Source organism: Pantoea sp. AS-PWVM4 (assembly GCF_000468095.1).
GTDB classification, from domain to species: domain Bacteria; phylum Pseudomonadota; class Gammaproteobacteria; order Enterobacterales; family Enterobacteriaceae; genus Pantoea; species Pantoea phytobeneficialis.
This window is the reverse complement of sequence record NZ_ASZC01000002.1, coordinates 1-57671: the sequence shown is the minus strand read 5'-3', so window position 1 is coordinate 57671 and position 57671 is coordinate 1. Positions and strand designations below refer to the sequence as shown.

The following is a 57671-nucleotide window of genomic DNA, read 5'->3' as shown; positions in this document are numbered from 1 at the left end:
TTCAATAAAAAATGGCCTCTTGATGATTTTATTGAGCAGCGTGATAAGTCATTTTCGACACCTGGGTTGCATGATTTTCTACAGAAGCTCCGAAACTTCAGCTCTCATTGGCGTATGGCACAAGCAAACTGGATAATTAAAAGCGATTCAAAAAATGGTATTAGAATAGCCAGCTTTGTGATTAGTAAGGATGAACTATTAGAATGGAGAGACTGGGGGAGTAAGGCTAGAAAATTTATTGAAGAAGCAGAAGATAACATTGATATCCGAGATATTTTCACACATTATAAAAAACAACTTCAGCAATATTACAGTTGGCATAAAGGGGCATTACTCGATAAATACTCTTCTATTCTCCGCCCTTTCTTTGAATACAGCAAAATCCATAAAGGGCTACAGCAAATGATGATGTGGAACATGATCCTCTCGAGTTTTAAATCCGAGATGAATCCTTACCAATACTTGGCACGGTACCTTTCCAGCAATCAAATTGAATTGATCTTGTCATATGAGCATCGTAGTCAGCAGCAGGTCGATGCATTAATAAGGATGCTAGATATGGAAGATTTTTGTGGTGCTCAACTTAGAGCTAAAGCCATGCATGTTTTCGGAGTAAAGACCATTACTGATTGATTTTTGAAACCCTAACGCAAGTTCGGAGTATCAATTTATGTCTTTTTTTAGTTAAAACAGGTCATTAAAGGAACGGATGTTTAGAGAGCACAAGCCCACTAAACATATGGAGGTGGCCTTGGTGTTGTAAGCACACCCGTTTTAGTTCCACGCACTTTTTGAGATTTCCGGGGCTTCAGCTATCAGCCGGTACTCTTCCGGTGTCAGGTTATTCAGGGATTCGCGGGGCGCTCGCTGTTATATTCAGCCAGCCAGCGCTCTGTAATTTCCCGTGCTTCATTCAGTGTTCTGAACAGATAAAAATTCAGTATTTCTGTTCTGTATGTCCGGTTGAACCGTTCGAAAAGGCATTCTGCGTGGGCTTGCCGGGCCTGATAAATTCCAGCATCACACCATGCTCTTCTGCCCACTGTGCCAGTGTCAGCGAGATCAGCTCCGGACCGTTATCCATCCGCATCTTCAGCGGATATCCGCGGTTTGCCACGATCCTGTCCAGCACTCTCACAACCCGCTGCGCCGGGATATTCAGGTCAATTTCGGTTGCCAGCGCTTCCCGGTTAAAATCATCCACCACGTTGAAGGTCCGGAAGCGTCTGCCGCACACCAGCGCATCGTGCATAAAATCGATGGACCAGCTCTGGTTCATCGCCTCTGGCGTCACCAGCGGAGCCGGATTACGCACCGGCAGGCGCTGTTTTCCCTTACGGCGAAAATTCAGCTTCAGCAGGCAGTAAATCCGGTGAACTCTTTTATGGTTCCAGGCGCTGCCCTGCCTGCGCAATACCTGAAAAAGGTTTTTAAATCCGTATCGCGGATAGCGTTCAGCCGCAACGGTCAGCGCCATAATCACCGGCTCATCCCGCCGCGTATCCGGATGGTAATGAAATACTGTCCTGCTCAGCGACAATGTCCTGCATGCCTGACGTAAGCTCATGGCAAACTGCGCGGTCAGATAGCTGACCAGCTCACGATTACTTGCTGGTTTTAAAGCTTTTTTTCAATAACGTCTTTCAGTGCACGACACTCGAGACTCAGGTCCGCAAACATCTGTTTCAGCCGGCGGTTTTCATCCTCAAGGTCTTTCATCTTTTTGATATCAGAGGCTTCCATACCGCCGAACTTCGCTTTCCAGTTGTAGCACGAGTCCTCAGAGATCCCGGCCTCGCGGCAGACGTCTTTAACGGTGCGTCCGGCTTCGACGGACTTCAGAACGGCGATGATCTGGTGTTCGGTGAATCGTGCTTTGCGCATGGTGATCTCCTCCAGGAACATAATCAGTATGCCGGAAGATCTCTAAATGTGAATGGTCCGGTTTACCGGGATGCTTACAGCGGGAGGCGACAACCGCTGACTACAAAGTTATTCGCTCCCTAAAGCCACCAGATCATCTTCATTCAGATAGCTGTATTCATCCTCCAATAATAACAGGTTCAATGAGTCCTCTGGTGCGCCATCGATTTCCGTTCACTAGAGACTCAAACGAAACACCATTAGATAGTGTCAAACCATCTGCATGATCTGTTACAATAATTTGCGGGCTAAAACCATTAGTACTTTCAAGTTCGTTACAATAAATCGATAACTGGCTAAAAAGGTTTTCCACAGCTTTCACATCTTCATCAACAGATCTTTCTCTAGATGTTCTTTGTTTAATTTCATGCTTAGTCTGCTCTTCAAATGTCTCTGAGTCATCGCGGTTAAAATTTGGAAAATACACCTGTGTGGGTTGGTCAAAGAATAAAATTGATGGTATTGAGCACTTACTACCAAGCTCGGCAAAATACTTATGTAAAGCTAAAAATAGTGTGACATGACTGTATAACCAATTTGCTCCACTCCCCATTGACCTCAAATAAATCTTCTCATCACCTTGTAAATGGTATAGATCGAAAGTTTCAAATGAAAAGTTAAGATTAATAGGCTGATAGCTTTTTTCAAATTCAAAGTGTTTGCCTATTTCAATCATATACTCGTTAACTTTTCTGGAAGCATCTTCAAGTCCTTTTTGCACGTCATATTCTTTGAGATCTTTGCTGATGCTTCTAATCTGTTTTTGTAATTCTAAGATTTGCCTTTCAAGCACGACGTCATCAGCCATGTTAAGAGTATCAAGAAGTATAAACAGCCGGGACTTTTGCATCACAATATTTTCATAAAGACTTTTTTGTTCAGTCAGTTGTTTATCTGTTTTCTCTATTTCAATAACTTGCTGATTTAAAGCTATCAACTCTTTACCGAGAAAATCAATATTTCGTTTTACATCAACCAACAATGATTCAAATTTTGCCTTCATCGGACGCGCTTGTGCAATATTTCCTGATACTTTCGTGATGGCCTGTTGTAACTTTTCAGCACTTTCTCCAAGACTATTTTTTTCTGTATAACAAAATGGACAGATAGTCGCCGAAATATGAACGTGCTCTGGAGCACTAAATTTTTTTATATTTTCAACAAAGCGTTCTTCTTCTTGAATATGCTTATTGATTGAAGAAACTTGTCGTTGCAACCCCCTAAGCTCAGCTGTTTTTAAAGTTCGCTCTTGCTTCAATTTTATATATCTCTTAGTAACTGCATCAGAATTATAATTTATCTCCTCAGCTATAATTATTTTATCCAACTGGTCTTTAGCATCTTGTGGATTGTTTAGCACATTCTGTAATGGTAACGGTTCTTCTTTAAACCCCATAAGCGCGTAAATAAGACTTAAAACCGGACCGATATTTTGTTTGTAATTTTCCGATGCTCGCTTGTTTGTTTCTCTTTGACGCTCTAGACGTCTGATATCAGCAGTTAACCGCTCATGTTCTTGTGATAAATGGAAGTATTTCTGATCAACTAATCCTAAAAATATTTTGATGTGTTCAATGGCTTGATCACGCTTCTCTTTTTCGTCGAATCGATAAAACAGAGCATGTTTGTTTGCAACAAGATTCTGATGTTGCAAAATAAATGATGAAAAACTGCGTATAGAGGGGGTAGCAGCTTTAGCATTAAAACGCCTATTAGCTTTAGCTGCTAAAGATATATCAACATCATCTATATCTAAGAAAAAGCCTCTTAGATGTTTTTTAAATTCGTCTAGTGGCCGGAAATAGCCATTTTTAAAATAGTCACGTTTAATATCTTCTGAATTGAATGTATTTACGCGACGAAAAAATGCTTTAGTACTCAATGCTGGGTCGCGAGCAATAACCATATCCTGATCATTGACAGACAGTGCAACATAATAAATGGCCGCACTTGCAGTAATGACCCCTTTTGGAATAGTGTTTTCGCGGCTACCGAAACAATAATCAAAAATTTCGATCAAAGCACTTTTTCCAGTCGATGATTTACCAGTTACTACATTTAATCCATTCTTTAAAGTAACAAAGTGTTTTTTTTCATTCTTATCTATAACACCTATTTCACGTATTAATGTTTTCATCTAGGTTTCACTCCTAAGAAAGCATAAATTTCTACCACTGAGTGTCCATTCAACAACCGCCCTAACTTTTCAGCTTTTTTTTGAATGGTCAGAGCTGAATTATATTCAGTGCTTGTACGAAGAATTAAATTTCCTTGATCAACAACCAACCAATCGTTAACTAAACAATATTGAATAGATTGTTCAGTTAATTTTTGAAAACCATTTATTCGCTCTTGTAGGTCATAATGCTTAGAACGATCATCAAAAACAGACCATATTGTACTTTTGATATTAGAATTTTGTAGCTTACGACTAAAAAAATGATGACTACAAAGCGGAATTATCAACGGAGCAAGTAAGATATTATTTTCACATTCACCGACTGAAGAATAAAAAGAGGCGATATATGCACCATACTCAAATGGGTTATACTTCAACTCATAAAGTGCATCTATAACACTACTCATAGCTCAATCCTCCATTTTAAATCCCTATCTTCATCATCCATAGCATCATGTATCAAGCCGTTTTTATATTCTATAGGGGGAATATCATTGCCTATATTTAGAGGTTGTTCAGCGATAGTCTTGTTATAAAGCAACTTAGAACTTTTTATCGAGTCAGCAGCTTCGAGTTCCGCAGTAGAATATGCGAGTTTAAACCTTCTAACTAACTTCTCTTGATAATTTAATGTTTTTTCCTTATAGAGAGGATACTCGTCTAATTCATCAAGTAGTGAATTTTGCAATTCAATCCAATTTCCAACTGCATCAGTAATCATCTCGTGATGTTCAATTTCACTTATTTTCTGCACGAATGGCCTGTCTTGATGAAATTCAACCTCAAGATCAGAGGCTTCATAGCCAATAAAAGTAGGAAAGGTAAACTCCTTTTTGCATAGCTGTGTGGTTAACTCCTCACACTTAGCAGAAAAATCCTGAAATCTCACACACCAAGACTGCTGAGTGGCTTGTGCATACACAAAACCAATAAGTCCGTGTAAGTAGCTGACGAGATTATTTTTTGGGATACCAACTGGCCTAGAAATTATACGTTTCTCAAGTTCTTTTGCGTTATCAGCTTCCGTAAATAAGGTAACTTTACCCAACACACACTTAAGTAACACCTCATTATTTTCCATGACTTTTTTTTGCAATCTAATAATTTCTGATGGTTTTTCAGCATTAAGTTGCTCTTCGGTCCGCTCACTATAAATATCTTTTAATACTTGTAGTCGCTGCAACGCACTTCGTGTATTCCAATCTCTTAATCGACTTGTTGCCCCAAATGATTGGGTAGTATGCAGCATTAAAATTCTATATTGAGAATGGTCAAATTCCGGTGCCAACCAGTTCTTGAGAGTTTTCCAAAGGTTTTCATGATGGTCGGTTAATGGTGCGGTATAGTCTTTAACTTCAGCTTGTGTAGATAGTTCGCCACTTGGCATCTGTAAACTGACATCCCCGTCTTTCTCGAACCAAATTGATTGCCCCTCATCAAGCGAAAAGCACTTATCTAAGCCAATTAGCATCTGGTAATGGAAGGCCAAAGCTGCTGTTAGTGCTGCGTTCTTAGTTTGACCACCACTCATACTCCCTCCCAAATAATTGCGTGGAATAGTAAATTGCTTTGATGGAGCTCATTCAGCGATTGTGCGATCTGATTGCCAAAAGAACACAAATCACCGGACGGACCGAATGATAACGATCATAATACCATTTCCCACTGCTAAACGAATGACATTCCTCTCTTTTATTATTACATCCAAGATGTTAGCAATATCAACTCTAGGATTAGGTTCATATCAGTTCAGTAGAAGTATTAGACCGCATAACCAATACAAAACATGTCAATTATTTGTGTTAGCGCCACCTTTAATCCCTCCCAAACACGACCTCGCAACATATACATCCCAATCCTACGCGCTCCATCAGCTAGTTATCCCTCTGCTCAAGCGTCCCGAGCGCCAACCGAGGAAAATTCTCAATCGGAATCGCCAACCACTCTTTCCCCTCAGCCCTCACATGCATAAAACCATCAGAAAAATAAACAGTTACCCCAGCCATGACCCGATTCCTTTTAATTACCCCCATCCCGCAACCCATCCAAATAATCCGCATACCACTGCAACATCTCCCTCCGCCCATCCATGTACTGCGCATGGTTATACGTCCCGCGAATCGAATTCTTGTCCACATGCGCGAGCTGCACTTCAATCCATGCCGAGTTGTACCCCTGCTCATGCAAAACCGTGCTCATGGTATGCCGGAACCCGTGCCCGGTTGCCTTCCCATCGTAGCCAACCCGTTTGATCACCTGATTAATCGTGGCTTCACTCATCGGCTTTCCGGCATTGCTCCTGCCCGGAAACACATACTTCCCGCGTCCGGTCAGCTGCTGGATCTCCTCCAGCAACTCAACAGCCTGACGAGACAGCGGCACCGAATGCCTACGCCGCATCTTCATGCGTTCTTCGGGGATCTCCCAGAGTCCTTTACTTAAGTCGAACTCACGCCACTCCGCAGCGCGTAACTCAATCGTTCGCGTCCCTGTCAGCATCAGCAACCGCGTAGCGTACTGAGTCATCGTACTGCCGCTATAACCGCACAGCGCGCGCATAAACGCGCCTAACTCGTTATTCAGCAGATAAGGGAAATGCTTTTGCTTCGGGGGTTTCAGCACCGCCGCCAGATCAGTCACCGGGTTAATCTGCGCCCTGCCCGTTACGATGGCATGGGTGAAAATCTGCCGACACGCCTGGCGGGTTTTCTTCAGCTTATCCAGCACGCCGCGCTGTTCCATTTTCCGCAGCACTGCCAGCATCAGCATCGGTGTGATTTCAGTAATCGGCAGTTTGCCGATATGGGGAAAAATATCTTTGCGCAGGTATTCCAGAATGTCGTCAGCATAGCCTTGTGACCAGTTAGCCCGCTTGGTCCCATGCCACTCGCGCGCCATCGCTTCAAAGTTGTTGTTCACCGCGAGGATTTTGGCCTGCTTCGCCTCCTGCTTGGCCGCGCCGGGATCACCACCGGCTGCGAGTATCCTTTTCGCGTCTTCACGCTTTCCGCGCGCCTGCGCAAGCGTCACCGCAGGATACAGGCCAAACACCACGCGCTTTTCTTTTCCTGCAAAGCGGTATTTAAGCCGCCAGCTTTTACCACCAGTGGGGAAGATTTCGAGGTACATACCGCCGCCGTCAGCCAGTTTCCAGGCTTTTTTTCGGCTTAGCAGTCTCGATTTGACGGGCGTTGAGCTTCATTTGGGGGCATCTCACTCCATTGAACAGGCCAGTGCCCCCAATGATGCCCAGGTAAGTAAAGTTTTTAGCGGAACTGAATAGAAATCAAAAGACCAGGAATGCAGCATTGGCAAGGAGTTAGAGGGAATTCACAGACTAAAAAGGATATAGGAAGAAGAGGAGATGGCACGCCCTACAGGATTCGAACCTGTGACCTACGGCTTAGAAGGCCGGTGCTCTATCCAGCTGAGCTAAGGGCGCATATGCGGTTGCGTCGAATTATACGTTGGCACGCAGTCGCGTCAACGTTTTTGCACCTGCCAAGTGCAGAGTGCTGATGTTCTAACCAATCCCTGTCAATGACGCTTACGATAATCGCTCAGCGACACCAGATTACTCTCCTCATCCGCCTTGCCTTCCAGCTCCACGCCCGGTAAAAACGCCCCGTTAAACCGCTCACGCATCAGGTTCATCTCCTCACGGTCCGGCTCCAGTTCGCGCAGAAAGCCCATCGCCAGCAACAGTTGTTGCTGGGTGATCACCGGTGAAAAATGCGCCCGACTGAGAATCTGATGCCAGCGCCGCATGTTCTCTTCCCCGCCATCAACAATGCACACCTGCCAAATCAGCAGCACTGCCGCCGCGTTCTGCAAATGGTTTTCATTGTCGCCGGTGATGTAGTCAGTGAACTCCTTCGCCGCCTCTTTCCCCATCAGCGATAGCATCGATTCCACATGGACCGGCGGCAGTTGCAGTCGTTTACTCAGGGACTGAGCCGCATGGCGTGAACCGGCCGTCAGCAGGCGGAAGCCCACCACAAAAACCACCACTAAAGTCGCAAGGATTAGCCAGATCATAAACATTCCACTAAATTCATTGCCGGGCATCATACGGGTTAACGCGGGCAATCTGAAGTGACAAAAGCGCGCCTCAGGATCAATCTGTGCCTGACAGCGCGACGCGCTTCTGACAGAATAGGCGCCTTTCCCCGATTCAACATTACACAGTGGATTTCCTCTCTGATGGCAGCAAAAATTATTGACGGTAAAACGATTGCGCAGCAGGTGCGCCTTGAGGTTGCGGAAAAAGTACAGCAGCGTCTGGCGGCTGGAAAACGTGCGCCTGGCCTGGCAGTCGTTCTGGTGGGGGAAAACCCCGCTTCGCAGATCTATGTCGCCAGCAAACGCCGCGCCTGTGAAGAAGTGGGATTCGTTTCCCGTTCTTACGATCTGCCAGCAACCACCAGCGAAGCCGAGCTGCTGGATTTGATCGATGCGCTGAACAACGATCACGAAATCGATGGCATTCTGGTGCAGCTGCCGCTTCCGGCAGGCATCGATAACGTCAAGGTACTGGAACGCATCGTGCCGGACAAAGACGTTGACGGTTTCCATCCGTACAACGTGGGCCGTCTGTGCCAACGCGCGCCGAAGCTGCGTCCCTGCACCCCGCGCGGCATTGTCACGCTGCTGGAGCGCTACAACATCGATACCTACGGCCTGAATGCTGTGGTGGTTGGCGCATCCAACATCGTTGGCCGTCCGATGAGCATGGAGCTGCTGCTGGCCGGTTGCACCACCACCGTGACCCACCGTTTCACCAAAGATCTGCGCCACCATATCGAACATGCCGATCTGTTGATCGTGGCAGTAGGTAAACCGAACTTTATTCCGGGCGACTGGATCAAGCCGGGCGCGATTGTGATTGATGTCGGTATCAACCGTCTGGAAAGCGGCAAAGTGGTTGGCGATGTGGATTTCGAAGCGGCCTCAGAACGCGCTTCCTACATCACCCCTGTGCCGGGCGGCGTTGGCCCGATGACGGTCGCCACCCTGATTCAGAACACCCTGCAAGCGTGTGAAGAGTATCACGATGAGGAGAACGCATAATGGCGACGTTTTCTTTGGGTAAACACCCACATGTTGATCTTTGCGATTTGCTGAAACTCGAAGGCTGGGTGGAGAGCGGCGCGCAGGCCAAAGCGGTGATCGACGAAGGCGAAGTGCGCGTTGATGGCGCGATCGAAACCCGTAAGCGCTGCAAAATCCTTGCCGGTCAGACGGTAGAATTTGCCGGCCAACGCATTACCGTGGTGGCTTAAAAAACGTAGCGGCGCGATTTATCGCGCCTGTTGCTTCTAAAAAGCGCGATAAATCGCGCCGCTACCAGGCTGAAATAAAAAGGGCGAACATCAAAGCTCGCCCTTTTTTTCGTTACTTACGACGCCAGGTGGTGCCCTGCGGGCCATCTTCCAGCACGATGCCCAGCGCATTCAATTTATCGCGCGCCACATCAGCTTGCGCCCAGTCTTTCGCTTTACGCGCATCGTTACGCATCTTAATCAACGCTTCGATTTCAGCCACTTCATCGTCGTTGGCTTGCGCACCGCTTTGCAGGAACTGCTCCGGGTCCTGTTGCAGGATACCCAGCACATCCGCCAGCTGACGAAGTTTTGCCGCCAGCGCATCCGCCGCGGTTTTGTCTTCCGCTTTCAGGCGGTTCACTTCGCGCGCCATATCGAACAGCACCGAATAGGCTTCCGGCGTGTTGAAGTCATCTTCCATCGCGCTACGAAAACGCGCTTCAAACTCTTCGCCACCGGCAGCCACTGCGCTGACATCGGTATGACGCAATGCGGTGTAGAGACGCTCCAGCGCCGCGCGTGCCTGGTTAAGGTTATCTTCGCCATAGTTGAGCTGGCTGCGATAGTGGCCGGACATCAGGAAGTAACGCACGGTTTCGGCGTCGTAATGTTGCAGCACATCGCGCACGGTAAAGAAGTTGCCGAGGGATTTTGACATCTTCTCGCGATCAACCATCACCATGCCGGAGTGCATCCAGTAGTTAACATACGGGCCATCGTGCGCACAGGTGGATTGCGCCACCTCGTTTTCGTGATGCGGGAACATCAGGTCCGAACCGCCACCGTGGATATCAAAATGGGTGCCGAGTTGTTTGCAGTTCATCGCCGAACATTCGATATGCCAACCCGGACGCCCGTTGCCCCACGGTGAGTTCCACGCGGGTTCGTCGGCTTTGGACATCTTCCACAGCACGAAATCCATCGGGTTGCGCTTCACTTCGGCTACTTCAACGCGCGCACCAGCCTGGAGTTGTTCCAGATCCTGACGCGACAGCACGCCGTAATCTTTATCGCTAAGTACATCAAACATCACATCGCCGTTGTCGGCTACGTAGGCATGCCCACGTTCGATCAGGCGGCCAACCAGCTCGATGATCTCGTCGATATGACGCGTCGCACGCGGCTCCAGATCGGGCGGCAGAATGCCCAGCGCAGCGAAATCTTTATGCATTTCACCGATCATACGATTAGTCAGGGTTTCGATGCTTTCGCCATTCTCGTTGGCACGTTTGATGATTTTGTCGTCGATATCGGTGATGTTACGCACATACTTCAGCTTATAACCGACATAGCGCAGGTAACGCGCTACCACGTCAAACGCCACAAAAGTACGTCCGTGGCCAATATGACAGAGGTCGTACACCGTGATGCCGCACACGTACATGCCGATTTCGCCAGCATGAATGGGTTTGAATTCCTCTTTCTGTCGCGTCAGGGTGTTATAAATCTTTAGCATTGAACGGTTCCGTATTTAACGTGTGCGGGAAAGGCCTTTCCAGGCTAGCTGCGTATTGTGCCGTATTTTTTACTTCAGCGCGACGCCAGCATAGCAACTGTCGCTGCCTTGCTGACGCGTCATCACAATTTGTGATATAAGATGCGTCTACAAAAATGCCCGCTGCTCTGAGGCAGGCGCGGCAATCGACACCGACGACAACCTTTACAGGACGAGAATGATGGTCACCTTCCAGACGAACCACGGCGATATCGTGATTAAAACCTTCGATGACAAAGCGCCGGCAACCGTAAAGAACTTCCTGGATTACTGTCGTGAAGGTTTCTACGACAACACCATTTTCCACCGTGTGATCAACGGCTTTATGATTCAGGGCGGCGGCTTTGAGCCGGGCATGAAGCAGAAAGCAACTAAAGAAGATATCCGCAACGAAGCCAACAACGGCCTGAAAAACACCCGTGGCACCCTGGCGATGGCGCGTACTCAGGCTCCGCACTCGGCGACGGCTCAGTTCTTCATTAACGTGGCAGACAACGACTTCCTGAACTTCCGCGACGAAAGCCTGCAAGGCTGGGGTTACTGCGTGTTCGCAGAAGTGGTTGAAGGCATGGACGTGGTCGACAAAATCAAAGCGGTAGCCACCGGCCGCAGCGGCATGCACCAGGACGTGCCGAAAGATGACGTAGTCATCCAGAAAGTGACCGTTAGCGAGTAATGTCGCGCACGCTGTTTATCGCAGATCTTCATCTGTGTGAAGAAGAACCGGCAATCACTGCCGGTTTTCTGCATTTTTTGCAGCGGGAAGCGCATCAATGCGATGCGCTTTACATCCTTGGTGATCTGTTCGAAGCCTGGATTGGCGATGACGATCCCAACCCTTTGCATCAGCAAATCGCCGATGCGCTCAAGGCCCTGCCGGTGCCGACATTCTTTATCCACGGTAATCGCGATTTTCTGCTCGGTCAGCGTTTTGCGCGTGCCAGCGGCATGACATTGTTGCCAGAGGAACAGGTGTTAACCCTGTACGGTAAACGTCTGCTGATTATGCATGGCGACACCCTGTGCACCGACGATGAAGGCTATCAACGCTTTCGCGCTAAAGTGCACCAGCGCTGGCTGCAAAAGCTGTTTCTGGCCTTACCGCTCAGCTTGAGGATGCGTATCGCTGCCAAAATGCGCGCCAACAGCAAACAAGCCAATCAACACAAATCCCTGAGCATTATGGATGTGAACCAGCAGGCGGTGATGGATGCCATGACCCGCCAACAGGTGCGGCTACTGATCCACGGCCACACCCATCGCCCGGCGATCCATGATTTTGTTTTACAGGGTGAAAATGCCCAGCGCGTAGTGTTGGGTGCCTGGCATCAGCAGGGATCGATGATTCAGGTCGACGCCGATGGCGTCAGGCTTAGCGAATTTCCGTTCTGATTAACGGGCAATCTTGCCCGTTTTCCGGCCACGCAACCGTTTTCCTTGCTGCCATCTCATGCTATTCTCTGTGCCCTTCTTCACCTGCCCGCCCGGCCAGGTTCGTTTGTATATTCACAGGAGTTGACCGCATGTCATCCAACGCCGCCCCGGCTCGTATCGCCATCGTCATGGGTTCCAAAAGTGACTGGGCTACCATGCAGTTCGCCGAGGAAATTCTTAACAGCCTGGATGTCCCCTTCCATGTGGAAGTGGTTTCTGCTCACCGTACGCCGGACAAACTGTTCAGCTTCGCCGAAAACGCCGCGCAAAATGGTTTCCAGGTGATTATCGCCGGTGCTGGCGGTGCAGCCCATCTGCCGGGCATGCTGGCCGCCAAAACCCTGGTGCCGGTGCTGGGTGTCCCGGTACAAAGCGCCGCCTTAAGCGGTGTCGACAGCCTCTACTCGATTGTGCAGATGCCGCGTGGTATTCCGGTAGGTACACTGGCAATCGGTAAAGCCGGTGCCGCCAATGCTGCCCTGCTGGCCGCGCAGATTCTGGCAATTCACGACAGCGCGTTGGCAACTCGCCTCGCCAACTGGCGTCAGACCCAGACCGACGAAGTGCTGAACAACCCGGATCCGCGGGGGGATGCATGAAGCCGGTTTGCGTACTGGGAAATGGTCAGTTAGGCCGTATGCTGCGCCAGGCGGGTGAACCGCTGGGCATTGCCGTTTATCCGGTCGGGCTGGATGCAGAACCTTCTGCGCTGCCGATCGCACAAAGCGTGATCACGGCGGAAATTGAACGCTGGCCTGAAACCGCGCTGACGCGTGAGCTGGCAAGCCATCCGGCCTTTGTGAACCGCGATATTTTCCCGCGCCTGGCCGATCGCCTGACGCAAAAACAGTTGCTCGATCAACTGAACCTCGCCACCGCGCCGTGGCAACTGCTGGCGGATAAAAGCGAATGGCCGCAGGTGTTCAGCTCGCTTGGTGAACTGGCTATCGTCAAACGCCGCACCGGCGGCTACGACGGACGCGGTCAGTGGCGTCTGCGCGCCAATGAAACCGACACCCTGCCGGATGAATGCTACGGTGAATGCATCGTTGAACAGGGCATCAACTTCAGCGGTGAAGTGTCGCTGGTTGGCGCGCGTGGTCAGGATGGCAGCACCGTTTTCTATCCGCTGACCCATAACCTGCATCAGGAAGGGATCCTGCGCACCAGCGTCGCGTTCCCACAAGCCGATGCGGCGCAGCAGCAACAGGCCGAAGCGATGCTCAGCGCGATCATGCATGAGCTGAATTACGTCGGTGTGATGGCGATGGAGTGCTTCGTTACGCCGCAGGGCTTGCTGATCAACGAACTGGCACCGCGTGTCCACAACAGCGGACACTGGACGCAGAATGGTGCTTCCATCAGCCAGTTCGAGCTGCATCTGCGCGCAGTGCTGGGTTTACCGCTGCCGCAGCCGGTGGTGTATGCACCTTCGGTAATGGTCAACCTGATTGGTACGGATGTGAATCTGGCGTGGCTGCATCAGCCGTTGGTACATCTGCATTGGTACGAGAAAGAAGTGCGTCCGGGACGTAAAGTCGGCCACCTCAATCTGACCGACAGCGACCAGGGTCGTCTGGCTGCGGCATTAAATGCGCTGGTGCCGCTGCTGCCGGCGGAGTATGCCAGCGGTATCGCCTGGGCCGTAGAGAAGCTGTAATTAAAAGGTCGCCAGCAATGGCGACCTTACCCTTCCGTGGCGGCGCAATTTATCGCGCGGTTTTTCCCGCAGCGCGCCCTGAATTGCGCGATAAATCGCGCCGCTACGCCAGGAGGCATGTCGACCAGGCGATCACGCCGCCTCAAACCGCCTGAACAACGCCTTCCCTTTCAGCAAACGCACCCCCAGCCAGCCGCCGCACAACGACAGCAAAATCGCCCCGGTGATCGGCAGCGCCAGCCACAGGCTCCAGTCCGGTTCCCAGGGAAAATCGAAGATTTTGCGCTGCAAACCCCATAACGCCGCCTCAGCGCCCAGTGCTGCCGCAACCCCGGATACCACACCGAGCAAGGCAAACTCACACCACAGGGTGCCGCGCAACAGTCGTTTGCTGGCACCCAGTGTGCGATAAACCACCAGCTCCTGACGTCGTTGACGCATCCCGACCTGAATCTGCGCCAGCAGCAGCAGCACGCCACAGATCGTCACCAACACCACCATAATCTCCAGCGCCTGACTCACCTGCGCCAGCACCTGGCCGATTTGGCGCATCATGCTGCCGATATCCAGCAAACTCAGAGTGGGGAATGCCCGGTTGAGCTGCGCCAGCAAGGCAGGGTTATTCGCCATACGGAAACTGGTGAGCCAGGTTTGCGGCTGGTCATCCAGCGCCCCCGGCGGAAAGATAAAGAAGAAGTTGGGCCGCAAACTCTCCCAATCCACTTTACGCAGGCTGGTAATTTTGGCGCTGAACTGCTGGGTATCGCCGCTGAAAGTTAAGGTGTCACCCAGCTTCACCCCCAGACGATCCGCCAGCTCAGTCTCCACCGACACTTCCCCGACACGCGGCGGCCAACTCCCCGCTACCAGCGGATTGTGGTCCGGACGCTCCGCCTGCCATGTCAGATTCAGCTCACGATTCAAGGCGTTATCCATATTCGGATCGGCATCCTTACCGTTGAGCTGCGTCAGTCGGGCGCGGATAATCGGGTAGAAAGTCTCCGCTTTGATCTGATGCGATTGCAAGAAATCACGTACCTGTGGCACCTGTTCATGCGTCATATTCAGCAGAAAATAGTTGGGACTATCCGGTGGCAACTGTTGCTGCCAACGATCAAGCAGATCGCCGCGCATCACCAGCAGTAACGCCAGCAACATAAAAGAGAGTGAAAACGCCGCCAGTTGGCTGAGGGTCATTGCCGGTTGTCGCAACAGCCGGTTGATGGCCAGTCGCAGCGCCAGGTTACGCACCACCAGACGTCGCAACAGCAGCAAAGTGCCCCAGCCCAGTAACGCCAGCAACAACGCCAGCAACACCACACCCGCCAGCAACGCCCACAACATCTTGCTGCCGCCCATCAACAACGCCAGCAGGCCAATCACCACCAACGTCATCACTGGCAGATAGACGCGCAACGGCCAGACATTCGCCACCGCATCCCGACGCAGCACGCGTAATGGCTGGGTTGCCAGCAATAACCGGTAAGGACGCATCCCCACCAGCAGCGAGATCACGAACATCGCCCCCAACGACCACAACCACGGCCAGAAACTGGCCGCCGGAAGTGCCGCAGGCAGCACCGGTTTCAACATCGCCAGCAGGATGATTTCAATGCCCTGTCCCAGCACGCTACCCGCCACCGCCGCCAGCAGCAATACCGCCAGCCACTGACCGATGATCAAACGTTGCAGCACCTTACGCGTCGCACCGAGGGTCTTCAGCACCGCCACCAGATCATAGCGGCTGCGGCAATAGTGGCTCATAGCCACCGCCACCGCCGCAATCGCCAGCAGCAAAGTCAGCAAGGCGGAGAGCAACAAAAATTGCTGCGCGCGCTGCATCGATCGCCCCAGTGCATCTTCTGAGTTTTCCACGCTAATCCAGCGTTGATCCGCCTTGAGCTGTGGCTGGATCCAGCTGTCATAGCGCGCCAGCGGAGCAGGATCGCCTGAGAACTTGTAGCGCCAGCTCAGGCGGCTGCCGGGCTGAATCGCGCCGGTTTTCTCCACATCCGCCAGGTTCATCAGCAAACGTGGTGCGGTCTGGAAGGGGTTAAAACCCGCGTCAGGTTCCTGAATCACTTCACCGGCGATACGCAGCGTGGTATCGCCCACGTCAATCTGATCGCCGGTTTTCAGGTTCAACAGCGCCAACAATCGGGGGGCTGCCAGCACCGTCCCTGCACGAGGACGCAAGCCGGGCGGATCGGTTTGCAGGGTGCCAAACATCGGATACGCATCATCCACTGCCTTCACATCCGCCAGCTGTGGCGTTTCCTGCGCAAAGGTCATGGTCATAAAACTCAGTTGAGGGCTGACTGAAAGTCCCTCGTGCCGTGCCTGCGCCAGCCAGGCTTCCGGCACCGGCGCGCTGCTGCGCAAAGTACGATCCCCGGCCATAAAATCACGACTTTGCTGGCTTAACCCTTTTTCCATGCGATCGCTGATCGACCCCAGTGCCAGCACGCAGGCCACCGCCAGCGTCAACGCCAGCCAAACGATCAACAAGGAGGGCGAACGCCACTCACGCCAGAACCAACGCCAGATCATGACTCCTCCCACAATTTGCCATCACGCAACCGCAGACGACGATCGCAACGCGCCGCCAGCTGCTCATCATGGGTAACCAGGATCAGGGTGGTGGCAAAATCACGGTTGAGGGAGAACAGCAGATCGGCGATGCGATCGCCGGTCTGACGATCGAGGTTGCCAGTCGGTTCATCAGCAAACAACAAGCCAGGACGACCATTAAAGGCGCGGGCGAGCGCCACCCGCTGCTGCTCGCCACCGGAAAGCTGGGCGGGAAGATGATGCAACCGCGCTTTCAAACCGAGCTGCGTCAGCAACTCGACCGCCTGATCGCGGCTTTCGCGGTCGCTGACGCCACGCAATAGCGCGGGGAGCTGGACGTTTTCCAGCGCATTCAACGTCGGCACCAGCATAAAAGATTGAAAGACAAAACCGACTTCCCGCGCGCGCAACGCCGCACGCTGCTCCTCGTCCATGCTATGTAACGGCTCGCCCAGCAGATGCACTTCACCGCTGCTGCCATCGTCCAGCCCGGCAAGGATACCCAGCAGAGTAGATTTACCCGAACCGGACTCGCCAATCAGCGCAATGGTCTGGGCGGGTTTGACAACCAGCTCAACTCCGGTAAGGATGGTCAGCTGATGCTCTCCCTGACCGACGGACTTAGTAAGATGATGAACTTCAACAATGTTTTCCGCTGGCATTATTCCTTCCTGTTGTTATTACTTCTGCTGGTGTCACGTCTTGCTGCGGCCGATACGCTGCTGGTGCTGGGCGACAGCCTGAGTGCCGGTTATCGCATGTCCGCGAACGTCGCATGGCCGAGTTTGCTCGACAAAGAGTGGCAGCAGCAGCCCAGAATTATCAACGCCAGCATCAGTGGCGATACCGCCGGTCAGGGGCTGGCGCGTTTACCGGCGCTATTAAAACAGCATCAACCGCGCTGGGTGTTAATCGAATTGGGCGGTAACGATGGCTTGCGTGGCTTCCCACCGCAAAATATCGCCCAGGATCTGAGCAAAATTATCGACGATGTGAAGGCGGCAAAAGCGCAGCCGCTGCTGATGCAAATTCGCATACCGGCAAATTATGGGCGTCGTTATACGCAGGCGTTTAGCGCGATTTATCCGCAGCTGGCACAGCAGTACAACATTCCTCTGGTGCCCTTCTTTATGGAGCAGGTGTACCTGAAACCGGAGTGGATGCAGCAGGATGGTATTCACCCGAATCCGGATGCACAGCCCTTTATCGCAGGGGTGATGGCGAAAGAACTGGCTCCGCTAGTAAAGCATGATTAACGCAGGCGCGTGATTTTTAACAGGTAAAGTTATGCAAAAAAACATAAGACAAAAAAATAATTGATAAAAATCAGATAATTACAAAGATTCCTTGCCATGATGGCGACATTTTGGCGGCAGAGAAATTTTAGCATCTGATTTTTGTTCGTTTTATAATCTGATGATTACTCGTCAATTGTCAATTGAGTTCATTTTAATGGTTGTACAGATGTCACCCAGATGAAACCACCTACATGGTTTTCTAAATCTAATTTAGATAATCTATATTCAAACAAATGCCGGATGCTAAAATGAACATACAGCAAAAAGAAAATGTATTACAGCAAATTGATTCCTTTGAAACCTTAGATTTTAAAAACCTAATCGCAGAAAATTTTAAAAATGATGGTGACATTAGCAAAATAACGATTGGTGATGTTATCGTTAGTGATTTTATTACTCTGGTAATCAAGGTTTTCACCCACTTCAAACAAGAATTAGACGACTTTAATTACTTAACCCTACCTTTCAATTATTCTTATGGCGGTGACATTGGGAATGGAAACCTTCAAAATGATTTAGCGAGTTTCATTACCAATGCAAAAAATAGAAATTTCACACACTCTCTAAGCTTCATTATTCGACTAGCATATTACCAGCGAACAAATGGGTTCTGGGAAGTAAATACAAGGCGTTCATTCAAAAAAACGGAAAGAAGAATCACAGAGGAAAATGACTTACTTGAAACCAAAAAATTAATCATTGAAAAAAGAAATTCTGAATTAGATTCATTTATTTCCAAAGCAAATGAATCTGAAGAGAGGTTGAACAATTTTATTGATGCAAGTCACAATAGGATAAAAGCACTTGAGTCATCACTTCAGAACATAATTAACCAGAGTGATAACATTAATAATATGTTTTCCACTGCCTCTGGTGTTGTTGAGAAGATAAACTCTCAATTGGCACTCAGCGAAAATAAGAAGAAAGACATAGACACTCTTCATGAAGATGCAAAGAAAGATTTTTCTGAAATAAAAACCATCTTATCTGACGTAAAAATTGAAAACAGTGAAAATCAAAACACATTTGATAAACTAAAGACTACATTTGAAGAAAAGTTAAGCTTTGTTGAAGACAAGCATGATTTTTTTGTTGAGAGAAATGATTATTTAAATGACCTAATCGGTAGGGAAGTTGGTGCTTCACTCTTCGAAACTTTCAAACAAAGGAAAAACGAACTTTCTCCTTCAGTGACCTTTTGGAAGTGGGCTGTCCCTGTATTAGGCATTCTATGTTTGATATGGATTTCACTGTTATTCTATTGGAGTGCATCACTGCAAATGGATTATAAGGTCCTAATTGTAAATTCTTTAAAAGCTTTGCCCGCAATTGGTTTATTGTTGTTTGGTATTGCACAATATGGAAAAGAGCGAAACTATCAGGAGGAGTATGCCTTTAAGTCAGCAGTGGCACTAACTTTAAATGCTTACGCAGATCAACTTCTAGCTTCTGAAAACAAAGACGCTCTAATTCTAGCATCTGTGTCTTCAATTTATAAATCTCCTATTCACCACTCTAAAATTAAGATTGAAGATAGTAAGACTGCATTAGACTCATTATCAGATTTGATTTCAAAGATAAAAGAAATTGCCCCCACAAAAAAAGACTGAGTTATCATGCAAGGAGTGAAATAATTCACTCCTTGTCACTTACAACCTAACACATACATTCACCATCTATCATTGCTGTAAATTTCAAATTTTTCACTATTACTATAACTGAAACCATCAATATCTGGAAATAATGTCAAATGCCTAATGTCAAACGTTCCTTCTAGTAATTTCACAGCATAACTTTTAAATATTGGCGTCAATGCTATAGCTAAAAAAACATTATTTTTCTTTTCGAAAGATAAACTTCCAGCAGGATCGTTGGATACTGAACTATACACGAACTGTGCACTTTGCGCTGCGATTCGTTTAGTAACAACGGGTGGTTGCCATGTCTGTGGGTGCGTAAGATTCTCCAAGGTAGGGTTTCCTAAAGTATCATCATAACCTCCGATTTCTAATTCACCTTCATATCCTCCCAGATGATCAGTATGAAGGCCAAACAATAGCCCAACAGAATCAGGATGAGATTTGCAAGCAAACCATAATGAAACCAGCATATTTCTCGAAAAATCAATTAACCTTGTAGCAGCCCCATGATGTTGAAGTTTTGCCAATACCTCAAGATCAGATAGTTTTCTGCCATTCTCATAGTCATATCCTTGATGAGCAGCCCGTACTAATAATCTTTTCTCATATGCTCTTACATGATTTTCAGTTACTATCCTTCCACTATTATTAAGCCTTCTGTAAGCGGCACTATGAATCGGCCAATCAATGTCTGCCTGCCCCCTCCACATATAGACATTCATTCTTTTCCCAGCATGCTGCGAGGTTAAAGTAAGTATTTGCCCAAAATCTTCCGGAGCAGGAACTTCACCAAATAATTTTGTTTTTAACTTATCCATATCACCCTCTCTGATGCCCACTATTTGAGGCTCTTATTCTTTAATGTGTAAATGACTAATTACCGCAGGTATCCAAACCTATAACTGTGTATAATATCAGTACAATATTTTCAGTTTATTTCAGAATTTTTTTCAGTACAAGAATCCCACAACCCTTAACTTACATGGGCTTTCACCTTTTTTCGTTCCTGCCGATTCGATCCATCAGAGATCTGACCAACTGACGTAAAACACATAATTACCTTATATTTCATAATTATACATTTCTCCTCAGATCCTCAGACGATCCCGAAAACTGAAAAAGACTGAATTTCTTTTCACTATTTTCAGTTGGCGAACTCTGGCAGAAAGCCTGTAGCAGTGCAGGCTGGCGCGGCGGTTTGTAGAAAATCAGAACTGAAAAATTTTTATGATGCAAAACCCGCAGGCGGGTGCGGTGTAGCGCCGTTTTGGTGAGTGAGGAGATTATTTTGTCATAGCTGAAACGCCGCCAGCGCCACGCTGCGCATGCGATCCTCCTGTGAGGATACCAACCGCAGGCTGGGCATGAGAAAGGCGCTGGGTGCGCTCTAGTGGGGCTGGGTGTGTAATGGCATGTGATTTGACTCCCCTTGAGCATTTTACTTGGCGACCGTTTGCCAATTACTTAACCAGTGCCAACAAAAACTGATCGGTGGCGTGAGGGGCGTGGCATTACCTGACCGGCAGTTGTGTGCCAGGAGCTGACGTTGATAAACTCTGTTGTCCGGGACGGATCAGCACATGTATTCAGCCTAATATCGGGGGTAACAATCTCATAGCGGTTTAATCATTTCTATGAATTATGTATTGTATATTTTATCCAATTGTAAACCGCAAACCGGTTTTAAAGCTCTGATGATCAGAAATCATTTTCCAGACGAGCGCGAAATCGTCTTTTTCACAGAATACGTATTGCTCGGAAAACAGAACTTGCTGGCTGTTTAGCCACATTACTTGGTCCGGCGCAGACTTCATTGTATGGAAATTAATAAAGGCGTTGGCCTTGGCAATACGACTTGTAGGATTTAAGCCGGGAGGGAGGGTCAACGGGGCAAATGCCATGCGGCGCTGCAAGTCTCTTTTGCGACTGATTTGTAACTCTCGGATAGAGGGGCAGTACATACCGAGCGTCAGTGTAGAGGAGAGCGGCAGGTAAATCTGAATGCCCGGTAGAGCCAACCCGAGGTTACCGTATGGGCCGAAATCATTTTGGTTATGCATTACAACAGGACTGTCAGACACGTAGAAAGGATGATCCGAGGTTGTCTCGAAGAGATACCAATCCTTGTTCAGAAGGTGGTCGATGTGTGAAGTCTGCTGCACTAGTTGCCGCAGGAAAATATTCCGTGAGTCCTGTTCGGGCGAGAATCCTAGTGCTTCGGCAACCTGCTCCGGAGTAGCTCCCATGGCGGTAACCTTGTCAGCGATAGCGGATATCAGCCCAGTGATGCGTTGCTGCTCGCTAAAGGTTCGTGCACGTTGAACTGCAACGAACACGGCGAGCTTATAGCGTTCCTCGCCTGAGAGATTACGGATATCTCGGTATTTTAGCAGTTGATGGATCACGGGTGCCGCTTCGCTTTCGTATATACCCATTAGCGGCTCTAGGCTAAGTCTTTCAGGATGATCGTCGAGATTATAGAAGGTGTTCCGGACGGTCGCATTCATGATATTAGTAACAAAACAACGTTCGTTATGCTTATCAAAGGCATAAAGCTGAGGATACTTACCCCTACCTAAGGTTGCAAAGCCCTCCAGCAAAAAACGTGGCACTGTATGCTGCCTTACAACATCAGTCTGCAGACTTAGTGAGCCGGCCATAGTAATTACTCCGTCAAAGCCATCATCAGAAGAAAAGCCATTTGATAACCTTCTGTAAGAAAATGTTGATAACCAGATATCCTACATGCCTAATTATAATCACAAACTTTCATAATTAAGACTATCTTCATCGTCATTAAAGTCATCGAGCATTTGAAACGCATCACGACTTCGCTCATAATTACTTTCAGGGTATGATCGAAATTCAATATTTTCCAAATCAATCAACGTTCTTTTTAACTTGAAGGAGTCATTAGAAAGCGACATTTCGTAGAAATTAATGTCACCTAGCCTTGATTGCAATGCTCTCATGACGGAAAACTTAGCAGATTCTTTAAACCTCAAGCCGAATGTGACATCGCTTAATCGAAATTGTGAATCCTGTAAACCTTGATTATTAATGACTCGATATTCATTCTCATATTTCCACGAAGGAGCTTTACTGAGAAGAATGACCCTATCAATCTCTTTTTTCGCAGTGTTTCTTACATTATCACTGTCACCAAATAACATATCATGAACTTGCTGAGTTCTAATAAAACGCTTCCCTTTGTAATCAACAGGGTAGATTTCTGCGGATTCATTCTCAGAAACGTCATACCCTATACAAAACCCCTTGTGTTGGTCAGCATAGTGCGACCACATCAAGGGGCAATTAAATTTTTTTGCTAATGAAAGAACGCCAACTTTATAATTTTTTAGTAAATATCTTTTAATATAATAACTGGCACTATCAAAAAAATCGCCACCAAAAAAATCAACACTTTCTACAATACCACTGATTAACTTTCGAGCTTCACTCTCACCTAGCATTTCAATTTTTTCTAATGTTTTTGGACCTCTGTATTTGATTTTTGTTGCTGCTTTCTGTAGTTCCTTTTGATGATTTTCCTTTACTAATTTATGAAGAATAGCGTTCAACTCATTTAAATCATCGATGTCATTTAACACGGAAGGATTACAATCTAAAGGATCATTGAATGTTGTTGGATCTGCATAGTACAGCCTATCACTTACAAGCAAGTCAAGGCTATCAACACTAAAACTTTTATATTTATATAAACGAGAGGGGATATTCTTTATCATCACTTCTATCTCATAATTTTTTTGGGATAGTATCTACATTTTCCGTGCCCATGCACAATAGTAAAATCGAAAAATACTCTCTACGTAAGAGGACGCCTTTTCCCTATGGATATTCATCAACTTGAGCGGGGAAACTTGGGCATTCCTAGTTGACGATACACCTCGATATTCATTAAGCCTTAAAAGTAGTGAGATAGATGCGAACTTCCGCTCCTCGCTCAAACCTGCCATTCAACTCGGCAGGGAACCTGTCTCTATTTTTTGTTGGAGAGGAGCAAGTGAAATGCAAAGTGGTGATCAAGTGATTGCAAATACTCAGCTGATGACGGGCATAAAAAAAACCGCTGTGATAGCGGGTTAACGGGATGGGTTACTGACCTATGACCGGTGAATATTTCGCGGCCAGCGCCGTGGCCTGCTGGCCACTCTGCGCAATAGCGGCGCTGTTAGTGGGCTGCCCCGTTTACGGGTGCGTGTGGCTGGCCAGCTGTTCAGCCAACTGCTGCACCAGCGAAACGGTATCAAGCATCAGTTGTGCAACGTTAATCTGAGCGGAACCAATCCACACGACCGGCGCGATAATCTCCTGCCTTGTTCCTGCGATACTCTGGAGCAGCTGGCCAACCTTCTCAACCAGCTCTTTTCCGACCGTGACCGCTGTCTTGCCGGTGACATCGGTTTCCATATCCCCGGCCACAGATACCAGGTGTTTCCCCTTTACACCCAGGCTGAAATCACCCGTTGTCACCTGCACGATGGCACCGGCAAGTAACGAAGCCGTACCCAGCACCGTGGTTTTATCTGTTGCCTTGACGGTCGTTTCACGGCTGACCAGCTCGCGTGATTCTGTATCGGCTTTCACCTCGCGCGCCATTGAGGTTTCACGGATGGCCTGATCGGTTTTGCGCTCCCAGTCTCCGGCCTGTGTGACGCGCTGTGATACCTCTTCACGCTGCTGCTGCAACTGCTCACCCGGCTTGATGTCCGGCAGGCTTGTGCCATCCGGCACGGTCTGACGTACAAACGGCTTATCAGGTCGCCCGCCGTTAAATCCCACCTCAACCAGCGTGCCTTCAGGGGGAAACTGAAACATCCCCGAATCATTACCGGCCATCGGCACCGGCAACGGAACGGCGGGAAAAACGGGCGTACCCATCCGGTTTTCCTTCAGCCTCAAGCCGCTGGGCAACTTCTGTGTAGCATGAGTAAAGAAACACGATGGCGACAAGATAGTGGCATACCGAACCAACTCAGCGTTCTCAAAAAAGATAAATTGATTTAAATTCAATTAATAATTTTGATTCCGATGGATAGTCAGTAATGCAAAAAACCATTCTTATCACCGGCTGCTCCAGCGGTATCGGCCTGGTGGCCGCCAATGACCTGCTGATGCGCGGTTATCGCGTGATTGCCGCCTGCCGTCGGGCGGAAGACGTTGCGCGCATGCATGCGCTTGGTTTTATCGGCATTACGCTCGATCTGGACGATCCGGCCAGTGTCGATGCCGCAGCGGATCAGGTCATTGCGCTGACAGAAAATCGTCTTCACGGGCTGTTCAACAACGCCGGTTTTGGCATTTATGGACCGCTCGCCAGCCTGTCTCGCCAGCAACTGGAGCAACAATTCTCCACTAACTTCTTTGGGACGCATCAACTGACCATGCGCCTGTTGCCCGCCCTGCAAGCCAGCGGCAGCGGACGTATCATTAATACCAGCTCGGTGCTGGGGGTGATCTCCACCCCCGGACGTGGCGCTTACGCTGCCAGTAAATATGCGCTCGAAGCCTGGAGCGATGCGCTGCGCATGGAGTTACGCACCACGGGCGTGCGCGTCAGCCTGATTGAGCCAGGGCCGATCCATACCCGTTTTACGGAAAACGTCCATCAGGGGGAAAGTGACAAACCGGTGCGTAATCCCGGCATCGCCGCGCATTTTTCCCTGCCGCCTGAGGCGATCCTGCCGAAGCTGCGTCACGCCCTGGAAAGCGCGCATCCGCGCCTGCGTTATCCGGTGACGCTGGTGAGTTGGACCATGAGCCTGTTAAAAAGAGTACTGCCAGGCTGGATGCTGGATCGCATTTTGCGCAGCAAATAGGCTGCAAGCCTGATTAGAACTTGAAGCCGGGCAGCTTGCCCCCATATTCTCAACACACTTTCAGCAAAGAGACGTATTCATGTCACACGCTTTGATTATCGACATCAACGAATCCAATCTGCATCAGACGCTGGAACAATCCATGCAGCTGCCGGTGCTGTTTTATTTCTGGTCCGATCGCAGCCAGCACTGCCAGCAACTGACGCCGGTGCTGGAGCACCTGGCCCAGGAGTACGCTGGTCAGTTTATTCTGGCAAAACTGGATTGCGATAAAGAGCAGATGGTGGCTTCTCAATTTGGTCTGCGCTCCATCCCGACGGTGTACCTGTTCCAGAACGGTCAACCGGTCGATGGCTTCCAGGGGCCGCAGCCAGAGGAGGCGATTCGCGCCCTGCTGCAAAAAGTGCTGCCGCGTGAAGAAGAACTGAAAGCCCAGCAGGCGATAGCCCTGATGGAAGAAGGCAAACCGCTGGAGGCGCTGCCGCTGTTGAAAGATGCCTGGCAGCTGAGTAATCAGGCCAGCGAAATTGGCTTCCTGCTGGCGGAAGTTCTGATCACCCTGAATCGCAGCGATGAAGCGGAAGCGGTGTTAAATGCGGTGCCGTTGCAGGATCAGGACACCCGCTATCAAAGCCTGGTAGCGCAAATCGAGCTGCTGAAAAAAGCCGCCGACACGCCAGAAATTCAACTGTTGCAGGAGCAACTGGCGAATGAGCCCGCGAACGCCGAGCTGGCTGCTAAACTGTCGTTACAGCTGCATCAGGTTGGTCGTAATGAAGAAGCCCTTGAATTGCTATTTGGTTTCCTGAAAAGCGACCTCAACGCCGGTGACGGCCAGGTGCGTAAAATGTTGCAGGAAATTCTGGCCGCACTCGGCACCGGTGATGCCCTGGCTGCACGTTATCGTCGCCAGCTTTATTCGCTGCTGTACTAATCAGTACGGGGTAGTAATCGGGCCGAAGCGACTCGGCCCGAAACAGTGACAACCTGGAGGTTATTATGTTGACCGTGATGCCAGTCATCATCGTACTCGCGTTGGTGACCGTTTGGGCCGGAGTAAAAATTGTGCCACAGGGTTATCAGTGGACGGTTGAGCGCTTTGGGCGCTATACCCGCACGCTGCAACCTGGCCTGACGTTAGTTGTTCCCTTCATGGATCGCATTGGCCGCAAGGTCAACATGATGGAGCGCGTCCTTGATATCCCCTCTCAGGAAGTCATCTCGAAAGATAATGCCAACGTCACCATCGACGCCGTCTGCTTCCTTCAGGTGATCGACGCGGCGCGCACAGCGTATGAAGTCAGCAACCTTGAGCTGGCAATTCTCAATCTCACCATGACCAACATTCGTACCGTATTAGGCGGCATGGAGTTGGATGAAATGCTGTCGCAGCGCGATAACATCAATACCCGCCTGCTGCATATTGTCGATGAAGCGACCAATCCCTGGGGTGTAAAAATCACCCGTATCGAAATTCGTGATGTGCGTCCGCCGCAGGAGTTGATTGCGGCCATGAACGCGCAGATGAAAGCCGAACGGACTAAACGCGCCGATATTCTGACGGCAGAAGGGGTGCGACAGGCTGCGATTCTACGCGCCGAGGGGGAAAAACAGTCGCAGATCCTGAAAGCTGAAGGGGAGCGAACCGCCGCGTTCCTGCATGCTGAAGCACGAGAGCGTCAGGCACAGGCGGAAGCCAGTGCAACGCGCATGGTTTCTGAAGCCATCGCCGCCGGGGATATTCAGGCCGTGAACTACTTCGTGGCGCAGAAATATACCGATGCGTTGCAGAAAATTGGTGAAGCCAATAACAGCAAAGTGGTGATGATGCCATTGGATGCCACCAGCCTGCTCGGCTCGGTAGCCGGAATTAGCGAGCTGCTGAAAGAGAGCGGCCGGGAGCGCAAACCGTGATCCTGATGGAGCTGATTGCCCACCCGCACTGGTTCTGGCTGACGCTGGGCGGCCTGCTGCTGGCGGCTGAAATGCTTGGCACCAGCGGCTATCTGCTGTGGAGCGGGCTGGCAGCGGTGCTGGTTGGCCTTATCGAGTGGTTTTTTCCCTTCTCGTGGACCAGCCAGGGCCTGTTGTTCGCAGTGTTAACTCTGCTGTGTGTCTATTTCTGGTATCGCTGGATGCGTTACCGCGAAGCCTCGCAACAACCCAATAGCCTGAATCAGCGTGGTACGCAACTTATCGGCCAACACTTTACGCTGGAAAACGCCCTGAAAGACGGCACCGGCCATGCGCGCATTGGCGACAGCAGCTGGCGCGTGCAGGCAGAGAGCGATCTGCCTGCCGGTACCCAGGTCATCGTCACTGGCGTAGTTGGCATTACGCTGATGATTCAGCCTCGCTTTCCGGCTGTCTGATGGCAGCAGCCCGCCAGGTGGTTGATGATGGGGCACTCCGCGCCATCATCGCCAGGACAGGCTTCGGCCAGCGCCAGTAAACGCGCCCGCATGGCGTGTAATTCTTCAATATGCGCCGCGATCTCATCCGCTTTCTGCAAAGTGCGCGCTTTTACGTCGGCGCTGTGGCGGGCAGGATCGTTAAACAACGTCACCAGTTCGCGACATTCGTCGAGAGTGAACCCCACCTGACGCGCCTGACGCAACAGATTGAGTTCATCAATATGGTGTGGATTGTAACTACGATAACCATTTTCACTGCGCAGCGGTGGCGTGACGACGCCCTTCTCTTCATAGAAACGAATCGCTTTGCTGGTCAGCCCGGTTTTTTTGGCAACATCGCTAATGTTCATGTGATCCCCTTGACCTTCCCCTGAATGGAAGGTTTAGGCTTTATAACTAATGCAAAGTCTGCATGCAGTCAAACCTGAACGCATAAGGAGTTAAATATGTCACACACACAGTTGCTGGCGCTGGACGGCCTCTCCTGCGGCCACTGCGTCAAACGCGTCAAAGAAGCGCTGGAACAGCGCAGCGATGTTGAACAGGCTGAGGTTACCCAACAGGAAGCGCGTGTCACCGGTGCTGCCAGCGCCAGCGATTTGATCGCGACCGTAGAACAGGCAGGTTACCACGCAGCACTGAAAGACAGCCCAAAGTCTGAACCGTTGACAGCATCAGAGCCGCAGCCGGAGGCGCTGACAACGGAGGAACGATCGCAACCGGCAGATGACACCCTGCCCGTCCACCACCTGCTGATTGGCGGCATGAGCTGCGCCAGCTGTGTGAGTCGTGTCGAGCAGGCATTGCAAAAGGTACCCGGCGTCAGCCAGGCACGCGTTAACCTGGGTGAGCGCAGCGCGCTGGTATTGGGCGATGCGCAACCCGCGGCGTTAATTGGCGCTGTCGATCAGGCGGGTTATTCGGCAGAAATCATCGAAGATGAGCAAACTCGCCGGGAACGCCAGCAGGTCAGCGCCCGCCAGGCGATGCGCCGCTTTGGCTGGCAATCCGCGCTGGCATTGTTGCTCGGCGTACCCATGATGATCTGGGGCATGCTGGGCGACAACATGATGCTCAGCGACAGCAATATCACCCTATGGCGCTCACTGGGCGTGATCACCCTGTTGGTGATGGTGATTGCCGGTGGCCATTTCTACCGCAGCGCCTGGCGTAGCCTGCGCCACGGCACCGCCACCATGGATACGTTGGTAGCGCTCGGAACCGGTGCCGCCTGGCTCTACTCAATGAGCGTCGCGCTCTGGCCACAATTTTTCCCGCATCAGGCCCGGCATCTCTATTTTGAAGCCAGCGTGATGATTATTGGTCTGATCAACCTCGGTCATGCGCTGGAACAACGCGCAAGGCAGCGTGCCTCACAGGCGCTGGAACGTTTGCTGGACTTAACCCCAGCGCAGGCTCGCGTCATTACCGACCAGGGTGAAACCCTGATACCGCTCAGCGATGTGCAGCCTGGTATGGTGATTAAACTGGTCACCGGCGATCGTATCCCGGTTGATGGCGAAGTGGAAAGCGGCGAAGGCTGGTGCGACGAAGCGATGCTGACCGGCGAAGCGGTGCCGCAAACTAAACAGGCCGGAGATAAAGTCTTTGCTGGTACGCTGCTCCAGGATGGCACGTTGCGCTTTGTCGCGCGCGCCACCGGCAGCCATACCACGCTGGCACGCATCATCAATCTGGTCCGTCAGGCGCAAAGCAGTAAGCCCGATATCGGACGTCTCGCCGACCGCATCTCCGCCGTGTTTGTGCCGGTGGTGGTGGCGATTGCGCTGTTAAGTGGCCTGGTGTGGTATCTGGCCGGACCGCAACCGCAGTTGGCTTATACGTTGGTGATTGTCACTACGGTGCTGATTATCGCCTGTCCTTGCGCCCTTGGTCTGGCAACGCCAATGTCGGTGATTGCTGGCGTCGGACGTGCCGCAGAACTTGGCGTGCTGGTGCGTGATGCGGATGCACTCCAGCGCGCCAGTGAAGTTGACACCCTGGTATTTGATAAAACCGGCACCCTGACCCAGGGCACGCCGCAGGTGAGCGATGTGTTGTTGTATAGCGACTGGGATCGTCAGCAGGTACTGCACGCTGCCGCCCAGCTGGAACAGGGTTCCAGCCATCCACTGGCAACCGCAATTATCGCGGCAGTGCCGGATCTGCCTGCCGTTGATGTTGAGCAATTTCGTACAATACGCGGTAAGGGCGTGAGCGCTACAGTGGCAGGCAGAACCTTGCTGCTCGGCAACCTGGCGCTGATGGAAGCCCAACAAGTGGATTGCACACCCGCCCGTGAAGATATTGAACGTCTGGCGGCGCTGGGTGCCACGCCAGTGCTGTTGGCCGATGACAGGCAACTGCTGGGGTTGATCGCGCTACGTGACAATCTGCGTCCGGAGAGCCGCGCGGCGCTGCAACGCCTGCATCAGTTGGGGTTTCAGCTGGTGATGCTGACCGGTGACCATGAAAAAACCGCACGCGCAATCGCTGCTGAAGCCGGTATCGACGACGTGATCGCCGGGGTGCTGCCAGAAGGCAAAGCACAAGCCATCGAGCAGTTGCAACAACAGGGGCGCAAAGTGGTGATGGTCGGTGATGGCATCAATGATGCTCCGGCGCTGGCCCAGGCAGATGTTGGTATTGCTATGGGTGGCGGTAGCGATGTGGCGGTTGAAACCGCCGCCATGACGCTGATGCGTAATGATCTGCACTGCGTGGTGGATGCGCTGGCGATTTCCCGCGCCACGCTGCGTAATATGCGGCAGAACCTGCTGGGTGCATTTATTTACAACAGCTTTGGCATTCCGATTGCCGCAGGTGTGCTTTATCCGTTCACCGGCATGCTGCTTAGCCCGATTGTGGCGGGTGCGGCGATGGCGCTCTCCTCCATCACGGTGGTGAGTAATGCTAATCGTCTGTTGCGGTTTAAGCCACCGGTACACGAATAGCAAGCCCTGCCCTGTTTTTCGCGCGATGAAATCGCTAGCATGGATTTTTGACTTAAAAAGGACAGGGAATGAGACGCAGCCCGTGGCAATGCGTAACACAGCTGGCATCGCGACTTTTTCCGGCCAGCTACGCCTGGCCCGCGATGGATATTCAGTTGGGCAATCGCCAGTTACACCTGGTCGGCAGCATTCATATGGGTACACGCGATATGCAGCCGCTGCCGGCACGTTTGTTGCGCCAACTGGCGAAAGCCGACGCGCTGATCGTTGAAGCGGACATCACCCAAGGCGGTTCCCCCTTTGTCGAAGGAGAAAACCTGCCGCCGCTGGCAGAACGCCTCGACAGCGAGACCCTGACCAGGCTAACCGAGCTCTGCGATGAGCTGATGCTGTCGGTAATGATGTTTGACAACCTGCCGATGTGGCAGATTGCCCTGATGTTGCAAGCGCAGCAGGCACAGCGCCTCGGGTTGCGGCCACAATATGGCATCGATTATCAACTGTTGCAGGCTGCCAAAGCGACCCATAAGCCGGTGATTGAGCTGGAAGGACCGGACACACAAATCGCACTGCTGAAGTCGTTGCCGGAGAATGGCCTGCCCTTGTTGCTGGATACGCTGGAACACTGGCACACCAACGCACGTTTGCTGCAAACCATGATCAGCTGGTGGCTGGATGCACCGCCGAAGCAGCAGCCGGTCGCGCTACCCACCACCTTCAGCAATGAATTGAATGACACCTTGATGCGCAACCGCAATCAGCACTGGCGCGAATTGTTGCTGGCATTACCGCCGGGACGTTATGTGGTGGCCGTGGGGGCGTTGCATCTTTACGGGGATGATAATTTACCGGGCCTGTTCAAAGCGCGCTAAAAAAAGAAGGCCGATATTACTATCGGCCCGTCAAAGAGGAATTTGTTTATGATTTTGGTTATCACACAGCCATTGCTGGCTGGCGCGGGCCAATTCTCGCGCAAAGTTCAGAATTTCGCCAGTACTATTCGCCGTTTCTGAAATAAGATTTTCCTTAGCAAGGATCGAAAAATGACGCCCGCTGTAAAACTGCTGGAAAAACAAAAAGTCACCTTTACTCTGCATCCGTATGATCATGACAGCCATGAAACCAACTTTGGCGACGAAGCGGTGCGAAAACTGAATCTCGATGCTCGACAGGTATTCAAAACGCTGCTGGTGGCTCTGAATGGCGATGCGAAACACCTGGCAGTAGCGGTTACGCCGGTGTCCAGTCAGCTCGATTTGAAGAAAGTCGCCAAAGCGCTGGGGGCGAAAAAAGCCGATATGGCTGACCCGCTGCTGGCACAGCGCGTCACCGGGTATCTGGTGGGCGGCATCAGCCCGCTGGGGCAGAAAAAACGCCTGCCCACGGTGATTGATCAACAAGCGGCGGAATTTGCCACCATCTTTATCTCCGGCGGTAAACGCGGGCTGGATATCGAACTGGCGGCACAGGATCTGGCGCGTTTGCTGGATGCCTCCCTGGCCGATGTGGCACGCCGCGATTAATCAGGCTGCTGGGCGCAAAGTTGATCGATCATCCAGCGCCCGGCAGGTCCCGGTGGATTACGCGTCGACCAGACCGCTTCCACCGCAATATGCTGCGGCCAGCCTGACACCGGCAACTCCTTCAACACCTGATGACCAAACTGCTGCACCAGCCAGCGCGGCAACACGCTCCAGCCAAATCCCTGCTCCGCCATCTCCAGTAATAACAGATAAGACGGTGCCGACCACACCCGGCCCGCTGGCATCGGGTCACGCGTCTCCACCCAGGTATTGAGCCGCAACTGACGCAACGCCCCGAGTTGCGCTTCGGTAACCTGTTTCTGCTGGGCCAACGCCTGGTCCTGATGCAGATAAATCGCCATCTGCGCCTCCACCTGTAAGCGTGCCACCGCGATATCTGGCGGTAATGAGGGCTGAGCGCGCACCACCCCAAGATGCACGCGTCCGGCCTGTAGCAGGTCCAGCACGTCGGCATCTTCGGCGATCATGCATTCAAATTCGATATCCGGATAGCGCGCTTCAAAACGCTTCAGCAGCGTTTCATGATATTCCGCCTGCCAGAAATCGGAGATTGCCAGACTGAGGCGCGGCTCGACACCCTGCGACAGTCGCACCGCCAGCTCATCCAGCCGCTGGCTGGCCGCCAGGATCTGCTGCACCTGCGCCAGTGCTCGCTGTCCCTGCTCGGTTAATACCGGCTGACGTCCCTGCCGATCAAACAACATAAAGCCTAAATCATCTTCGAGATTCGCCACCGCGCTACTGATGGTGGACTGGCTTTTGCCCAACGCCCGTGCCGCCGCAGAGAATGACCCGCTGGCGACGGTCTGCACAAAAGCCTCAAGGGATTCCGGGGAGTATTTCATAGTTATCCATCGCTTTTATCGATAGGTGTTCATTTTATCTTAATTTCGGCAAGTGAGAAAATGCGTCCTGTAATGAATCAGGAGGTTTTTATGCGTACCCGTTCTTTGAAAGAACGTTTTTTCCACGCTGCTGGCTTTGAAATTCTGGCGATTTTGACTGTTTCCCCGTTAGCCGCCTGGGTAATGGATAAGCCGCTGTTTGAAATGGGGCTGTTGGCGATCATGCTGTCGACCGTCGCCATGCTGTGGAACATGATTTATAACGCCGGATTTGATCGCCTGTACCCACGGGATCGGGTGCAGCGAGGCGCTGGCCTGCGCGTACTGCACGCGCTGGGTTTTGAGGGCGGTTTTATTGTGATTGGTTTACCGATTGCTGCCTGGATGCTCAGTATCACGTTGTTGCAGGCGTTGATGGTGGAAGTGGCGTTTTTCCTGTTCTTCCTGCCCTACACCATCGCGTATAACTGGCTGTGGGATATTCTGCGTCAGCGCTGGCTCACGCGCAAAGCGTGCCAGGCGTGAATATTGGGCAAAACAAAAACTGCGTGATAAATCACGCCGCTACGTCACCGTGCACGGTCGGTAGCGGCGCGATTTATCGTGCAATGATGCATTAGTTTTCCACCGCATGCGGCAGTATCCATGCCAGCACCGTCTTCGGATAGCTGCGCTTCCTGGGTTTCTCCGGCGCGCTATCCCGTTGCTGTTTCTGCTCCGCGGTCAGGTGCACAATCCCCTCTCCCGGTGCGTAGTCACTTACTTTCAACGGTGAATGCTGACTCACCCAGCCGCGCAACACATCCGCATCGCGCAACCCGGTGTTGGTGTAACCTGCGAGGTTATCAATGCGCGGATAACCATCGCCGCCGGTAGCGTTGAAGCTGTTGGTCGCCATGCGATAGGTTTTATCCTGCTGTAATGGCTCACCGTTGATCTTCACCTCACTGACATCGCTACCATCCGCCACCAGGCTGATATTGGCAAACTGCGCAAAGCCACCGGCATCGGTTTTAATATTGGCAACGGTTGCCAGATACGTCAGCAATTGATTACCGGTCAGGGTGACGGACACCACCTGATTGCTGAAGGGCTGCACCTGCAACACATCGCGCCAGCTGATCGCCCCTTGCGGCAGTGAAGTACGAATCCCGCCACCGCTCATCACCGCAAAATCTGCTTTGGTGGCGGCCATCTGCGCACGCAGAATTAACTGGCCGAGGTTAGTTTGTTCAAAACGCACCTTGTCCCGCTCGCCAACAAAGACACCGTCGCTGCTGCCGACCGGCACATCCAGTTTGGCTTCTGCGCGTTTCTGGAAGGGGGTCAGCAGTTTCATCATCGCCGGATTCGGTGGGATCTCCTGCTGCCAGGTCAGCCAGGACTCGCTGCCATCCGCATTCTTGATCTTATGCTTCAGATTGACCGGGATCAGTTGGTAGCTATCCAGCGCCAGCTCACCGTTGCGGAAGGTAAAATCACCGCGCCCGACGAATTTACCCCACTCTTTCGCTTGTACGATCCACACACCATTCTGGCGATCCGGCTGGCAGGGCTGGCCTGGCTGATAATTTTTCACGCTGACGTTCTCTTTCTCCATGCACACCGCATCGTGTGAATGGCCGCCAACGATCAGGTTCACGGTGCCAGGCGGCAAGCTGCGTGCCAGCTCGACATCGCCCGGCGCATTGCTGCCATGCTGGCCGTCGTCGTAATGGCCCATGTGGGTGAGAAGAATAATCACATCCGGCTTGACGCTGGCACGTAACTCAGCCACCGCTTTTTCGGTTTCAGTGACCGGATCTCGAATCTCGATAGTTGCCATATTGGCCGGATTGGCGATACGCAGGGTGTCGGGCGTGGTCAGGCCGATTACGGCAACTTTCAGCCCCATCCGGGTAAAGACCGCCCAGGGCTTGAACAGCCGTTGGCCGCTGGATTTTGCGTAAATATTGGCGGAAAGAAAGGGAAATTTGGCCCATTTCTGCTGCTTTTGCAGCACGCTGAGCGGTTTATCAAACTCATGGTTACCCAGCGCCATCGCATCATAGCCCACCAGGTTCATGCCGCGAATATCGGGTTCCGCATCAAGCAAATCCGACTCCGGCACACCGGTATTAACGTCACCGCCGGAAAGGATCAGCACACCGCTTCCTTTTGATTGCGCATCATAACGTTGCGTATCCATCAGGGTTTTCTGCGCGGCCAGACCATACTCGCCCTGCGCGTTGGGCCAGAAATGACCATGCTGATCGTTGGTATGCAGGATAGTAAGACGGTAGCTGCGGTCGGGCTGCCATGCCTGTGCCAGTATCGGCAGCAACAGGATAATCAATGCCAGCCAATGGCTTTTGCGCGGAATTAACAACAAGCCGATCTCCTTATTCTGCGTTTTTCCACTAACCAGTGGACTTTATGTGCTTTATCGCCCTTCTGTGTCGCACAGATCGCACTTTAACTCAAGATGAAAGGCTTATAGAGTCTTGAGAGAAGTAACAATCTGATAACGAAAATTGACCCTCTCAGGATTTCTATGGCAAGTGATCATACTCTCTCATCCCCGGCACGCGCACCGGGGCGCACGGCGTTCGGCATTTTAGGGGCGATCAGCCTCGCGCATCTGCTGAACGATATGTTGCAGTCGCTGTTGCTGGCGATTTACCCGCTGTTGCAAAAAGATTTTAGTCTCAATTTTGTGCAAATCGGTTTAATCACTCTCACCTTCCAGGTGACCGCCTCGCTGCTGCAACCCGTGGTCGGCTACTACACCGACAAATATCCCAAACCCTGGTCGTTACCGGTTGGCATGGGTTTTACCCTGTGTGGCCTGGTGCTGCTGACGTTCGCCAGTGACTATCTCCAGGTGCTGCTGGCAGCGGCACTGGTGGGTAGCGGTTCATCAATTTTTCATCCCGAATCTTCCCGTGTCGCCCGTATGGCATCCGGTGGACGTCATGGCCTGGCGCAATCGCTGTTCCAGGTGGGCGGGAATTTCGGCAGTGCACTCGGCCCGCTGCTGGCCGCAATGATTGTTGCACCCTATGGCAAAGGCCATCTCGGCTGGTTCGTGCTGGCCGCGTTGCTGGGGATCATCGTGTTGTTGCAGGTCAGCCGCTGGTATAGCCACCAGCAGCGCGCCAGTAAAGCCAAAGCTGCCACGGTGTTGTCCAATCCGCTGCCGCGAAAAAAAGTGGTGCTGGCGATCAGCATTTTGCTGCTGCTGATTTTCTCCAAGTACTTCTATCTCACCAGCCTGAGCAGCTACTACACCTTCTATTTAATGCAGAAATTCGGCCTCTCGGTGCAGGCGTCGCAATTTCATCTGTTTGTATTTCTTGGCGCAGTGGCGGCAGGGACCATTATTGGTGGGCCGATTGGCGACAAAATTGGTCGTAAGTATGTGATCTGGTGCTCGATTCTCGGTGTCGCCCCCTTTACGCTGCTGTTGCCGCACGCGTCATTAATGTGGACAAGTGTACTGAGCGTAATTATTGGTCTGATTCTCGCCTCGGCGTTTTCTGCCATTCTGGTGTACGCGCAGGAGTTGCTACCGGGACGTATCGGTATGGTTTCCGGGCTATTTTTCGGTTTTGCCTTCGGTATGGGTGGGCTGGGTGCCGCCGTGCTGGGGGTGGTGGCAGACCACACCAGCATCGAATGGGTATATCAAATCTGTGCCTGGTTGCCACTTATCGGCCTTTTGACCGCTTTCCTGCCAGATAACCGTCACGCCTGAGCCTGTTTCGGGGGGTAATTATTTTTCCTTGCCCCCCTTTATTCAGCATGAATCCTGCCGATATTGTGAGATAACTGAAGAAAATGACACTTCGGTTGCATTTTTCTCTTATTTTTTCATTTTTTTCTGCTTATCCCGCTCAAATGTTTAAACGCGGTTAGCGATTGTGCAGTAAACTAGGTTGTTACAAGCGGATACATTTGCACACAAGGAGACAGGCATGCATCACACCACACCGTTGATCACCACCATCGTCGGGGCACTGGTCCTGGCCTTTCTCCTTGGTATGTTGGCACATCGCCTGCGAATTTCGCCGCTGGTCGGATACTTGCTGGCCGGTGTGCTGGCCGGTCCCTTTACCCCAGGTTTTGTCGCCGATACCAATCTGGCCCCTGAATTAGCTGAACTGGGGGTGATCCTGCTGATGTTTGGTGTGGGGCTGCACTTTTCGCTGAAAGATTTGATGTCGGTAAAGTCGGTCGCCATTCCCGGTGCAGTGGCGCAAATCGCCGTGGCAACCTTGCTGGGAATGGGGCTGTCGTGGGCGCTGGGCTGGTCAATGATGACCGGGCTGGTGTTTGGCTTGTGTCTCTCCACCGCCAGTACCGTGGTGTTACTGCGCGCGCTGGAGGAGCGTCAACTGATTGACAGCCAGCGCGGGCAAATTGCCATCGGCTGGCTGATTGTCGAAGACCTGGTCATGGTGCTGACGCTGGTGCTGCTGCCTGCCATCGCTGGCATGCTGGAACAGGGTAACGCCAGCCCAACCCTGTTGGCGTGGGACCTGCTGCTGACCATCGGTAAAGTGGTCACCTTTATGGTGCTGATGATGGTGGTGGGCCGCCGCGTCATCCCCTGGATTCTGGCGAAAAGTGCTGCCACCGGTTCACGCGAGCTGTTCACCCTGGCGGTGCTGGCACTGGCGCTGGGCATTGCGTTTGGTGCAGTAGAATTCTTCGATGTCTCCTTTGCCCTCGGCGCTTTCTTCGCAGGCATGGTGCTGAACGAATCTGAATTAAGCCACCGAGCAGCACACGACACGCTGCCGCTACGTGATGCGTTTGCCGTGCTGTTCTTCGTTTCTGTTGGCATGTTGTTCGACCCGATGATTCTGGTCAACCAGCCGTTGGCGGTACTGGGGGCGCTGGTGATTATCGTGGTGGGCAAATCGGTCGCTGCCTGGCTGCTGGTCACGTTGCTGGGCCACTCACGCCGCACAGCCCTGACGATCTCCGTTAGCCTGGCGCAGATTGGCGAGTTTGCCTTCATTCTGGCCGGTCTTGGCATTTCGCTGGGGTTACTGAGCCAGGAGGGGCGCAATCTGGTGCTGGCCGCAGCCATCCTGTCGATTATGCTGAACCCGATTCTCTTTACTGTGTTGGAACGTTATCTCGACAAAACCGAGACGATGGAAGAGCAGACGCTGATCGATCCTATCGAGGAGGAGAAGCAAATTCCGGTGGATATCTGTGACCATGCGGTGATTGTCGGCTATGGCCGCGTCGGTAGCCTGCTGGGACAGAAGCTGCTGGAAGCGGATGTGCCGTTAGTGGTGGTGGAAAACTCACGACCACGCGTTGAAGCGCTGCGCGAGCAAGGCATCAAAGCGGTGCTGGGCAATGCCGCCAGCAGCGACATCATGGAGCTGGCGCGCCTCGACTGCGCCCGCTGGCTACTGCTGACCATTCCCAATGGTTATGAAGCCGGTGAGGTTGTCACGGCGGCGCGCGCGAAGCGCGACAATATCGAGATAATCGCCCGCGCCCATTATGACGACGAAGTGGAATACATCCTCGAACGTGGTGCCAATCGCGTGGTGATGGGGGAACGAGAGATCGCTAACAGCATGCTGCATATGCTGGAAGAAGAGATTGCGCAAAGGCCGATTGTGCGTGAGTGTCCGATTTGATTTAACGCCGTAGCGGCGCGATTTATCGCGCTTTTTGACCGCTGAAGCAAAGTCAAAGGCGCGATAAATCGCGCCGCTACGAGTGATGTTTTATCTGTCCCAGTACGACTCTTCGAGGCTATCCTCACGCTCCGGTAAACCTCGCGTCAGACGTGGGGAATGCTGATTCAGCACCTGGTAGCTGACGCGGTTGGCATATTTACACACCTGCGCCAGTGATGAATACGTCAGATACTCGCGCGCATGTTTGCTGGAGTTCGGCACTTTCTGGCGGTGGAAATTATTGGCGGTGATATCGTGCAGTAGCGCTGCTAAAGCCGCATCCCCCGCGCCATTGGTGTTCATAATCTTCTCCGGACCGCCCATATAAGGCGCGATATGCGAGAAGATGCGCAATGGCTGCTGGCAATCCCGCTGGCGCATGGCACGGCTGAACTCATATTGGTTAAATTCAGCAATCGCGCCTGGCAGCAACGGATGGTTGGTTTTGCGCTTAAATTCTTCTTCGGTAAAGCCCGCCATATATAACCCGGTTGGCCCGGCGGTGCAGAGCACCAAATCGACCCAATCCAACGCCATATTGGCCGCCAGCAGCGGATCGGCCTCTCCGGTCAGGGCCAGGGCTTCCTCTTCATTCATCGCGACGATGGAGACATGTTCGCGCAGAAAATCGCGCCAGAACTGTGGGTTGTCCTGAATGACGTATTTGGTACCCAGCGTTAACACCACCGGTACGTTATGTTTTTTGGCGAACGCAATCGCACGCAGCGTCGCTTCCGGCATCGGTTCTCCGGGCTGACAACGCACCAGATAGGAGGTCAACACCAGCGCTGACGCGCCCGCGATCACCTCTTCGGGAATGCTGTCGGCCTTTAACTGGTTCATCAGACCGGGGCTGATGGCAAAGGTACGCTCGCCCTGCTCACCAATCAGGGTGAAACAACGACCAATCGCGCCATCAACACCTTGCAAATAGTTGAGATCCATCCGGCTGGAGGTGTTGCACAGGTAACGATAAGCGTAGCTACCGATCTGGATGCTGTTGCACATCACGCCCAGCAACACCGAACGGTCATCGGCCAGCACCGAGTAGTTATGCAAAGTGTTGCCAATGGTGCCACCGGCAAACTGGTGGCTAATTAACTCGTCACGCATCAGCTCGTGGTATAACGCTTCCGCCGTGGCATCATCAATCACCAGCGAATGACCCGCACTCAGGCCATAACGTTGCAGGAAGCCATCATCAACTTTGGCTTCAATATCTACCAGCGTCTGATCAATACCGACGACCCAGCTGCCCTCCTCCTGCTCTTGTTGCGTAGCCTGCAACAGCGGATCGCGCGCGCTAACGGGGAAATAGTGTTTGGATTTGCGTTTGCCGGGAAATTTCATGGGGGATGCCGTCTGGAAAATCAGGCAGAGAATGATAACACATTCTCTGCCACTCCCTTAACGGCGCGCGTTGACCAGCTGCACCATCATGGCAATGTGCTCATCATCGGCGTTCAACGCAGGGATATACTCAAACTTCTCACCACCCGCATGCAGGAAGAATTCACGGTTCTGCTCGCTAATCTCCTCCAGCGTTTCAAGGCAGTCTGCGGCAAAGCCGGGACTCATCACCTGCACATGCTTGATACCTTTAGCGGGCAGACCTTGCATGGTTTCGTCGGTGTAAGGCGTCAACCAGGGCTCACGGCCAAAGCGCGACTGGAATGTCATCATGATCTTGTTTGGCGCGATGCCGAGCGCGGCGGCCAGCGCATCAGTAGTATCTTTGCAGCGTTGCGGATAGTCATCGCCCTCGTCGGCGAAGCGCTGTGGGATGCCGTGATAGGACAGCACCAACAGGTCCGGCTCGCCATGCTGGGCGAAGGAACGCTCGACGGAGGCTTTCAGCGCCGCGATATATGCCGGATGTTCAGCGTAATCACGAATAAAAGCCACTTCTGGCAGGGAACGCAGCGGTTTGAAGCTGGCAGCCAGGCCATCCCATACGGCCGCAACTGTGGAGCAGGAGAATTGCGGGTAGAGCGGCAACACGATCAATTTAGTGACGCCCTGTGCCAGCAGACGCTCAACCGCACCTTCAAGGCTCGGCTGGCCGTAGCTCATGCCCAGCTCCACTGGCATATCGATTTGCTGCGCCAGCGCATCACGCTGCCGCTTGCTGAACACCATCAGCGGCGAACCTTCATCCATCCAGACCGATGCATAAAGCTTCGATACGCGCGGCGAACGGAACGGCAGGATAATAAAGTTGAGAATCGGCCACCACAACCAGCGCGGCGTATCCACCACGCGCGGGTCACCGAGGAATTGTTTCAGATAACGTTTAACCGCTGGTGTAGTGGGTGCGTCTGGCGTGCCTAAATTAACCAGTAAAACCCCGGGCTTTTCTTGCCTCATTGTATTTCCTTGCTGTCGAAACGAATGGGTCAAAATCGTGGGAAATTGTAGCGGAAAAAGCGGGAGGGAAAAGCAATTGCTGCAAAAGGGCCGATAAACCGGCCCTTAACTGGCTTAGCCGAGAATCGCGGCCAGCTGTGCACTCACTTCAGCAACCTGACGGGTGCCGTCGATTTTGTGGTATTGGGTGTTACCGGCTTCCGCTTCTTTGCTGTAGTAAGCAATCAGCGGCGCAGTCAGCTGATGGTATTCCACCAGACGCTTACGCACCGTTTCTTCCTGGTCATCTTTACGTGTTGTCAGCTCTTCGCCGGTCACGTCGTCTTTACCTTCCACTTTCGGCGGATTGTACTTAACGTGATAAACGCGACCCGACGCCGCATGCACGCGACGACCTACAATACGATCCACAATCAGTTCATCCGGTACGGCAAACTCCAGCACGAAATCGACGCTGATACCGGCTTCTTTCATGGCATCAGCCTGCGGAATGGTGCGCGGGAAGCCGTCAAGCAGAAAACCGTTTTTGCAGTCTTCCTGAGTAATACGCTCTTTAACCAGCGCAATTACCAGCTCGTCAGTCACCAGTTTACCGGCATCCATAATGGCTTTCGCCTGCTGGCCCAGCTCAGTGCCCGCTTTCACTGCCGCACGCAGCATGTCACCTGTGGAGATTTGCGGAATACCGTATTTCTCCATGATGAATTGAGCCTGAGTGCCTTTACCTGCGCCCGGTGCCCCGAGCAGAATAATACGCATTGCGTAATTCCCCTTGCGAATCGCATTGATCAATCTGAGAAGGCGAAGACCATACCACTATGCCCCGCCCACCACAAGGAAAGGGGCGCGGTAACGGCTAATGTCCTACTTTACTGCCTTTTGCCACCGATACCAGCCCGACGCGGGATTTTTCCGCATTTTCAGAATTGCGACCGCTATTTAACAGCTCGCGCAGGCGCTTCGTCAGTTTCATTGTCATATTCTGACTTTTGTTGGCGCTGCCACGCACATTGGCACGAAGAAGGACGCGCCCACGCTCGGGCCACTGATGCAAATCAGGCTGCGGCGAGTTTGGCAGCTTACCCGGCATAATCGGCAGCACCGCGAATGACAGACCCGGCTGTTGCAAAGATTGCAGCGAAAATGGCGCTTCCAGCGTGATGGTATCAACGCTGGCGATATTATAAGGTCGCCATTGCGCAGCCGCCATCTGTGCCAACGCCTGCTCCGGCGCATCACCCAGCGCCAGCCCCTGTTCAAACAGGCGCAACTCACTCCGCACCAGGGTGCTGAAATCATGGGTACGTAAGGCGATCAACACTAAATCCGTTCCCAGCGCCGCGTGACGATCGAGCCGTGTGACAAACAGTCGCGCCTCGCTTATCAGCCGTCGGTGCAACAGCGTGGCGAAAGACTCAGATGCATCGGTGACGCCCTGGCTCTGGCATTCAGCCAGCGCGCGTACCCGCCCCTGAAACAGGTCAATATGTTCAACCAGAGCAATATTCCCCGCCATCACCGGCACTGCTGCCAGGATACTTAATTCACTGACAGGATAATGCGACGCATAGCGGGTTTGGTTACGCGCCTGCTCCTGGCGTAAAAACAGTTGGGAAAGCAGCACCCGCGCAATATGCAATGAAGGTGCAAAGAAGAGATCATACTGTTCAAGCCGATAATGGCGGGAAAGCTGGCCGCGAAGCTGATCGCGCGCCGCCGCCCTGGCAGAAGCATTCTGTGAAGCCATCGCGTGATTTTTCTCTGTTTATTGTGCTGTGTGATGGCGGATGAGGCTCGGATCCGTGGCAGAAATTACCGGCGAAACACAGAGACGCCTGCCAGTCAACCCGCCAGAATCAGGGGGAAAGGTTAGGGGAATGCGGCTGGACTTTAAAATGATATAAACTGACAATCCCTGTTAGGTTTTTACACAGGGGATGAGTATGACCGGGCTACCTTCGTTACGTGCACTGCATTATTTCCACCAGGCGGCACTGCACAGCAGTTTTAGCGTAGCCGCAGAACGTCTGCATGTGACCCATAGCGCCATCAGCCATCAGGTCCGACAGCTGGAAAGCTGGATGGGTAAGCCTCTGTTTGTCCGTACAAATGGACGTGTCAAATTAACCTCACATGGTGAGCGATTACTGGTCAGTTGTCAGAAGGCCTTCAGCGAACTTTCCACGACCTGTGAAAGTATCCGCACCGGCATGCGTCACCATCTTAGCGTCTCCTGCGCGCCGAGTTTTCTTTCCCAATGGTTGATCCCGCGCATCGGCACTTTTTATCTGCGCTATCCTGATATTGAGATCCAGTTCCAGCAACTGGTAGAGATTGACCAGTTACGCAGTGAACATACCGATGTTCTGATTCACAGTTACGAACAAACACCTGATGAAGACATTGATGCCACCCTGATTAGCGATGATTACATCGGCCCGCTCTGTGCCCCCCAATTTGCCGCACGCTTCCAGAGTGAGCAGGATCTCGCCGCCTTACCCCTTCTGCATGCTGATACCCGACTTCACGCCTGGGCGGAGTGGGCAAAAACCAGCGGTACGCGAGGGAATTTCTGGGTGGGAAAACATTTTGATAATTTGACGTTGGGCATTCAGGCAGCCAGAAATGGCCTGGGCGTGATCATGGCACCGCGTTTGCTGGTGCGGCAAGAATTACACGACGGCACACTGATCGCGCCACTTGGTTTTGTGCGGGTGGATCGCGCCACCTGGATGATGACCAAGGCGTCACGTCAGCATGATGCAGAGATTACCTTGTTTCGTGATTGGTTGAGGGATGAAGCGCACCACTGATCACTATTGCCAATAAGATACTTATTACATAAACGTAAAACGTGAATGGTATGAGGATACGTTATGGATGCACTTATTGCCCAACTACTGAATAGTGGTATTGGTGAAGCGACAAAAGTCATGGTTGAAAAGTTGCTGAAGGTTGACTGGATCCCAACCCGAAAAGCAGGCAAAAAACTTCTCAGCCAAATGCAATCACCCCACATTCAGCAGGCCTATCTGGAAAAGCATGCTTATGCTGCTCTGCGTATGCGCACTCTGCATAATCCCGATTATGACGTTTTGCTTGAAGATATTTATTATCCGCTCACCATTGAAAACAGGCCGGAAAAGACCGAACTGATTGTCAGTGATGGCGCACAGATAATCTCCCAGAACATCGTCAACATCATTGGGATTGCCGGACAAGGCAAAAGTACCATTCTGCGTAAACTGTTTCTTGAAGAGATCAGAAAGCATCGTCGATTGCCTTTCTTCCTGGAATTACGCCGTATTGAGGACGGCAACGTCTTCGAATATCTTCACGCGCAATTAAACATATTAGGATTCGATCTTAACCAGGATGCTTTAGAGCAACTCTTGTCGTCAGGAAAAATCATCATTTTACTGGACGGCTTTGATGAAATTAAAGATAACCTGCGTTCTGCTTTTATCCGTTCTATTTTTGAAATTAATAAAAAATATCGCTGCCCTGTCATTGTCACCAGTCGCCCCGATACTGAGATATGCAGTGAAGCTGGCATCACCAATGTTTTTGTCAAATCACTTACGGATAAGGACAGATACGGCATACTTAAAAAACTCGCCACGCCCGATGATTTCAACGAATTATCCCAGCTTCTGAGAACGAATTCTGGGTTAGCGAATACGCTGGTGAGTCCTATCCTGTTGACCCTGTTACATGCCTGCTATCATGACTGGGATGAACTACCGCGAACTGCCGTGGATTTTTATCGCCTGTTGTTTTCCACCTTGTATCACAAGCATGACCGTATCAAGGCCTGGTCCAGGCAACGCCGCTGTAAATTACAAACAGACGAAATTCAATGGTGTTTTTCAGCGATGTGTTTATTTGCCATGGAAGATGAAGTCTATGAGTTCAACGAGGAAAACCTCCACGCTTACGCTGCCCGGGCGCTGGATACCGCCGCTCTTGATGAGCAAGAGCGCGATAACTTTTTGCATGACATCATTAGCATCACCTGCCTGATACAACCCGATGGTTTTAATCGCTATGTCTTTTTGCACAAATCATTGCAAGAATACCATGCCGCTTATGCTGTCACAAAATTGCCTGAAGATTATAAAGATAAATATTATGACTATTTTTCCGATAAACTGAACACGGGCATTGAGTATGACAACGTCCTCTTTTTCTTATTTCATATTGATGAAGATTGGTTTCGCCGAAAGATTATGACCGAGCGGTTCGAAAAGACGGGTTTTATTTCACTCGCAAACAAGAACGACGAAGAACTTGCTGAATACATATTCCAGTCGCTTAAGTACGATGATGCGCTCTATGAAATCACAAAATTCGCCAATGGGTTTAGCAACGAGATTGTTGCCAGTACTATACCAGACATACAGACATCACTTCACACGCTTACCGTTATGTCCGGAAAACCCAGAGATATCGGACTACATACCGACACTGTCATCAATAACATTCTTGAAGAAAGCATCCATCCCGATAATCTCCATCAATACCGAACAACACTGCATGAGAAAACACCTGCTGACGATCCCAATAAGGATCAGTACAACATTGCTCTGTCTGAGCTGTTCTATCAATCAGAATATTGGGATGAATTAGTCTTTTCCATCAGCAGTGAAATCTATCGATATTATCACGGCGTGTATTTACCAACGAAAGCAAGACTTCGCGAGAAGAAACAAGCGTTATCACGCGGTATGAAGATCAAACTTTAAGTTTGGGCAAACGAGGCAGCGCTAAACTTGCGCTGATGTGGGAAAAAAAGGGCGACCTGCTGGTCGCCCTAGTGCTGTTTAGGCAGTTAACAACTGATTCATACGACGAATAAACTGGTTCGGATCGTCCAGCGTACCGCGCTCAGCCAGCAGCGCCTGGTCGAGCAGCAGTTCCACCCATTCGCCAAAGCGGCTTTCATCCTGGGTATCCGCCACACGTTTCACCAGCGTATGATCCGGGTTCAGTTCAAAGATGTATTTCACATCCGGCACTTCCTGGCCCGCCGCCGCGAACAATTTCGCCATCTGGGTGCTCATTTCGTTGGCATCGGTGGTGACAATCGCCGGCGTATCCGTCAGACGATGGGTTAAACGCACCTCTTTGACACGCTCGCCCAGCAGGGTTTTCACGCGATCAACGAACGGCTCCAGCGCTTTTTCCGCTTCTTTCTGTTCTTCGGTTTCTTCGTCGGCCAGTTTGCTCAGCGACTCATCCGCTTTGCTCACCGACTGGAAGGTTTTACCGTCAGACTCGGTGAGGTAGCTCATCATCCATTCGTCGATACGATCGGACAGCAACAACACCTCGATGCCTTTTTTGCGGAACAGCTCCAGATGCGGGCTGCTTTTAGCGGCGGCATAGCTGTCAGCGGTGATGTAGTAAATCTTGTCCTGACCTTCCACCATGCGGCTCAGGTAGTCGTCCAGAGAAATCGTCTGCTCGGCACCTTCGCTTTGCGTGGTGGCAAAACGCAACAGCTTTGCAATCTGCTGCTGGTTGGCATGATCTTCGGCTGGGCCTTCTTTCAGTACCAGGCCGAACTCTTTCCAGAACTGCTGATATTTTTCCGCGTCATCTTTCGCCAGTTTTTCCAGCATTTGCAGGCTACGCTTGGTCAGCGCACCGCGCAGGCTTTGGGTCACGCGGCTGTCTTGCAGAATTTCACGCGAAACGTTAAGCGGCAGGTCGTTAGAATCAATCAGGCCACGCACGAAACGCAGGTAGTTCGGCATAAACTGTTCGGCGTCGTCCATGATAAACACGCGCTGGACGTAAAGTTTCAGGCCGTGTTTGTGGTCGCGGTTCCACATGTCAAACGGGGCGCGTGCCGGGATGTACAGCAGGCTGGTGTACTCCTGCTTACCTTCCACGCGGTTGTGGCTCCAGGCCGCAGGCTCGCTGAAGTCATGGGCGATGTGTTTATAGAATTCGTGGTACTCTTCGTCGCTGATCTCAGCTTTGTTGCGCGTCCACAGTGCCTGGGCTTTGTTGATTTTTTCCCAACTGGTGGTGTCGCTCTCTTCATCTTTGCTTTCGATCTCGACCGGCAGCGCGATGTGATCGGAATATTTGCCGATGATGCTGCGCACACGCCAGGCATCAAGGAATTCATCCTCGCCTTCACGCATATGCAGGGTGATCTCGGTGCCGCGATCGGCTTTCTCGATCTCAGCCAGGGTATATTCGCCCTCACCGGCCGATTCCCAGAACACACCTTCTTCGGCGCTGGCACCGGCGGCGCGGGTACGCACAGTGACTTTATCAGCTACGATAAATGCCGAGTAGAAACCGACACCGAACTGACCAATCAGCTGGCTATCTTTTGCCTGGTCAGAACCCATCGACTCCAGAAACGCTTTGGTGCCTGATTTAGCGATGGTGCCGAGGTTCTCAATCACCTCATCACGACGCATGCCGATGCCGTTATCACTCAGCGTCAGCGTACGATTTTCCTTGTTGACCGAGATCCGCACGCGCAGGTCGCCGTCGCCTTCGTACAGATCCGGTGACGACAGCGCGCGGAAGCGCAGTTTGTCAGCCGCATCGGAGGCGTTGGAGATCAGTTCACGCAGGAAAATCTCTTTATTTGAATAGAGGGAATGGATCATCAGGTGCAGAAGTTGTTTTACCTCTGACTGGAAGCCACGCGTCTCTTGTCCTTTCATGGTCATTGCTACCTCAACTGAATCGGGTTGATCGAACGTTGAGGAAGAGATGGGGATGGTGCGGAGAATTTCAAGCCGGTATCAAGATTGATACCGGCAAGTGATTAAAATTTAATCTTGTGACGTCCAGCCAGCGAGTGCGACAGCGTGGTACCATCGACCATCTCCAGCTCCCCGCCCACCGGCACGCCGTGAGCAATGCGGCTGGCATCCACGCCGTACTGGCTGCATAGCTCGGCGATATAGTTGGCCGTGGCTTCACCTTCCACCGTGGGATTGGTCGCGAGGATCACTTCCTGCAACGTTTCCTGCTCCAGGCGCTGCTCCAGACGATCCAGCCCGATATCCTGCGGGCCGATACCATCCAGCGGCGATAGGTGGCCCATCAGCACAAAGTAGCGACCTGCGAACTGGCCGGTCTGCTCAATGGCGTGGATATCCGCCGGACTTTCCACCACGCAAATCTGGCCGTTTTGTTGACGACGCGGATTGGCGCAGATGGTGCAGATCTCCTGCTCGGTGAACGTGCGGCAATCGGTACAGTGGCCGATTTCCGACATCGCGCGCGTTAACGCCTGCGCCAGGCGCATGCCACCGCTGCGATCGCGCTGCAATAGATGAAAGGCCATACGCTGCGCTGACTTCGGGCCAACCCCCGGCAGACAACGCAGCGACTCCATCAAGGATTCAAGCAGTGGACTGGTTTGCATCAGAACGGCATCTTGAAGCCTGGCGGCAGCTGCATACCGGCAGACACAGAAGCCATTTTCTCTTTCTGCGTTTCATCGATACGGCGTGCGGCGTCATTGAACGCGGCAGCGATCAGATCTTCCAGCATATCTTTGTCATCTTCCAGCAGGCTCGGATCCACTTCCACGCGACGGCAGTTATGCGCGCCGTTGATGGTCACTTTGACCAGGCCAGCACCTGATTCGCCAGTGACTTCCAGCGCGGCGATCTCTTCCTGAACTTTGGCCATTTTGTCCTGCATCTGCTGGGCCTGTTTCATCAGGTTGCCCAATCCGCCTTTTCCAAACATAGTCTTCTCTCTCTGCTGGGGCTGCGTCGCGCGCTCATCGCACGGCAGCATGTTCATACGGGTCGAATACTCTCTTCATCCAAATCCGCGTCAAAGAAACGACGCAAGGTCTGAATGTGGGTATCGCTAATGATCGACTGACGCGCCTGCGACAGTTTCTCTTCATAAATGGCCTGACGCCATTCCAGTGGCGTCAATACCGCGGAATTATCGTCTTCAATAATGGTCAGTTCAACCGTCTCACCTGCCGCATGGCTGAGTGCCTCGGCCAATGCCTGGCGCGCACCACCTGAATTCAGATGACGCTGGCTGCTGCGCAAATGCAGACACACCTGATTATCGCCCTGCTCTTTCCAGGCGTTCAGCGCCAGTTGCTGCACCAGCTTTGGCAACGTCAGAGCGGCGATTTCCGCCGCCCAGGCATCGCGCTGCTGCGCTTCTTCCGCCAGACGTTGCGCCAGCTCAGGGGTTTTCTCATGCTCCAGCGCTGAACGCAAGGCTTTTGGCGTCGCGACCGGCTCAGCGATCACCTCGGTCGGCGTTTGCGCTTTCCAGCGATAGGCTTCCGGTTTTGCCGCCGCTTTTACCGCCGGTTCACTTGCTCGTTGCTGCACCCGTTCCGTGACATTCGCCAGGCGTTCCAGTGCCGCATTAGCCGGCCGCGCGGAACGCGCTGCCGGCTCACTCTTTTTTGCTTTGCTGGCTCCCTGACGCAATAACTGCGTACGGGCCTGTAACAACTGGCTGGTAGCATCCGACAGATTTTCCGGCGCAGGGGCCATATCAGGATAATCGGCAGGAATCGGCGGCGCTTCAGTCTGCGGCGGTACCATTTGTGGTTGCGCCGCCACTAACGGTGCAGCAACCGGAGCCGCCTGCGGCGTCAGCACCGGACGTGCAACCGGTTCGGCAATCAACGCCTGCGGGTGAAACGCCAGCGCACGTAATAACGTCATTTCCACACCCAGACGGCGATCCGGTGCCAGCGGCAGATCTTTACGCCCCATCAGCAGCGTCTGGTAATAAAGTTGCACGTCGGCTGGCGGCAATACCCGCGCCAGTTCGCGCAGGCGTTGCGCCTGGTTGACTTCATCCTCGCTGAGCGAGCCAGGCAACAGTTGTACCATGGCGATACGGTGCAGCAGGCGCAGCATTTCCACCAGCAAGGCTTCCCACTCGACGCCGCGTGACGCCGCCTGGTTCAGCAGCGCCATCACCTGTTCACCGTTGCCTTCGCTTAACGCTTCAATCAACGCTAACGGCTGCTCATCGTCCAGCGTGCCGAGCATCTGTGCCACGCTATCACGCGTCACGCTACCCTGCCCCATCGCAATCGCCTGATCGGTCAGGCTGAGTGCATCACGCATACTGCCTTCGGCAGCGCGCGCCAGCAGTTGCAACGCGCGCGGTTCGGCGGCGATCTGCTCCTGCTGTAAAATATGCTCCAGTTGCTGGCGAATCTGTTCGACATCCAACGCTTTGAGATGGAACTGCAAGCAACGGGATAAAATGGTGACCGGTAGCTTTTGCGGATCGGTGGTCGCCAGCAGAAATTTAACGTGTGATGGCGGCTCTTCCAGCGTTTTCAGCAACGCGTTAAAGCTGTGACGTGACAGCATGTGCACTTCATCAATCAGATAGACTTTGAAGCGACCGCGCGCTGGCGCGTATTGCACGTTATCGAGTAAATCACGGGTGTCTTCAACTTTGGTGCGCGACGCCGCATCGATCTCAATCAGATCGACAAAACGTCCCTGCTCGATTTCACGGCAGTTATCGCACACGCCACAAGGCGTCGAGGTGATGCCGGTTTCGCAGTTGAGGCCCTTTGCCAGCAGACGCGCAATAGAGGTTTTACCTACGCCACGGGTGCCGGAAAAGAGATAAGCATGATGGATTCGTCCCAGTGACAACCCGTTGGCCAGCGCAGTCAGCACATGTTCCTGACCGACTACGTCAGCGAAAGCCTGGGGACGCCATTTTCGCGCAAGTACCTGATAGCTCATGTGGATTCGATCACTGGATTTGGTTGAGTTGGCACAGCGGCACGACTAAGGAGCCGAGGCCCACTGTCAGTCAAAAGGGGAAAAACGCTGCTTTGCAAACCCTGTTTATTTTGGCAGTAGTTTAACAGCCAACACCCAAGATGCCTATAACTTTGCGGAGATGCGCCCCGTCGGATAACGGAGCGCGCTGGCCTTAGTGGCCGGGGAAATTAACCAGGCTGAAGCACTCGAGGCCCATCGCGTTCAGACGCGCTTCACCACTCAGATCAAACAGGTTAATAATGAAAGCAGCATCTTTCACCTCACCGCCTGCACGACGGATCAGTTTCACGGTAGCTTCGATGGTGCCACCGGTCGCCAGCAGATCATCTACCACCAGCACCACGTCACCCGGCTGGATAGCATCCTGATGCAATTCCAGTGTGTCGGTACCGTACTCCAGTTCATAGCTTTCGCTAAAGGTGGCTCGCGGCAGTTTGCCCGGCTTACGCACCGGCACAAAACCCACGCCTAAACCCAGCGCGACCGGCGCGCCAAACAGGAAACCACGCGCTTCCGTCCCCACCACTTTGGTGATGCCTTTGTCACGATAACGCTCAACGAGGATGGCAATCGACGCCGCATAGGCTTGCGGGTCTTCCATCAGACTGGTGACGTCACGGAACAGAATGCCCGGTTTGGGGTAGTCAGGAATGCTTTTGATGCTGTTTTTAATGAGTTCAAGCTGCTGAGCAGTTGCGGTCATAGTGTTACGCCTGGTGAAATCTCTATTTCGCGCAGCTCCCATAGCGCCATTACCCGGAGGACCGGGTTAAGCGAAGTCAGTTCACAAAGGGAAGCCACGCACGAAGAGGCCCAAATCTAAGCAAATGGTCGCCTAAATGCAACCCTGTCGCTACGTTTCACGTTCGTCTGTACTTTCTGCCACCACCGGAATCCGCCACATAAACAGCAGCAAGATGCACAACATCACGCCAAGCATAATGCGCACCCACCACAGATGAACCAACCAGATGGACACAGCAAAAGTAAGGATAATCAGCAGCATGGCACGACCTTTTGCTCCAGGTGGCATCGCACGATGGCGCTGCCAGTGGCGCAGATAACGACCAAAAGGTGAACGCCATAACAACCAGTGATGGAAACGCGGTGAGGAACGGGCAAAACACCAGGCCGCCAGCAACACAAATGGCGTGGTAGGTAATAAAGGTAATACAATCCCCAGCGTGCCCAGCACAATTGCCAGCCAGCCAAGGCTCAGTAATAAAATGCGTTGCATAACGGATGCCTGATAAAATCGATACCGCGCTACGTTAACACAGTCGGGAAAAGAGTGATGCCCTTGCCACGCCCACAACAACGTCTTCAATCCACGCTGGTACTGCTGCGCCAGCAAATCGCTCAGCAACCAGATGGGAGCTGCCGGCAGCCGCGTTTTGATGCGCAGTTGTTCCACTGCAAAGGAACACGCCTCGCCGACTATCTGCAAGAGCTGGAACACAATATCGCCCAGCTCACCGCCGCTGATCAGGACGCCACGCGTCGGCAGTGGCTGGCCGATAAAGTCGTGGATCAGATAGCTGCTTTACAACGTGAGTGCCTGAGCCAGCAACTGCGCGTAGCGCGTGAACGGCCACGTACTGATGTCAAACAACAGAAACGTGAAGAGTATCGAGGTTATGAGACGCGGTTGCTGGCGATGATCGCCGAACGTGAGCAGCATCTGCAACATGCCGAAACCTTGAGCGTCCAGCAGCAATTGATTCGTGAGCTGGAGCAGCTTCAGGCGCGTCTGGGACGCTGTCGCCAGGCCATCCACAAGCTGGAGCTGCAATTTACCGCACGGTAAGCGCCGTGATCTTTCCTCTATACTCATCTCTCCTGAGATGAGGAGTTGCATATGGCTTTTATCGCCTGGATTTTGACCGGTCTTGCCGCCGGCTGGCTAAAACGGGTGCTATTTCCCGGACGACCTGGTGGCTTTATCGTTACGCTGATACTGGCGGTGATAGGTGCGCTGATCGGCGGTTATATCGCCAGTTATTTTAACGCGGGCGACATGGTAACCCTTAGCGTGGCGACCCTGGGCATGGCACTGGCTGGCGCTGTGGTGATGCTGCTGGTGGTGATGAAATTACGTATTTAGGAGAGACGATGTCACTGGAAACGGCACCAGACGAAATCAAACTGGCAGTGGATTTGATTCAACTGCTTGAGGAGAACCAGGTGCCCACCACTACGGTGCTGGCCGCGTTGGCAATTGTCCGACGCGATTATGAACAGAAACAAGCCGCAGAAAAATCCCCGTAACGGCGCGATAAATCGTGCCGTTACGAATGAATACCGTTGGATAATGTTGGGCTGAAGCGCAACATATCCAACAGGGCTTCAACCAGGCCCGGCGCTTCTGCCGCCAGATCAAAACTTTCCGGGGTAAACAGCCAACTTTCCATCATGCCATTAACGTAGGCGCGCATAATCAACGCTGCCTGACGGGTGTTGAGGCTGCCGGGCAACTGACCCGCATCAATGCACGCACGCAGCACCTCTTCTATTCTGTCGTAACATTCCAACAGTAAGCTTTGCTGCATATTCTGCAAGGTTGCCATTTCACCCACAAATTCGCATTTATGGAAAATGATCTCCATTAGTGCGCGTCTTTTGGGATCCTTTGCAGTAGCGTCAAGGATATAGATCAACATCGAACGCATAACAGAGAGTGGATCGTCGGGGTATTTTGTTTGATACTCAAGTTCCACATCGTCAAGCCCAGCGTCACATTGCAACCAGATTTCATGTAACAGATCGGCTTTATTCTTGAAATGCCAGTAGATGGCTCCCCGCGTGACGCCGGCAGCCGCAGCGATATCCGCCAGTGATGTGGCGGCAACACCGTGTTCTGAGAAGTGAGCTAACGCGGCATCAAGAATTTGATTACGCGTTTCAAGTGCTTGTGCTTTGGTTTTTCGTGCCATAGCGGACTTTTTTTACAAACTGGCAAGTTTACATACATTTGTGAATGTATGTACCATAGCACGACCCGTGTTTTAACGCAGCAATGGGTTTAACGGTTTGTGATCCATTGATCATTTGATATCGGACACTCGAGGTTTATTTATGAATAAAAACAGAGGATTAGCCCCTCTGGCGGCCGTCCTGATGCTTTCAGGCAGCTTTGTATTGACAGGATGTGATGATAATAAATCCCAGCAAGCCGCCCAGCAGCAGCCCCCTGAAGTGGGTGTTGTGACGTTAAAAAACGAGCCACTGAAAATCACCACTGAACTCCCTGGTCGTACTTCGGCTTTCCGTGTTGCGGAAGTTCGCCCTCAGGTCTCAGGTATCATTCTGAAGCGTAACTTTGTTGAAGGCAGTGACGTGAAAGCAGGGGTTTCCCTGTATCAGATCGATCCCGCTACCTATCAGGCGGCTTATGACAATGCAAAAGGTGCCCTGGCGGAAGCTCAAGCCAATGCGCGCATCGCAGATTTGACGGTTAAACGCTATAAGCCGCTGCTGGGTACCAAGTACATCAGCCAGCAGGATTATGACACCGCCGTCGCTACCGCCGCGCAGAATGCCGCAGCCGTACAGGCCGCACAGGCGAACGTGGAAAGTGCCCGCATTAATCTGGCATACACCAAGGTGACCTCCCCGATTAGCGGACGTATTGGTAAATCTTCCGTGACGGAAGGTGCGCTGGTTTCAAGTGCGCAGACTACCGCGCTGGCTACCGTGCAGCAGCTCGATCCGATGTATGTTGACGTGACCCAATCCAGCGATGATTTCCTGCGTTTGCGCGCCGAGCTGGAAGCCGGTCAGCTGAAACAGACCGACGGCAAAGCCAATGTTGTTCTGTTGATGCAAAACGGCAGCACCTACTCACAGGCCGGTACGCTGGAGTTCTCCGACGTGACCGTCGACGAAACCACCGGCTCGATTACCCTGCGAGCGATCTTCCCGAACCCGGATGGCCGCCTGTTGCCTGGCATGTTTGTCCGTGCGCGTCTGGATGAAGGTACCAATCCGAGTGCGTTGCTGGTGCCTCAGCAGGCAGTAACCCGTACCCCAACCGGTCAAGCGACAGCCATGGTGGTCGGAGCCGATAACAAAGTTGAATTGCGCAACCTGACAGCCAACCAGGCGATTGGTGATAAATGGTTGGTGACCGAAGGATTGAAAGCAGGCGATCGCGTGATCACCGTCGGTCTGCAACGTGCCAAACCCGGTGCGCAGGTAACACCACAAGAAGTATCAGACGACACGAAAGCCGCTGCCGCATCTCAGGCACAGTCTGAAAAATCGTCTTCATAAACAGGAGCCGTTAATACATGGCTAAGTTTTTTATCGATCGCCCCATTTTTGCGTGGGTAATCGCCATCATCATTATGTTGGCGGGTGCGCTATCGATCATCAGTCTGCCTATCGAGCAATATCCTAATGTTGCGCCGCCGGCAGTTGAGATCCAGGCCTCCTACCCGGGTGCTGATGCGAAAACGCTGCAAGACTCGGTGACCCAGGTCATCGAACAAAATATGAATGGTATCGATGGACTGATGTATATGTCCTCGAGCAGTGACTCGTCCGGTACGCTGACCCTGACCCTGACTTTCCAGTCCGGTACGGATGCGGATATCGCCCAGGTTCAGGTGCAGAACAAACTGCAACTGGCGATGCCGTTGCTGCCCCAGGAAGTTCAGTCGCAGGGGATTCAGGTTAAAAAATCCTCCAGCAGCTTCCTGATGGTGGCCGGTTTTGTCAGTGATGATCCGAACATGACGCAGAACGATATCTCGGACTACGTTGCGTCGAACATCAAAGATCCGATCAGCCGTACCCCTGGGGTGGGTGATACTCAGGTATTTGGTGCGCAGTATGCGATGCGTATCTGGCTTGATCCGCACAAACTCAACAACTTCCAGCTGACACCGGTCGATGTGATCAGCGCACTGACAACCCAGAACACCCAGGTGGCCGCCGGTCAGTTAGGTGGTACACCTCCGGTGCCCGGACAGCAGTTGAACGCCTCGATCATTGCTCAGACCCGTCTGACATCGACCGACGAGTTCGGCAACATTCTGCTGAAGGTCAACACCGATGGTTCACAGGTGCGTCTGCGTGACGTGGCGAAGATTGAGCTGGGCGGGGAAAACTACGACATCATCGCCCGTTATAACGGTAAACCCGCTTCCGGTATCGGTATCAAGCTGGCGACCGGCGCTAACGCCCTGGATACCGCTGATGCGGTAAAAGCCGAGCTGGCGAAGCTACAACCGTTCTTCCCGGCCGGCCTGAAAGTGGTTTATCCGTATGACACCACGCCGTTCGTTAAAATCTCCATCTTCGAAGTGGTGAAAACCCTGATGGAAGCGATCGTGCTGGTGTTCCTGGTGATGTATCTGTTCCTACAGAACTTCCGCGCCACGCTGATCCCGACCATTGCAGTACCGGTCGTATTGCTCGGAACCTTTGCGATTATCGCCGCCTGCGGCTACTCGATAAACACGCTCACCATGTTCGGGATGGTGCTCGCCATCGGCCTGTTGGTGGATGACGCCATCGTGGTGGTAGAAAACGTTGAGCGTGTGATGGCTGAGGAGGGGCTGCCGCCCAAGGAAGCTACGAAACGATCGATGGAGCAGATTCAGGGCGCGCTGGTGGGTATTGCGCTGGTGCTCTCCGCGGTATTTATTCCGATGGCCTTCTTTGGTGGCTCTACCGGGGTTATTTATCGTCAGTTCTCCATCACCATCGTGTCAGCGATGGCCCTGTCGGTGCTGGTGGCGTTGATTCTGACGCCTGCGCTGTGCGCAACCATGCTGAAACCCGTAGAGAAAGGCAGCCACGGCAAAACCACCGGTTTCTTCGGCTGGTTTAACCGCCTGTTCGATAAGAGCACCCATCACTACGTTGATAGCGTTGGTCATATCGTACGCAGCACCGGTCGTTACCTGGTACTTTATCTGATCATCGTTGTCGGCATGGCGTATCTGTTCCTGCGTCTTCCTACCTCGTTCCTGCCGGAAGAGGATCAGGGGCTGCTGCTGGCTCAGGCACAATTGCCTGCCGGTGCGACTCAGGAACGTACGCAGAAAGTGCTCGACCAGGTGACGGATTACTTCCTGACTAAAGAGAAAGACAGCGTGAACTCGGTGTTTACCGTTAACGGCTTCGGCTTTGCCGGTCGTGGACAGAACACCGGTATCGCCTTCGTCAGCCTCAAGCCGTGGGACGAGCGTGGCAGTGCCGACATGAAAGTGCCTGCCCTTGCCGCTCGTGCGATGCGTGCGCTGGGTTCCATCAAAGATGCGATGGTCATTCCGTTCAACCTGCCGGCGATTATCGAGCTGGGTAACGCCACCGGTTTCGACTTCCAGCTCATTGATCAGGGTAACCTGGGACATGAGAAGCTGACCGAAGCACGTAATCAGCTGTTCGGTATGATCGCTCAGCACCCGGATACGCTGGTAGGCGTGCGTCCTAACGGCCTGGAAGATACTCCGCAGTACAAACTGATTATCGATCAGGAAAAAGCGTCGGCGCTGGGTGTCTCGCTGTCTGACATCAACACCACGCTGGGTGCGGCATGGGGTGGTTCCTACGTCAACGACTTCATCGACCGTGGTCGCGTGAAGAAAGTGTACGTTATGGGGCAGCCAGATTCACGTATGCTGCCGGATGACGTCAGCAAATGGTATGTACGTAACAGCGCCGGTGAGATGGTGCCATTCTCTGCCTTCTCCAGTGCGAAGTGGCAGT

The 57671-nt window shown here is 52.2% G+C and carries 50 protein-coding genes, 1 tRNA gene, 3 pseudogenes and 1 other annotated feature (1 of these 55 running past the window's edge); of the genes and pseudogenes, 26 read left to right on the top strand and 28 right to left on the bottom strand.

Annotation, left to right across the window (positions count from 1 at the left end):
* Positions 1 to 633 carry the 3' portion of a hypothetical protein gene (locus tag L579_RS00380; protein ID WP_021182327.1) on the top strand. The gene continues 339 nt to the left of window position 1, outside the view, so the window shows 633 of its 972 coding nt (coding positions 340-972); its start codon lies off the left edge, out of view; it ends in the stop codon at positions 631 to 633.
* Positions 634 to 774: 141 nt separating this feature from the next.
* On the opposite strand, the pseudogene L579_RS23545 reads toward L579_RS00380, so the two are convergent.
* The 7 genes and pseudogenes from L579_RS23545 to L579_RS00345 form a co-directional block, all read right to left on the bottom strand.
* A pseudogene (locus L579_RS23545) lies at positions 775 to 1884 on the bottom strand (IS3 family transposase).
* 157 nt (positions 1885 to 2041) lie between these two features.
* Entirely contained in the window at positions 2042 to 4060 is a 2019-nt protein-coding gene (locus tag L579_RS00365; RefSeq protein WP_021182325.1) for a DUF3732 domain-containing protein, read from the bottom strand.
* Positions 4057 to 4509 carry a three component ABC system middle component gene (locus L579_RS23075; RefSeq protein WP_071783550.1) on the bottom strand — a complete coding sequence of 151 codons (453 nt, stop codon included), beginning with the start codon at positions 4507 to 4509 and terminating at the stop codon, positions 4057 to 4059. The genes L579_RS00365 and L579_RS23075 overlap by 4 nt, the downstream gene beginning before the upstream one ends.
* Positions 4506 to 5633 (bottom strand): hypothetical protein, encoded by a 1128-nt coding sequence (locus L579_RS00360; RefSeq protein WP_021182324.1) that lies wholly within the window; start codon positions 5631 to 5633, stop codon positions 4506 to 4508. Before L579_RS00360 ends, L579_RS23075 begins: the two co-directional genes overlap by 4 nt.
* A 488-nt stretch (positions 5634 to 6121) precedes the next feature.
* Positions 6122 to 7304 (bottom strand): annotated as a pseudogene (locus L579_RS00355) (tyrosine-type recombinase/integrase).
* Positions 7305 to 7467: 163 nt separating this feature from the next.
* Positions 7468 to 7544 (bottom strand) — tRNA-Arg (locus L579_RS00350).
* 95 nt (positions 7545 to 7639) lie between these two features.
* On the bottom strand, positions 7640 to 8140 hold the full coding sequence (locus L579_RS00345) for a DUF1198 family protein (RefSeq protein WP_036624745.1): 501 nt from the start codon (positions 8138 to 8140) through the stop codon (positions 7640 to 7642).
* Between the two features lie 165 nt (positions 8141 to 8305).
* On the opposite strand from L579_RS00345, the gene folD reads away from it, so the two are divergent.
* Both folD and ybcJ read left to right on the top strand, forming a co-directional pair.
* On the top strand, positions 8306 to 9172 hold the full coding sequence (gene folD / locus L579_RS00340) for a bifunctional methylenetetrahydrofolate dehydrogenase/methenyltetrahydrofolate cyclohydrolase FolD (protein WP_021182321.1): 867 nt from the start codon (positions 8306 to 8308) through the stop codon (positions 9170 to 9172).
* Positions 9172 to 9384 (top strand): ribosome-associated protein YbcJ, encoded by a 213-nt coding sequence (gene ybcJ, locus L579_RS00335; RefSeq protein ID WP_013508198.1) that lies wholly within the window; start codon positions 9172 to 9174, stop codon positions 9382 to 9384. Before folD ends, ybcJ begins: the two co-directional genes overlap by 1 nt.
* A 112-nt stretch (positions 9385 to 9496) precedes the next feature.
* Here ybcJ and cysS read toward each other — a convergent pair whose 3' ends face one another.
* A complete protein-coding gene (cysS, locus tag L579_RS00330; protein ID WP_021182320.1) occupies positions 9497 to 10882 on the bottom strand; it encodes a cysteine--tRNA ligase in 1386 nt (461 codons plus the stop codon).
* A gap of 220 nt (positions 10883 to 11102) precedes the next feature.
* Here cysS and ppiB point away from each other — a divergent pair, with 220 nt between their 5' ends.
* The 4 genes from ppiB to purK all read left to right on the top strand — a co-directional run bounded on the left by ppiB (position 11103) and on the right by purK (position 14015).
* Positions 11103 to 11597, top strand: a complete 495-nt coding sequence (gene ppiB / locus L579_RS00325) for a peptidylprolyl isomerase B (protein ID WP_021182319.1) — start codon at positions 11103 to 11105, stop codon at positions 11595 to 11597.
* The gene (gene lpxH, locus L579_RS00320; protein WP_021182318.1) at positions 11597 to 12313 is read left to right on the top strand and encodes a UDP-2,3-diacylglucosamine diphosphatase; all 717 of its coding nucleotides are present in this window, start codon (positions 11597 to 11599) and stop codon (positions 12311 to 12313) included. Before ppiB ends, lpxH begins: the two co-directional genes overlap by 1 nt.
* Before the next feature lie 131 nt (positions 12314 to 12444).
* Complete coding sequence (gene purE, locus L579_RS00315) at positions 12445 to 12954, top strand: 5-(carboxyamino)imidazole ribonucleotide mutase (protein WP_013508194.1); 510 nt, start codon at positions 12445 to 12447, stop codon at positions 12952 to 12954.
* Complete coding sequence (gene purK, locus L579_RS00310) at positions 12951 to 14015, top strand: 5-(carboxyamino)imidazole ribonucleotide synthase (RefSeq protein ID WP_021182317.1); 1065 nt, start codon at positions 12951 to 12953, stop codon at positions 14013 to 14015. Before purE ends, purK begins: the two co-directional genes overlap by 4 nt.
* Positions 14016 to 14147: 132 nt before the next feature.
* Here purK and ybbP read toward each other — a convergent pair whose 3' ends face one another.
* Together ybbP and ybbA are read right to left on the bottom strand one after the other, a co-directional pair.
* Positions 14148 to 16565: a putative ABC transporter permease subunit YbbP gene (ybbP, locus tag L579_RS00305; protein ID WP_021182315.1), complete on the bottom strand. Its 2418-nt coding sequence runs from the start codon at positions 16563 to 16565 to the stop codon at positions 14148 to 14150.
* Positions 16562 to 17248, bottom strand: a complete 687-nt coding sequence (gene ybbA / locus L579_RS00300) for a putative ABC transporter ATP-binding protein YbbA (RefSeq protein WP_036624740.1) — start codon at positions 17246 to 17248, stop codon at positions 16562 to 16564. The genes ybbP and ybbA overlap by 4 nt, the downstream gene beginning before the upstream one ends.
* On the opposite strand from ybbA, the gene tesA reads away from it, so the two are divergent.
* Positions 17216 to 17842 (top strand): multifunctional acyl-CoA thioesterase I/protease I/lysophospholipase L1, encoded by a 627-nt coding sequence (tesA, locus tag L579_RS00295; protein ID WP_200864645.1) that lies wholly within the window; start codon positions 17216 to 17218, stop codon positions 17840 to 17842. The two genes, ybbA and tesA, sit on opposite strands and share 33 nt — an antisense overlap.
* A 290-nt stretch (positions 17843 to 18132) precedes the next feature.
* Positions 18133 to 19494 carry a coiled-coil domain-containing protein gene (locus tag L579_RS00290; protein WP_021182314.1) on the top strand — a complete coding sequence of 454 codons (1362 nt, stop codon included), beginning with the start codon at positions 18133 to 18135 and terminating at the stop codon, positions 19492 to 19494.
* 59 nt (positions 19495 to 19553) lie between these two features.
* Here the strand turns inward: L579_RS00290 and L579_RS23070 are convergent, their stop codons facing one another.
* The 4 genes and pseudogenes from L579_RS23070 to L579_RS24105 form a co-directional block, all read right to left on the bottom strand.
* Entirely contained in the window at positions 19554 to 20342 is a 789-nt protein-coding gene (locus L579_RS23070) for an FRG domain-containing protein (protein ID WP_036624378.1), read from the bottom strand.
* Positions 20343 to 21179: 837 nt separating this feature from the next.
* Positions 21180 to 22184, bottom strand: coding sequence for a DUF4238 domain-containing protein (locus tag L579_RS00280; RefSeq protein WP_021182313.1), 1005 nt, complete (start codon positions 22182 to 22184; stop codon positions 21180 to 21182).
* A 99-nt stretch (positions 22185 to 22283) separates the two neighbouring features.
* Entirely contained in the window at positions 22284 to 23270 is a 987-nt protein-coding gene (locus L579_RS00275) for a DUF2971 domain-containing protein (protein WP_021182312.1), read from the bottom strand.
* Positions 23271 to 23640: 370 nt separating this feature from the next.
* Positions 23641 to 24469, bottom strand: a pseudogene (locus L579_RS24105) (hypothetical protein); the annotation flags it as partial.
* Between the two features lie 121 nt (positions 24470 to 24590).
* On the opposite strand from L579_RS24105, the gene L579_RS00265 reads away from it, so the two are divergent.
* The 4 genes from L579_RS00265 to L579_RS00250 all read left to right on the top strand — a co-directional run bounded on the left by L579_RS00265 (position 24591) and on the right by L579_RS00250 (position 27736).
* Positions 24591 to 25364, top strand: a complete 774-nt coding sequence (locus L579_RS00265; RefSeq protein WP_021182310.1) for an SDR family oxidoreductase — start codon at positions 24591 to 24593, stop codon at positions 25362 to 25364.
* A 79-nt stretch (positions 25365 to 25443) separates the two neighbouring features.
* Positions 25444 to 26298, top strand: coding sequence for a thioredoxin family protein (locus L579_RS00260; RefSeq protein WP_021182309.1), 855 nt, complete (start codon positions 25444 to 25446; stop codon positions 26296 to 26298).
* 65 nt (positions 26299 to 26363) lie between these two features.
* Complete coding sequence (locus L579_RS00255) at positions 26364 to 27278, top strand: SPFH domain-containing protein (protein ID WP_013508187.1); 915 nt, start codon at positions 26364 to 26366, stop codon at positions 27276 to 27278.
* Positions 27278 to 27736: an NfeD family protein gene (locus L579_RS00250; RefSeq protein ID WP_036624715.1), complete on the top strand. Its 459-nt coding sequence runs from the start codon at positions 27278 to 27280 to the stop codon at positions 27734 to 27736. The genes L579_RS00255 and L579_RS00250 overlap by 1 nt, the downstream gene beginning before the upstream one ends.
* Here L579_RS00250 and cueR read toward each other — a convergent pair.
* Positions 27712 to 28128, bottom strand: a complete 417-nt coding sequence (cueR, locus tag L579_RS00245) for a Cu(I)-responsive transcriptional regulator (protein WP_021182307.1) — start codon at positions 28126 to 28128, stop codon at positions 27712 to 27714. The genes L579_RS00250 and cueR overlap by 25 nt on opposite strands.
* Positions 28129 to 28224: 96 nt before the next feature.
* On the opposite strand from cueR, the gene copA reads away from it, so the two are divergent.
* The 3 genes from copA (at position 28225) to ybaK (ending at position 32255) form a co-directional block, all read left to right on the top strand.
* Positions 28225 to 30732 carry a copper-exporting P-type ATPase CopA gene (copA, locus tag L579_RS00240; RefSeq protein ID WP_021182306.1) on the top strand — a complete coding sequence of 836 codons (2508 nt, stop codon included), beginning with the start codon at positions 28225 to 28227 and terminating at the stop codon, positions 30730 to 30732.
* Between the two features lie 68 nt (positions 30733 to 30800).
* Positions 30801 to 31604 (top strand): TraB/GumN family protein, encoded by an 804-nt coding sequence (locus L579_RS00235; protein ID WP_021182305.1) that lies wholly within the window; start codon positions 30801 to 30803, stop codon positions 31602 to 31604.
* A 171-nt stretch (positions 31605 to 31775) separates the two neighbouring features.
* A complete protein-coding gene (ybaK, locus tag L579_RS00230; RefSeq protein WP_021182304.1) occupies positions 31776 to 32255 on the top strand; it encodes a Cys-tRNA(Pro)/Cys-tRNA(Cys) deacylase YbaK in 480 nt (159 codons plus the stop codon).
* On the opposite strand, the gene L579_RS00225 is transcribed toward ybaK, so the two are convergent.
* Positions 32252 to 33121 (bottom strand): LysR family transcriptional regulator, encoded by an 870-nt coding sequence (locus L579_RS00225; RefSeq protein WP_021182303.1) that lies wholly within the window; start codon positions 33119 to 33121, stop codon positions 32252 to 32254. The two genes, ybaK and L579_RS00225, sit on opposite strands and share 4 nt — an antisense overlap.
* A 90-nt stretch (positions 33122 to 33211) precedes the next feature.
* On the opposite strand from L579_RS00225, the gene L579_RS00220 reads away from it, so the two are divergent.
* Positions 33212 to 33646 (top strand): multidrug/biocide efflux PACE transporter, encoded by a 435-nt coding sequence (locus L579_RS00220; protein WP_021182302.1) that lies wholly within the window; start codon positions 33212 to 33214, stop codon positions 33644 to 33646.
* A gap of 91 nt (positions 33647 to 33737) precedes the next feature.
* On the opposite strand, the gene ushA is transcribed toward L579_RS00220, so the two are convergent.
* Positions 33738 to 35492, bottom strand: a complete 1755-nt coding sequence (gene ushA, locus L579_RS00215; RefSeq protein WP_021182301.1) for a bifunctional UDP-sugar hydrolase/5'-nucleotidase UshA — start codon at positions 35490 to 35492, stop codon at positions 33738 to 33740.
* A 162-nt stretch (positions 35493 to 35654) separates the two neighbouring features.
* Here ushA and L579_RS00210 point away from each other — a divergent pair, with 162 nt between their 5' ends.
* Positions 35655 to 36857, top strand: coding sequence for an MFS transporter (locus L579_RS00210; RefSeq protein ID WP_021182300.1), 1203 nt, complete (start codon positions 35655 to 35657; stop codon positions 36855 to 36857).
* A gap of 220 nt (positions 36858 to 37077) precedes the next feature.
* Positions 37078 to 38766, top strand: coding sequence for a YbaL family putative K(+) efflux transporter (ybaL, locus tag L579_RS00205; protein WP_021182299.1), 1689 nt, complete (start codon positions 37078 to 37080; stop codon positions 38764 to 38766).
* 90 nt (positions 38767 to 38856) lie between these two features.
* Here the strand turns inward: ybaL and L579_RS00200 are convergent, their stop codons facing one another.
* The 4 genes from L579_RS00200 to L579_RS00185 form a co-directional block, all read right to left on the bottom strand.
* On the bottom strand, positions 38857 to 40158 hold the full coding sequence (locus L579_RS00200) for an inosine/guanosine kinase (RefSeq protein WP_021182298.1): 1302 nt from the start codon (positions 40156 to 40158) through the stop codon (positions 38857 to 38859).
* A gap of 57 nt (positions 40159 to 40215) precedes the next feature.
* Positions 40216 to 41175: a ferrochelatase gene (gene hemH, locus L579_RS00195; protein WP_021182297.1), complete on the bottom strand. Its 960-nt coding sequence runs from the start codon at positions 41173 to 41175 to the stop codon at positions 40216 to 40218.
* A 114-nt stretch (positions 41176 to 41289) separates the two neighbouring features.
* Entirely contained in the window at positions 41290 to 41934 is a 645-nt protein-coding gene (adk, locus tag L579_RS00190) for an adenylate kinase (RefSeq protein WP_021182296.1), read from the bottom strand.
* A gap of 97 nt (positions 41935 to 42031) precedes the next feature.
* On the bottom strand, positions 42032 to 42922 hold the full coding sequence (locus L579_RS00185) for a DUF6024 family protein (RefSeq protein ID WP_021182295.1): 891 nt from the start codon (positions 42920 to 42922) through the stop codon (positions 42032 to 42034).
* A 196-nt stretch (positions 42923 to 43118) separates the two neighbouring features.
* Here L579_RS00185 and L579_RS00180 point away from each other — a divergent pair, with 196 nt between their 5' ends.
* A complete protein-coding gene (locus tag L579_RS00180; protein WP_021182294.1) occupies positions 43119 to 43988 on the top strand; it encodes a LysR substrate-binding domain-containing protein in 870 nt (289 codons plus the stop codon).
* A 63-nt stretch (positions 43989 to 44051) separates the two neighbouring features.
* Complete coding sequence (locus L579_RS00175; RefSeq protein ID WP_021182293.1) at positions 44052 to 45920, top strand: NACHT domain-containing protein; 1869 nt, start codon at positions 44052 to 44054, stop codon at positions 45918 to 45920.
* A gap of 78 nt (positions 45921 to 45998) precedes the next feature.
* On the opposite strand, the gene htpG is transcribed toward L579_RS00175, so the two are convergent.
* From htpG to L579_RS00145, 6 genes are all read right to left on the bottom strand, one after another.
* Entirely contained in the window at positions 45999 to 47873 is a 1875-nt protein-coding gene (htpG, locus tag L579_RS00170) for a molecular chaperone HtpG (protein ID WP_021182292.1), read from the bottom strand.
* Between the two features lie 98 nt (positions 47874 to 47971).
* On the bottom strand, positions 47972 to 48577 hold the full coding sequence (recR, locus tag L579_RS00165) for a recombination mediator RecR (RefSeq protein WP_021182291.1): 606 nt from the start codon (positions 48575 to 48577) through the stop codon (positions 47972 to 47974).
* On the bottom strand, positions 48577 to 48906 hold the full coding sequence (locus tag L579_RS00160; RefSeq protein ID WP_021182290.1) for a YbaB/EbfC family nucleoid-associated protein: 330 nt from the start codon (positions 48904 to 48906) through the stop codon (positions 48577 to 48579). The genes recR and L579_RS00160 overlap by 1 nt, the downstream gene beginning before the upstream one ends.
* A 53-nt stretch (positions 48907 to 48959) precedes the next feature.
* Positions 48960 to 50912 (bottom strand): DNA polymerase III subunit gamma/tau, encoded by a 1953-nt coding sequence (gene dnaX / locus L579_RS00155; RefSeq protein ID WP_021182289.1) that lies wholly within the window; start codon positions 50910 to 50912, stop codon positions 48960 to 48962.
* Positions 49557 to 49618 (bottom strand) — a sequence feature (DnaX frameshifting element). (Overlaps the previous gene by 62 nt.)
* A 193-nt stretch (positions 50913 to 51105) precedes the next feature.
* Complete coding sequence (gene apt, locus L579_RS00150; RefSeq protein WP_021182288.1) at positions 51106 to 51657, bottom strand: adenine phosphoribosyltransferase; 552 nt, start codon at positions 51655 to 51657, stop codon at positions 51106 to 51108.
* Positions 51658 to 51807: 150 nt separating this feature from the next.
* The gene (locus L579_RS00145; RefSeq protein WP_021182287.1) at positions 51808 to 52191 is read right to left on the bottom strand and encodes a DUF454 family protein; all 384 of its coding nucleotides are present in this window, start codon (positions 52189 to 52191) and stop codon (positions 51808 to 51810) included.
* Positions 52192 to 52248: 57 nt separating this feature from the next.
* On the opposite strand from L579_RS00145, the gene priC reads away from it, so the two are divergent.
* Genes priC through rsmS form a run of 3 tightly spaced genes read left to right on the top strand, consistent with a single transcriptional unit; the run spans position 52249 to position 53222 of the window.
* Positions 52249 to 52761: a primosomal replication protein PriC gene (gene priC / locus L579_RS00140; protein WP_021182286.1), complete on the top strand. Its 513-nt coding sequence runs from the start codon at positions 52249 to 52251 to the stop codon at positions 52759 to 52761.
* Between the two features lie 51 nt (positions 52762 to 52812).
* On the top strand, positions 52813 to 53058 hold the full coding sequence (locus L579_RS00135) for a GlsB/YeaQ/YmgE family stress response membrane protein (protein WP_021182285.1): 246 nt from the start codon (positions 52813 to 52815) through the stop codon (positions 53056 to 53058).
* An 8-nt stretch (positions 53059 to 53066) separates the two neighbouring features.
* Positions 53067 to 53222, top strand: coding sequence for a pleiotropic regulatory protein RsmS (gene rsmS / locus L579_RS23060; RefSeq protein ID WP_021182284.1), 156 nt, complete (start codon positions 53067 to 53069; stop codon positions 53220 to 53222).
* 20 nt (positions 53223 to 53242) lie between these two features.
* Here rsmS and acrR read toward each other — a convergent pair whose 3' ends face one another.
* Positions 53243 to 53887 (bottom strand): multidrug efflux transporter transcriptional repressor AcrR, encoded by a 645-nt coding sequence (acrR, locus tag L579_RS00130; RefSeq protein ID WP_021182283.1) that lies wholly within the window; start codon positions 53885 to 53887, stop codon positions 53243 to 53245.
* 142 nt (positions 53888 to 54029) lie between these two features.
* On the opposite strand from acrR, the gene L579_RS00125 reads away from it, so the two are divergent.
* Both L579_RS00125 and L579_RS00120 read left to right on the top strand, forming a co-directional pair.
* Entirely contained in the window at positions 54030 to 55226 is a 1197-nt protein-coding gene (locus L579_RS00125; protein ID WP_021182282.1) for an efflux RND transporter periplasmic adaptor subunit, read from the top strand.
* 17 nt (positions 55227 to 55243) lie between these two features.
* A partial coding sequence (locus L579_RS00120; RefSeq protein WP_036624366.1) for an efflux RND transporter permease subunit occupies positions 55244 to 57671 on the top strand: 2428 nt, incomplete at its 3' end.

What these genes read in the sequence shown, in the direction of transcription:
- L579_RS00365 (WP_021182325.1), bottom strand. Translation starts at nt 4,060, where the DNA reads ATGAAAACATTAATACGTGAAATAGGTGTTATAGATAAGAATGAAAAA.
- L579_RS23075 (WP_071783550.1), bottom strand. Translation starts at nt 4,509, where the DNA reads ATGAGTAGTGTTATAGATGCACTTTATGAGTTGAAGTATAACCCATTT.
- L579_RS00360 (WP_021182324.1), bottom strand. Translation starts at nt 5,633, where the DNA reads ATGAGTGGTGGTCAAACTAAGAACGCAGCACTAACAGCAGCTTTGGCC.
- L579_RS00345 (WP_036624745.1), bottom strand. Translation starts at nt 8,140, where the DNA reads ATGATCTGGCTAATCCTTGCGACTTTAGTGGTGGTTTTTGTGGTGGGC.
- folD (WP_021182321.1), top strand. Translation starts at nt 8,306, where the DNA reads ATGGCAGCAAAAATTATTGACGGTAAAACGATTGCGCAGCAGGTGCGC.
- ybcJ (WP_013508198.1), top strand. Translation starts at nt 9,172, where the DNA reads ATGGCGACGTTTTCTTTGGGTAAACACCCACATGTTGATCTTTGCGAT.
- cysS (WP_021182320.1), bottom strand. Translation starts at nt 10,882, where the DNA reads ATGCTAAAGATTTATAACACCCTGACGCGACAGAAAGAGGAATTCAAA.
- ppiB (WP_021182319.1), top strand. Translation starts at nt 11,103, where the DNA reads ATGGTCACCTTCCAGACGAACCACGGCGATATCGTGATTAAAACCTTC.
- lpxH (WP_021182318.1), top strand. Translation starts at nt 11,597, where the DNA reads ATGTCGCGCACGCTGTTTATCGCAGATCTTCATCTGTGTGAAGAAGAA.
- purE (WP_013508194.1), top strand. Translation starts at nt 12,445, where the DNA reads ATGTCATCCAACGCCGCCCCGGCTCGTATCGCCATCGTCATGGGTTCC.
- purK (WP_021182317.1), top strand. Translation starts at nt 12,951, where the DNA reads ATGAAGCCGGTTTGCGTACTGGGAAATGGTCAGTTAGGCCGTATGCTG.
- ybbP (WP_021182315.1), bottom strand. Translation starts at nt 16,565, where the DNA reads ATGATCTGGCGTTGGTTCTGGCGTGAGTGGCGTTCGCCCTCCTTGTTG.
- tesA (WP_200864645.1), top strand. Translation starts at nt 17,216, where the DNA reads ATGATGAACTTCAACAATGTTTTCCGCTGGCATTATTCCTTCCTGTTG.
- ybbA (WP_036624740.1), bottom strand. Translation starts at nt 17,248, where the DNA reads ATGCCAGCGGAAAACATTGTTGAAGTTCATCATCTTACTAAGTCCGTC.
- L579_RS00290 (WP_021182314.1), top strand. Translation starts at nt 18,133, where the DNA reads ATGAACATACAGCAAAAAGAAAATGTATTACAGCAAATTGATTCCTTT.
- L579_RS23070 (WP_036624378.1), bottom strand. Translation starts at nt 20,342, where the DNA reads ATGGATAAGTTAAAAACAAAATTATTTGGTGAAGTTCCTGCTCCGGAA.
- L579_RS00280 (WP_021182313.1), bottom strand. Translation starts at nt 22,184, where the DNA reads ATGGCCGGCTCACTAAGTCTGCAGACTGATGTTGTAAGGCAGCATACA.
- L579_RS00275 (WP_021182312.1), bottom strand. Translation starts at nt 23,270, where the DNA reads ATGATAAAGAATATCCCCTCTCGTTTATATAAATATAAAAGTTTTAGT.
- L579_RS00265 (WP_021182310.1), top strand. Translation starts at nt 24,591, where the DNA reads ATGCAAAAAACCATTCTTATCACCGGCTGCTCCAGCGGTATCGGCCTG.
- L579_RS00260 (WP_021182309.1), top strand. Translation starts at nt 25,444, where the DNA reads ATGTCACACGCTTTGATTATCGACATCAACGAATCCAATCTGCATCAG.
- L579_RS00255 (WP_013508187.1), top strand. Translation starts at nt 26,364, where the DNA reads ATGTTGACCGTGATGCCAGTCATCATCGTACTCGCGTTGGTGACCGTT.
- cueR (WP_021182307.1), bottom strand. Translation starts at nt 28,128, where the DNA reads ATGAACATTAGCGATGTTGCCAAAAAAACCGGGCTGACCAGCAAAGCG.
- copA (WP_021182306.1), top strand. Translation starts at nt 28,225, where the DNA reads ATGTCACACACACAGTTGCTGGCGCTGGACGGCCTCTCCTGCGGCCAC.
- L579_RS00235 (WP_021182305.1), top strand. Translation starts at nt 30,801, where the DNA reads ATGAGACGCAGCCCGTGGCAATGCGTAACACAGCTGGCATCGCGACTT.
- ybaK (WP_021182304.1), top strand. Translation starts at nt 31,776, where the DNA reads ATGACGCCCGCTGTAAAACTGCTGGAAAAACAAAAAGTCACCTTTACT.
- L579_RS00225 (WP_021182303.1), bottom strand. Translation starts at nt 33,121, where the DNA reads ATGAAATACTCCCCGGAATCCCTTGAGGCTTTTGTGCAGACCGTCGCC.
- L579_RS00220 (WP_021182302.1), top strand. Translation starts at nt 33,212, where the DNA reads ATGCGTACCCGTTCTTTGAAAGAACGTTTTTTCCACGCTGCTGGCTTT.
- L579_RS00210 (WP_021182300.1), top strand. Translation starts at nt 35,655, where the DNA reads ATGGCAAGTGATCATACTCTCTCATCCCCGGCACGCGCACCGGGGCGC.
- ybaL (WP_021182299.1), top strand. Translation starts at nt 37,078, where the DNA reads ATGCATCACACCACACCGTTGATCACCACCATCGTCGGGGCACTGGTC.
- L579_RS00200 (WP_021182298.1), bottom strand. Translation starts at nt 40,158, where the DNA reads ATGAAATTTCCCGGCAAACGCAAATCCAAACACTATTTCCCCGTTAGC.
- hemH (WP_021182297.1), bottom strand. Translation starts at nt 41,175, where the DNA reads ATGAGGCAAGAAAAGCCCGGGGTTTTACTGGTTAATTTAGGCACGCCA.
- adk (WP_021182296.1), bottom strand. Translation starts at nt 41,934, where the DNA reads ATGCGTATTATTCTGCTCGGGGCACCGGGCGCAGGTAAAGGCACTCAG.
- L579_RS00185 (WP_021182295.1), bottom strand. Translation starts at nt 42,922, where the DNA reads ATGGCTTCACAGAATGCTTCTGCCAGGGCGGCGGCGCGCGATCAGCTT.
- L579_RS00180 (WP_021182294.1), top strand. Translation starts at nt 43,119, where the DNA reads ATGACCGGGCTACCTTCGTTACGTGCACTGCATTATTTCCACCAGGCG.
- L579_RS00175 (WP_021182293.1), top strand. Translation starts at nt 44,052, where the DNA reads ATGGATGCACTTATTGCCCAACTACTGAATAGTGGTATTGGTGAAGCG.
- htpG (WP_021182292.1), bottom strand. Translation starts at nt 47,873, where the DNA reads ATGACCATGAAAGGACAAGAGACGCGTGGCTTCCAGTCAGAGGTAAAA.
- recR (WP_021182291.1), bottom strand. Translation starts at nt 48,577, where the DNA reads ATGCAAACCAGTCCACTGCTTGAATCCTTGATGGAGTCGCTGCGTTGT.
- L579_RS00160 (WP_021182290.1), bottom strand. Translation starts at nt 48,906, where the DNA reads ATGTTTGGAAAAGGCGGATTGGGCAACCTGATGAAACAGGCCCAGCAG.
- dnaX (WP_021182289.1), bottom strand. Translation starts at nt 50,912, where the DNA reads ATGAGCTATCAGGTACTTGCGCGAAAATGGCGTCCCCAGGCTTTCGCT.
- apt (WP_021182288.1), bottom strand. Translation starts at nt 51,657, where the DNA reads ATGACCGCAACTGCTCAGCAGCTTGAACTCATTAAAAACAGCATCAAA.
- L579_RS00145 (WP_021182287.1), bottom strand. Translation starts at nt 52,191, where the DNA reads ATGCAACGCATTTTATTACTGAGCCTTGGCTGGCTGGCAATTGTGCTG.
- priC (WP_021182286.1), top strand. Translation starts at nt 52,249, where the DNA reads ATGCCCTTGCCACGCCCACAACAACGTCTTCAATCCACGCTGGTACTG.
- L579_RS00135 (WP_021182285.1), top strand. Translation starts at nt 52,813, where the DNA reads ATGGCTTTTATCGCCTGGATTTTGACCGGTCTTGCCGCCGGCTGGCTA.
- rsmS (WP_021182284.1), top strand. Translation starts at nt 53,067, where the DNA reads ATGTCACTGGAAACGGCACCAGACGAAATCAAACTGGCAGTGGATTTG.
- acrR (WP_021182283.1), bottom strand. Translation starts at nt 53,887, where the DNA reads ATGGCACGAAAAACCAAAGCACAAGCACTTGAAACGCGTAATCAAATT.
- L579_RS00125 (WP_021182282.1), top strand. Translation starts at nt 54,030, where the DNA reads ATGAATAAAAACAGAGGATTAGCCCCTCTGGCGGCCGTCCTGATGCTT.